The sequence below is a fragment of the Acinetobacter sp. 24-47-39 genome (assembly GCF_056783825.1).
In genome coordinates this window covers 1-57,671 of record NZ_JBWYIP010000013.1, presented here as the reverse complement: position 1 = coordinate 57,671, position 57,671 = coordinate 1, and the positions used below count along the sequence as shown (strand labels likewise).

Below are 57,671 nucleotides of genomic sequence, written 5' to 3'. Positions count from 1 at the left end.
ACCTTTGTTACGCCCTTCACCACCACCATGTGGGTGATCTACCGGGTTCATCGCCATACCACGAACGGTAGGACGAACACCACGCCAGCGTGAAGCACCAGCTTTACCTAGTGAACGTAAGTTGCTTTCTTGGTTAGAAACTTCACCAAGAACTGCGCGACATTCAACGTGTACTTTACGCATTTCGCCAGAACGTAGACGAATAATTGCGTAAGAACCGTCACGACCCAATAACTGAGCAGAAGCACCAGCAGAACGCACTAATTGTGCGCCTTTACCGATTTTAAGCTCGATATTGTGAAGAGTAGAACCGATAGGCATGTTACGAAGTGGTAAGCAGTTACCTGGACGAATTGGAGCATCGTTACCAGATTGAACTTTATCACCAGCACGTAGACCTTTAGGCGCAATGATATAACGACGCTCACCGTCAGCATACAAAACTAATGCAATGTGTGCAGTACGGTTAGGATCGTATTCGATACGCTCTACAGTCGCAGGAATGCCATCTTTGTTACGTTTAAAGTCAACAATACGGTAATGTTGCTTGTGACCACCACCAACGTGACGTGTAGTAATGTGACCGTTGTTATTACGACCACCAGTACGTTTTTTAGCTTCTACCAACGGAGCATAAGGCGCACCTTTGTGAAGATGGTCGTGAACGACTTTCTCTACAAAGCGACGTCCTGGAGACGTTGGCTTACATTTTTGAATAGGCATAATTCTCGTCCTTATTCCGCTGTGCTTTCAGCGGTATCGCCCAAGTCAGCCATTTCTACATCTTGGCCAGCTTTCAGGGTGACGTATGCTTTTTTAACATCAGAACGACGTCCGATAGTTTTACCAAAGCGTTTAGTCTTACCTTTAGTGATAGTCGTGTTAACTTTAACAACTTCTACACCAAATAATTGTTCAACTGCTTTTTTGATTTCAAGTTTGTTTGCATCGATAGCAACTTTAAACACTTGAACACCAGCAGTTTCACCTAAAACTTGTGCTTTTTCTGAGAATACAGGTCCTTTTAGGACTTGATAGATACGTTCGTTGTTCATCCGAGTTCTACCTCAATTTTCTTAGCAGCAGCTACAGACATAACAACTTTATCGAACGCGATCAAGCTAACAGGATCGATAGCAGCAGCATCAACCACATCAACGTGTGGAAGGTTACGAGCAGCTAGATACAAGTTCTCATCAACAGCATCAGTAACGATTAATGCACGAGTAGCATTCAAGTCGTTAAGTTTTGCAAGCAATTCTTTAGTTTTTGGAGCAGCTACAGCAAACTCTTCAACTAAAACTAAGCGATCTTGACGAACAAGTTCAGCCAGGATGCATTGCATAGCACCGCGATACATTTTACGGTTTACTTTTTGAGACCAGTCTTGTGGACGAGCAGCAAAAGTTTTACCACCGCCAACCCAGATTGGGCTACGAATAGAACCAGCACGAGCGCGACCAGTACCTTTTTGACGGAATGGTTTTTTACCACCGCCAGAAACGTCCGCACGTGATTTCTGAGCTTTTGAACCTTGACGACCACCAGCTAAATAAGCTGTAACAACTTGGTGTACAAGAGCTTCATTGAATTCACGACCGAACGCAACTTCTGATAATTCAACAGCAGAGCCGGAAACAGTATTTAAATTCACGTTATTTCCCCTCAAGCCTTGATAGTAGGACGAACAGTTACGTCACCACCGGTAGCACCAGGAACCGCGCCTTTAACTACAAGAACTGAACGTTCTGTATCGATAGCAACGATTTCAAGACCCTGTGTAGTTACGCGTTCAGCACCTAAATGGCCAGCCATTTTTTTGCCTTTGAATACGCGACCAGGAGTCTGGTTTTGACCTGTAGAACCTAGAACACGGTGAGAAACAGAGTTACCGTGAGTAGCGTCTTGAGTACGGAAGTTCCAACGCTTAACACCACCTTGGAAACCTTTACCTTTAGACTGACCAGTTACGTCAACGATTTGACCCACTGTGAACAAATCTACACCGATAGTTCCGCCAACTTCACGACCTTCAAGATCAGCTTCTGTAACACGGAACTCTTGAACTAAACGACCAGCAGCAACACCCGCTTTAGCGAAGTGACCTTTCTGAGCATTAGTAACGCGAGATTCGCGACGTTCACCAGTAGTGATTTGAATCGCTTGATAACCATCAGTTTCAAGCGTTTTGATTTGAGTGATGCGGTTAGGATCAACCTCAATCACTGTAACAGGTACAGAAACACCAGCATCTGTAAAGATACGTGTCATACCGCACTTGCGACCGACTAAACCAATAGCCATGTGCATAAACCTCTAAAAAAGCGGCTTAATTAACTTAGAGTGTTAATTAACCGAAAGCCTTAACCCAATGCGATCTGAACGTCTACACCAGCTGCAAGATCTAATTTCATCAATGCATCTACAGTTTTGTCTGTAGGTTGAACGATGTCGATCAAACGTTTGTAAGTGCGGATTTCATACTGATCACGCGCGTCTTTGTTAACGTGCGGTGAAGTTAGAACGTTAAAACGCTCGATGCGAGTTGGCATCGGGATTGGACCACAAACTTGTGCGCCAGTACGTTTTGCTGTTTCTACGATCTCTTGAGAAGATTGATCAATTAAACGGTGATCAAAAGACTTCAAACGGATACGGATTCTCTGGTTAGACATACCAGTAAACTCCAAGCCAAATATATAAAGAATCACCCATGACGCATCTCCCCCTGTCCGAAAACAAGGCAAGTGTCAGAGGCAGTGAAAATCACTAAGGTCGTGATCGATGCCACGACTGTAACGATCTAAACAACAATCAACGTTGTTTAGCCCTTAATATTAAAGGGTCGCCCATTATAACGATTGTTTAACTGTTAAGCAAACCTATTTATCATTTTTTCTCAATTTACGGTTAAGCGTTGGCGGCTTTCTTTTGTACACCCTGCCCGAACCCCAATACATAATTAATTGCATCGATCAGCAATTCATTCCCTTTATGAAACCTCGTTTTTTTTGTTTGTTTTAAGGTATCTAAAGATTGTACATAAGCGCCAGAAAATACCTTTTCATGCTCTTCATTCTCAATATACATTTGTAAAACTTTCGGCGTTATTTCTGGATGAAACTGAAAACCCAGCACATTCTTTCCAATTTGGTACATTTGGTTTGCACACACATTATTTTCAGCCAGTCTGACGCCTCCTTTAGGAATCTCAAAAGTCTCACTGTGCCATTGCATTATTTCCAATTCTTTAGGTATTTCAAAGTAATCTGATAAACCATGTTGAGTTCTGAAGACTTTAGTCCAACCTAACTCTTGTTGTTCATTTAAACGTACACTTGCTCCCAAAGCATTGGCTATAAGCTGACCTCCGAGACACAAACCAATTGCAGGCTTGCCCAGTGATAAATATCGACGGATCCATCTTTTTTCTATTTTTAGCCATGGATAATTTGCCTCATCATTTACACTCATTGCTCCACCCATGATGATGAGTAAATCAATATCTTCAATTGCTGGTAACGCCTCGATTTCTAATGCCATCTCAACAGGTAATGCAAAAAACTCCGTAGCACTAATTTGCGCTCCAATTGATTTTAAATATTCATAACAACTTCCGAACCCTTCACCAGCAATATGCTGAAAGTAATGCACTTTTAATGGCTTCATTTTCCAACCCGAACTATTCTTATATTGCACTAGCAGTTGCAAAAATGAAGCCAACCTATAGGTTGTTAAATAATTTTAAACAAAGCACAGCTATGCAGTTTTTTAGTAGTATGTTTTGTTAGTTATAAAATGACGGTTTATACAGGTAAATTGTGAAAATAAATACGCAAACTCAACTCATACACAGCCCTAGAAAAGCACCTCAACTTTTAAATAGTATTCAACCCCCTATTTATCGTGCATCAACGATCATTTTTGAAAATACCGATGCTCTTTTCAATCGCCATTGGACCGATGCTTATGACTATAGTTACGGAACGCATGGCACCCCCACTACGTTTACGCTAGGCGACAATATTGCACAATTAGAAGGCGGAGAATACTGCCTACTTGCACCAAGCGGACTCTCTGCAATCAACTTGGTGAATTCTTGTTTTTTAGCACATGGTGATGAAGTTTGGGTCGCTGACAATATTTACGGTCCAAATATGGAGCATCTGCGAAACCTAGAATCACGTTATGGTATTGCCGTTAAGGTCTATAACCCAATTGATGTTGAGAGCTTTAAACCAAGTGATAAAGCTAAGTTAATTTGGTTAGAAGCTGCAGGATCTGTAACACTTGAATTTCCAGATTTAACGAATCTGGTGAAAAAAGCTCAAGCTCATAAGATGCTTACCGCACTTGATAATACTTGGGGAGCGGGTCTAGCTTTTAATGCTTTTGATTTTGGTACAGAACACTTAGCAGTCGATATTACCGTCCATGCACTCACCAAATATCCAAGCGGTGGTGGTGACATTCTCATGGGAAGTGTCGTAACAAAAAACAAGGATTTATACCACAAGCTATTTCGCATGCATGCAATTCAAGGAATTTCTATATCAGGCGATGACACCGCACAGATTCAGCGCAGCCTATCTTCAATGGAACTCCGTTATACGCACCAATCTAAATCAGCGCTAACTTTATTAAGCTGGCTTCAACAGCAAAATGAGTTTGCACAAGTATTGCACCCTGCCAATCCAAAATCTGCAGGTCATACTTTTTGGAAAGAAGTTTGCCTATCAGAATTAAGCGCAGGTTTGATCAGTGTAATTTTTGATAAAAAATATAATCTTCAAGATATACGCAATTTTTGTGATGCTCTCCACCTGTTTAAATTAGGTTTTAGCTGGGGTGGCCCAGTGAGTTTAGTAATGCTCTATCAAATTGATCAAATGCGTGAGCTTGCACATCCACATTTAGAAGAAGGAATATTGGTTCGTTTTTGTATAGGACTGGAACATCCTCACGATTTGATAGAAGATATTCAACAAGCACTCAAAATAATGCAACAACAAAAGATCAAATAAAAAGGAATAATTATGGGCACACCAATTGTCATCGCAAAAAAAACCTCAGATACACCCCAAGAGATTGTTTTACATTCGCAACTGGCAAACCGACATGGCTTGATTGCCGGCGCAACAGGAACAGGTAAAACAGTCACTTTGAAGGTCTTGGCAGAGAGCTTTTCTCGTATTGGTGTGCCAGTATTTTTAGCCGATGCAAAAGGTGATGTATCTAGCCTTGCCAAAGCAGGTGAAAGCAATTCAAAGTTTGATGAACGCATCAAGAGCCTCAATATTGAATCAATTCCATTTAGCGCATCACCTGTGGTTTTTTGGGATTTATTTGGCGAACAAGGTCATCCGATTCGGACTACAGTATCAGAAATTGGTCCATTGCTTTTAGCCCGAATGCTGAATTTGAATGACACCCAAGAAGGTGTGCTTTCTGCGATTTTCCGCATCGCGGATGATCAAGGTTTATTACTGATCGACTTTAAAGACCTCAAGGCGATGATCACTTATGTGACTGAGCATGCAGCTGACTTTAAAGCAGAATACGGCAATCTTTCTCCTGCCAGCTTGGGTGCAATCCAACGTAATTTGCTAGCACTGTCCGATCAAGGCGGTGATCAATTTTTTGGTGAGCCTGCATTAGACCTTATGGATTTTATCCAAACCGATGCACAAGGTCACGGCAATATTAATTTGCTCGCTGCCGATAAATTAATGAACACACCAAAGCTGTATGCGACTTTCTTACTGTGGATGCTTTCCGAACTGTTTGAACAATTACCTGAAGTCGGTGATATGGATAAACCGAAATTGGTATTTTTCTTCGATGAAGCACATTTACTGTTTGACAATACCAGCCCTGCTTTGCAAGAAAAGATCGAACAAGTGGTACGCTTAATCCGCTCTAAGGGAGTAGGTATTTATTTTGTCACACAAAATCCGCTGGATTTACCTGAAAGTGTTTTAGGACAACTGGGCAACCGTGTTCAACATGCACTTCGTGCCTTCACACCAAAAGATCAAAAAGCAGTAAAAACTGCAGCTGATACTTTTAGACCCAATCCTGCATTCAAAGTACAGGACGCCATTACGGAGTTGGCAGTTGGTGAAGCGCTGATTAGCTGTCTAGATGAGAAAGGCACGCCACAAATGGTTGAACGCGGCTGGGTCATACCCCCATATTCATCTTTTACACCTATCACGCTTGAAGAGCGCAAGACGCTCATGACAAACAGTGTGGTTGCAGGTGTTTATGAGCAAGTACTTGATAGAGAAAGTGCTTTTGAAATGCTGCAAAACAAAGTAGTTCAGCGTCAACAACAAGCCGAACAAGAAGCGTTAGCAAAACAACAAGCTAAGGAACAAGAGGCCTACGCGAAGCAAATTGCTAAAGAGCAAGAACGCCTTGCCCGTGAACAACAAAAAGAAGCAGAACGTGCAGCCAAACAACGCGAAAAACTCACCCAAGATATTGTCGGTACGTTTGCTAAAAGTGCTGCACGAAGCCTCGGCGGAAGCACTGGGCAAAAAATTGTACGCGGTCTACTGGGCTCATTATTTGGAAAAAAATAGTCCTCCCTTTACCCATCATTTTTAACTTCATTATGGGATATTTTAATATCCCATAATTATTTTAAGGTTTTCTATGCAAGTCATATTGCAGCTCGACCCCAAAAGATGTATTTTAAATATATCTTTTAATAAAGCCAAAGTTGAAGCTCATGACGCCACAACATATTGAACTTGTAAAAGCGACTGTTCCCGTTCTGCGTGAGAATGGTGTTGCCCTTACGACCTATTTCTATAATCGCATGCTGAACAACAACCCCGAGTTAAAAAATACATTTAACATGGATCATCAAAGTACTGGTCGTCAGCCACGTGCTTTAGCTGCTGCTGTTTTGGCATATGCTGAAAATATTGAAAATCCTACAGTGTTGGCAAAAGCGATTGAGCGAATTACCACTAAACACGTAAGTTTAGACATTCAAGCGGATCAATACTCGATTGTGGGTGAAAACCTTCTGCATTCAATCAGCGAAGTATTAGATGTGCCAATGGACTCTGATCTGATTGCTGCTTGGAAAGCCGCGTATATGCAATTGGCAGACATTTTAATTGGTGTTGAAAAATCAAAATATGAAGCTTTGACTGCACAAAATGGCGGTTGGGCTGGCTGGCGTGAATTTAAACTTACAGCGATTGAAGCTGAAGCTAACACCAAAACCTTAACTTTAGCTGCCAAAGACGGTCACACCTTTGCGACGGCTGAAGCAGGTGAATATATTTCGGTGCGAGTCCAAGTACCGGGGCAAGAGATGCGCCAACCACAACAATTTAGCTTTGATGCTGCACAAGCTGACCAGTATCAAATCACAGTGAAAGCGGTAGATGAAGCTACTGAATATTCTGTGGCAAATATCTTATTAAACCACTATCAAGTAGGTGATGTTGTTGAGGTATCTGCGCCACTAAAAAATTGATTCATCTAAATCTTCAACCGAAATAAGATATTAAGAGATCACTGAAAGCTCCGTTCGCGGGGCTTTCAATGTTAAGATAGGAATAAGCTGTCTTTTATGATGATCTATGCAACTGAATAAATTTACCGACTATGCCCTGCGTATATTGATGTATGTCGCACAACCTCGCGACTTGCCTTATACCATTGCAGAGCTGGCAAACCAATTGCAGGTCTCAGAAAACCACGCCATGAAAATCGTTCACTTTATGGCAAAACAAAATTGGCTAATGACCACTCGAGGCAAAGGTGGCGGTATACGTCTAGCCCCTCAAACTCTGAATATCTCATTAGGGACTTTAGTGAGAACACTTCAAGGCGATCAGCAAATTGTAGAGTGTCATAACCCACCATGCGTATTAAGAAGTGACTGTGGCTTAAAAGGCATTTTAGATCATGCAGTCAAACAGTTTTATCAGCATTTAGATCAATTTAAACTGAAGGATGTTATACCCACCTTAGGTATAAAATTCAATTCAGATTCACCCATTCCGTTCATTCAAGTTACACCATAGATTTACTCAATTCGATTGAGTATTCGCTTGCATGCGCGACTTCCTTTATAATAGCTGATTGTAAATTGAGTTATTGAAGTTGAGCTATGCATCACAGCAGAGGAAAGTCGAAAAACAGTAAGGCGTCAAATGCCCCAAAGCAAAAGATCAGCTATGAGAAAAAAGCCGATCCAGCGATTACTGAATATTCGGTTCAAGCGCTCAACTGGTTGCGCAAAGCCGAATTCTTAATGAGTGCACCAAAACTGAATTTATGTGTCGATGACACAGGTTATGAGATTGCTTTTGCAGGTCGTTCGAATGCTGGTAAATCGAGTGCGATTAATGCATTAACTAATCAAAAACAACTTGCACGTGCGTCTAAAAAACCTGGTCGCACACAAATGATTAACTTTTTTAGCATGGGCAATGCCGAACAAAGATTAGTTGACCTTCCTGGATATGGCTATGCTGCTGTACCTGAAAGCATGAAAATCGTTTGGCAAAAAGAGCTTGAAAACTACCTCATTCATCGTGAAAGTTTACAAGGGCTTGTATTGTTAATGGACATACGACACCCTTTACAACATTTCGATGTCATGATGTTAGAATGGGCTTATTCACGTAAATTATTTGTCCATGTTTTATTAACAAAATCAGATAAGTTAAATCGTGGTCCAGCTTCCAAAGCATTGCAAGAAGTTAAAGCTCAATTAAAGAAAATGAAGCTTAACTTCTCTATCCAATTGTTCTCATCCCTCAATAAGCAAGGTCTTGAAGAACTCGCAAGCGTTATTGCTGGTCGTTTAAATTTTACGCTTGAGCAACCTAACGGATTTGATCTAAGTGCAATTCCTGAAGTAAGTGAATCAGACATCGATGAAGATTTTGATCATGATATTCAACAAGATGATGAATCACCAAGCGAAACAACCGAACTAGAATCCAACAAAGCCGAATAGTATCTACCCTACTGAATGGTTAAATCATTACATTCACTAATTGATACATCAATGTCCTCAAATGCTAAGGTTATTTGAGGGCATTTTTTTATACTGAAAAATGATAATCACAACAAAAATTCAGGAAAGTGTGATGAAATTATTGTCTCGATTAAGAAATAGTAAGATTGGATCTTCTATTGAGTATCACATCAAACCTCGTAAAGTTAAATTTGAGTGGGCGGATACACCAGTAGATTGGGTTCCAAATCAGCCTTTCGTTAGTTATTTTATCAATGAAATTAACAATATCTTACCAGCAGGCGAATTTTGGTTTTGTCGTCTGTACAACAAAGTATTACCCAAAATTACTGATGAAAAACTTGCAGAAGATGTGAAAGCTTTTATTCGCCAAGAAGCGATGCACGCTCAAGCACATAATTCAGCAAATAAAGAATATCTCAGCGCACGTCATATCGATATTCAACGTAACCTCGATATCATGGACTTTCTTTTTGGAAAACTTTTAGCGGATAAACCTTTAGGTCTAAACGTCCCAAAAGCCTTAGATCATCAGTGGGATTTATTCAGATTAGGTATTATTGCTACTGTTGAACATATGACTTGTGTCCTCGGCAAATATGCCTTGTACAACAAACAATGGGGAGAATTGGGTGCTGATGCCAATATGCTCGATCTCGTAAAATGGCATGGTGCTGAGGAAATTGAACACCGTACCGTTGCATTTGACTTATATCGTCATCTTGGCGGTGGTTATATTTCTCGCTATTATCAAAGTGTAGTTGTGATTGCTGCTGTATTAGGTTTATGGGTTGATGGTGCTGCTCATATTATGGGTCAAGACCCTCGCTTTAAATCAATTAAACCAGCTGTTTACAAACCTTGGATTTGGCGTGAATGGGCACGAATTGCCCAAAAAGACAATGGTTTACTTCCTCACCCATTCTGGCTTGTTTCTCAACAACTCGGCTATTTAATGCCTTGGTATGACCCTGTTCATGAAGCAAAAACTGAAGATGCGATCAACTATCTAAATCAGTCACCAGCAGCGGAACGTGCAGCACTGAAAGTTGCATAATGTATTCAATAAAAAAGCAGGGTGATCCCTGCTTTTTTTATATCTGATCTAATCTTTTAAGCTGTATTTTTTTCAATAGGTTCATGATCAGGATTCGTGTAACGATCTACAACAACACTAATCATCATATCCCCCTGCACATTCACCACTGTTCTAACGGTATCTAACAAACGGTCAATCGGCAATAATATCGCGATTGCTTCTGCCGGGAGTCCAACTGATTGTAAAACCATAATCATGGTAACCATACCTGCGCTAGGTATACCTGGTGCCCCTAAAGATGCAATCATTGCTGTCGCACACACAATCAATTGTTGTCCTAACGTTAAGTCAAGCCCCATTAAATTCGCAATAAACAGCGCCGCCGCAGCCTCATACAATGCCGTCCCATCCATATTCAACTGTGTCCCGAGAGGGATCACAAATCCTGCAGTCTGGGGTCTTACTCCTAAATTTTCCTGAGCACACTTCATTGATAGCGGCATGGTTGCGGAACTTGAGCTGGTAGCAAACGCCGTAATCAAGGCTGCTCGTGTTCCCTTAAAAAATGTAATTGGATTCATTCTCCCGAAAATCCAGAGCAACAAAGGCAAAACAACAAGGCCATGAAAGATGGTCGTTCCCGTGACTACTGCTGCAAATTCTGCTAATCGACTCAGAACAGATAGGTCCTCCGTCGCGATTAACTTTGCCAGTAACGCAAAAATCCCTATTGGTGCGAGCTTCATCACCCAACCAATCATCAACATCATGATTTCAAAAAATTGCTGACTCAACGCTTTCACTGTTTTAAATTTTTCACCACCTTTAACGAGAGCCACCCCAATTAAAAGTGCAAAAACGACAACGGCTAACACATTACCTTCAGCAAATGCTTTAAACGGGTTTATTAGTGTATTTTGGATAAAGTTGGTAAAAAAACTCGAGGGAGTCAAAGTATCAGGCGTCTGATGCTGATTCATGGTCTCTTGAAAAATAGTGATGTCTACACCCTTCCCGACCTCGAAAAGATGCGCACACGCAAGCCCTAAAATCAGCGCCAACGTTGTGGTTGTGACACAACAAGCAAGGGTAATTTTCCAAGTTCTACCAAGTTGGCCACCAGTCTGCAGATTGGAAACTCCGACAACAATAGAACTAAAAATTAGAGGAATCAGTAATAGTTTAAGTAGACCAATAAAAATACTACTGGCAATCCCTAAGCCATATAAACTTCCGTTAAAAAATGCTGTATCAGGGAATACATTTAACAAGATGCCAAAAGCCACACCTAAAATTGCAGCAATTAAAATTTGCGTATTTAGACTCATGTCCTGTGCTTTTCATTTTGATTTATTAGTCGCACTATGCCATGAGCGACTTCAAGAATCGATCATTTTTTCTTGTTAGCTTTGCAACCGAAACGAATAATTTATAAATACAAATATGAAGTAAAAAAGCCAAATCTGAAGATTTGGCTTGAAGCATAGATCAATTATCTTATTGCGTTTCGATTTCACGAATTCTAATTAGACCTTCTTGTACTGTACTACAGACCAATTGTCCATTTTGCCACATTCGCCCAAAGTTCAATCCTCTTGAACTTGCACTAATCGTTGCCTCCATGTCATAGAGCATCCAATCATCTACACGAAATGGTTTATGAAAGTACATGGTATGGTCAATGCTGGCACACTGTAAACTCGGTGAAATATAACTGAGTCCATGTGGTCGAAGCGCGGTTGTCATCAAAGTAAAGTCTGAATAAAAAGCAGCGATCGCCTGATGTAATGCGTTTTCATCTACATCATCAGCCAAACGATCATGTGTACGAATATAGTGCGCGTAAGACGGCGCCTCAGGTTGTGGTTGGAATGGATTCACTGGCATTACAGGCTTAATTTCAACATGACGATCACGCATAAAGCTGGCACGTACATTCTCTGGTACAAAATCCACAATCATTTTCTTGAGTTCAGCTTCAGATTTTAACCCATCTACTGGCGGGTATTCGGGTTCAGCAACTTGATAATTGAGACCCTCTTCTTGGTCTGCAAAAGATACCATACACATGAATATCGTCTTGCCATGTTGAATCGCACGAACTTGGCGACTCACAAAACTACGCCCATCTCGGATTCGATCTACCTCATAAATAATGGGTGCATTAACATCTCCACCAAATAAGAAATATGCATGCAATGAGTGTGCAGGGCGATCAGTTGTATATGAAGCAGCACGTAACGCTTGACCTAGAACTTGCCCACCAAAGACACGTTTTCCAACCAAATTTTGGCTTTTGCCTCTAAAAATGTTATCTTCAAGTCTTTCTAGCGTGAGTAAATCTACGAGTTCTTGCGTGAGCTGATTCATATCGGACCTATATATTTCATTGCTACGACATTAAATTGGGCCTGTTGAATTTAAACAGATTTTCCAATTTAATGACTCAATCTCTATATTGCCATAATTTCCGAGTAAACAACTAAACTTTGCTTGACTATATTGTCATAAAACAAATTTGATATTTTGGCTAAAAATACGATTATTAACGAAAATTCATCCAAATTCTGTGCATTTTGTTAGAAAATGACATATTGTTTTGATCACAGATTTAAGAAAATAATTGCCTTCATTCGCGTCATGCGAAATTCGTCTTTGGCTAGGAGTATGTATGTCCAAGAATGGCTTTGGTCAAATGTATCGTCGACTTTCCAGTAAGTTGCTTGACCTCGTAGTAACACCGCATGTTCTTGGAGAGGTTCCTACTGAAACCCAACCTTCAACACCACCCACTGAAAATAACACGACTCACAAAAAAGTGGTGTGCTATGTATTACAAAATTACTCGCGTAGTAATGCGTTAGTGGTTGACGGCGAAACTCGTCGATTAAATCTCGCGCCAGCACTTGACCCACTCATGATCGGGGACCATAAAGAGAAAGCTGCTGTATTATTTTTACAACACCAAGATGAAACAAACTTACTTAATCCGCCACCCCATGCATTTCCACCTCGTCTCCTCAGATTGATCGAGATATTGGATAAGCACCCAGATACTGACATTGAACTTGTACCTGTGACTGTACTGTGGGGCCGCTCACCGGACAAAGAAGATTCATTATTTAAATTGCTATTTACGGACACTTGGGCAACGCCAAGTACTGTTAAACAACTGATGAACATTGGTTTACATGGTCGCCAATCTTTTCTTGAATTTCATGAACCAAAATCACTGCGCGAATTGGTAGATTACGCACGTGTAACACATCCAAACTTGTCTCCTGCAACATATATCGTCAATCAACTCAATGATTATCTAGATCGTCAGCGTGAAGTTGTATTAGGTCCAGATTTGTCAGATCGTCGAAACGTGATGCAATCATTGATTAAATCTCAAGATGTTCAGGACGGAATTCGCAAAGAAAGTATTCGCTCTAAAATCAGTTTGATTGAAGCTGAGCGCCGTGCGATCGGCTACGTGAATGAAATTGCATCAGACTATTCTCATGCAACCGTACGTTTTGCAGAACAAGCCCTGACGCGTCTTTGGACTCAACTCTATGACGGCGTAGAAGTACATAATTTCAATACAGTTCGTGAATTAGCGAAAGACTACGAAATTATTTATACACCTTGTCATCGTAGCCATATTGACTACCTATTACTCTCTTATGTGATTTATAAGCGTGGGATGATGGTACCGTACATTGCTGCAGGTGATAACCTGAATATGCCATTCGTTGGACAGCTTTTACGTGGTGGCGGTGCATTTTTTATACGTCGAACCTTCCGTGGAAATGCGTTATACACCACAGTATTCAAAGAATATCTATACAGTATCCTATCGCGCAACACGCCATTAGAATACTTTATTGAAGGTGGACGTTCACGTACTGGACGTTTATTACCGCCGAAAACAGGTATGTTGGCAATGACTGTGCATAGTCATTTGCGTGGTCGTGCTAAACCTATTGTATTTGTCCCGACCTATTTTGGTTATGAACGCCTGATGGAAGGTGCAACTTACGTCGGTGAAATGAATGGTAAGCCTAAAGAGGCCGAATCTATCTTTGGTATTTTACAAACCTTAAGAAAGATTGAACGCATCTTCGGTAAAGTACACGTAAACTTTGGTGAACCCGTCTTCCTTGATGAGATTTTGAAACAGCATGGTGCTGAACATATCAAAATTGAGAAGAATGATGACCCGATTCCTCAAGAAGTTTCTGATGCAGTCAACACCTCAGCAAATGCAATTCTTGAAAATATTAACCGTGCTGCTGTTATCAACCCAGTTTCGTTATTGTCACTTATTCTTCTATCGACTTCCAAGCACACGCTTGATGAAGAGATTTGTATTAAACAGTTAGATACCTATCGCAATCTTCTAACAGCTTTACCTTATGATCATCGAGTTCAAATCACACCACTGTCTGGTAAAGAAATCATTGCTTATGGTTTAAAACTCAAGTTGATTAAGCGTGTAAAACATGTCCTTGGCGATATCATTGCGATTGAAGATGGTCAAGCAGTATTACTGACATATTTCCGCAATAATATTTTGCATGCTTATGTCTTGCCATCACTGATTGCTGCGATGGTCGAGCACAATGGTAAAATTTCACAGGGCGATTTGATTAATGTCATTCGTACACTTTATCCATTCTTGAAAGCTGAACTTTTCCTTAAATGGAATACGGATGAGCTTAAAGAACAGATCTGTAACTATGTTCAAGGTCTGGTGGAAGCACAGTTGATTACGATTGATGAACATGGAAATTTATGTAGCCCTGCACCTAACTCTGAACAACACAATCAGTTAGTCGTGCTTGCTGCTCCAGTGAAGCAAAGTATTGAACGCTACTACATGACACTTGCCCTAATTACTCAACGTGGCTCTGGAAATATTACGACCAAGCAGGTCGAAGATTTAAGCCATCTATTAGGTCAGCGTTTATCTGTACTTTATGAGTTCAACTCACCTGAATTCTTTGATAAAGCGCTCTTCCAAAGTTTTATCAAAGTTCTGACTCAACAAGGCTATATCAGTAATAACGAAGAAGGCGCAATAGTCTTTGATGCACAATTCAAAGAGGTTGCTCAATATGCCAACTTGGTACTAGATGATGTAACCTTACAAATGTTGCAACATATCACTTCATTTAACGATGAAGAGCTCAAAGAAGCTTTGGATGCAGTTGCTGATCAACAAGCCAAAAAACGCTTAAAACGCAAGAAAAAATAGTATCTAAAACCCTCCCCAGTGAGGGTTTTTTTATGCCTAAATGAGTTCTCGATAATCCTTAAAAAATTGAGCATGTTTCAATTTAAAACCAGTGCTTAACATTCGAGAGGCATAAATTTTCTTTCCACGCTGTGCCTCACTCAATAATTTTAATGAAGGGATGTTTAACTGCTTTTGGAACCACAGAATAATTTCATGTAATGGAATGGGTTGATTATTACTACAAATATAAGTTTTTTCTGGATGTTCCACGTGAAGTAAATGGACAAGAAAACCCGCTAAATCTTCGATATGAATTCGATTCGACCAATGCACATTGGGATAGTCCATTGTATTTTGAGCAAGCTGCATCATTCTCTTCACGGATACGCCATAAATACCAGTGGGTCTCACAATGATACATTGCTGTGGAAAGGCTTCTTGCCAAAGCTTCTCCATTGTGGCTAACACTAATGCTTTCTCATCTTGCGGATTGATCTCTGTTTGATCATCAATCTCCTCCCCTTGATCTTGTCCGTAAACGCGTGTCGATGAGACAACAATAATCTTTTGGATAGGATGCAGTGCCAGCTGATTTCTCATATGTGGAATCGCATCTATGAAAGCTGCTTTATACCCGTTTAGTGATGGGTCTTTGGGTGCAATCAACACGTATACTGCATCAATAGGCGACAATGTCGATAAATCAAGTTGGTGTATATCTTGTTGAAGATGCATAGCACCTGCTTGATCTTTCCTGCTTAAACTGACTGTGGTAATTTGATGTCCTTGTTGAAATAATTGTTTAGCAACATGTTGCGATGTTTTACCATAACCGATAAATAGAATATGCATGTAAGACCTATTCTCTAGTGTTATAAATTCAATTTAAGCAAAGTTGAGGGGACATGACTGCAGTCCATCAGTTGCAAGGTGTAGGAAACGCCGCTGCCGCTTTACTCGAAAAATTAAATATCTGGAATACGGATGATCTTTTGTTTCATCTGCCTCGAGATTATGAAGATCGCAGTACTATTGTGCCCATGAATCACCTTCAAGTAGGTCGAAGCTATTTACTTGAAGGCACTGTCGCATCAATGGATATGCCGCCCGGTAAACGCAAATCCATGGCAATATTATTACAAGATGATTTTGGAAAAGTCACCTTACGTTTTTATCATATTTATAAAGCATTGATGGATCGCGCAAAGCCTGGAAATCGTTTAAGAGTGTTTGGTGAAATCCGAGTAGGCGCTCGTGGCCTAGAAATGTATCACCCAGAAATTCAACTGATTACGGATCATACACCACTTCCAAAAACGCAGCTAACCGCAATTTACCCATCAACGGAAGGACTCACTCAACCTAAACTGCGCGAATATATTAAACAAGCTTTAGCACAACATGCCTATGATTTACCAGAACTGATTCCTGCAAAATTTACCAATGGGTATGCTTTAAAAGAAGCACTAGAATATATTCATCACCCTCCCACCGATGCCAATATGTTGCAACTGGCTGAAGGACAGCATCCTGCGCAGCAACGTCTCATCTTTGAAGAATTAGTCAGTCATCAAATTAGTTTATTGACTCGTCGTGCATACATTCAACAGATCTCCGCACCTGCATTTTCAGCCAGTCGAACATTTGCCAAACAACTTCTCTCCACACTTCCCTTTGAAATGACGAATGCTCAAAAACGTGTTTCAAATGAAATTGTGAAAGATCTTAAACAAAACAAACCGATGCTCAGACTGGTGCAAGGTGATGTAGGCGCAGGCAAAACCCTAGTAGCAGGCATTGCGGCATGTCATCCACTCGAAGAGGGATGGCAAGTTGCTCTTATGGCACCGACTGAAATCCTCGCAGAACAACATTATTTAAATTTTAAAAAATGGTTCGAACCACTCAGCATCCAAGTTTCTTGGTTATCAGGCAAACAAAAAGGGAAAGCACGTGCTGCTGCAGAACAGCAGATTAGAGAAGGCTCTGCCCAATTGGTCGTCGGCACTCATGCACTATTTCAGGATAACGTCCAGTTTCATAAATTGGGTCTTGTCATCATTGATGAACAGCATCGGTTTGGAGTTGACCAGCGTCTAGCATTACGAAATAAAGGGGCACAGGATACGACACCACATCAGTTAGTAATGACCGCCACCCCTATCCCACGTACGTTAGCAATGTCAGCGTACGGAGATTTAGATACTTCTGTGATTGATGAGTTACCCCCAGGGCGTACCCCAATCCAAACAGTCACTATTCCACTCGATCGTCGTGAAGAGGTCCTGCAGCGGATTGCGACAAACTGCGCTGAAGGTAAGCAGGCTTATTGGGTCTGTACATTAGTGGAACAATCAGAGACGTTAGATGCCCAAGCTGCTGAAGCGACTTATCAGGAGATTAAAGAACGCTTTCCGCACCTCAATATTGGTTTGGTTCATGGCAAAATGAAAGCTGATGAAAAACAAGCTGTCATGCAACAGTTCAAAGACAATCAATTACAACTGCTGATCGCAACAACTGTGATCGAAGTTGGAGTGGATGTACCAAATGCATCCATCATGGTCATTGAAAATGCGGAGCGACTGGGTCTATCTCAACTACATCAATTAAGGGGGCGTGTGGGTCGAGGTGCTAAAGCAAGTTTTTGCGCATTATTGTATAAAAGTCCTTTATCGCAGAATGGACAAGAGCGTTTACGCATTATGCGTGAAACCAATGATGGCTTTTTAATAGCAGAAAAAGATTTGGAAATCCGTGGCCCAGGCGAACTGTTAGGAACGAAACAAACTGGAGACATGGGCTTTCGCGTGGCTAAATTGGAACGTGATGACCATCTGTTAACTCAAGCGCACTATGTCGCGACTCAAATTTTAAAAGATTACCCACATCAAGCGGATGCTCTTCTTAAACGATGGTTACCAGAAGCACCTAGATATGCGTATGTTTAATATGTTCCTTAATCAACGAGCTCAGCTATAATCATAGGTACTCACAATAAAAATAACTTGAGCCATGATGCTGAGCCCTATTCATAACCTCTATCACACATTATTATCACGACGCGCTTGCCAATTATGTGGATTCTCTCCAACTCAAACCCACAGATTATGTGATGACTGTTGGACAATGCTCCCATGGAAAAGCCCTTCACTCATTCATCGACATGAAAGAAATATTTATGCTTGTTTCGACTATAGCTTTCCTATAGATCGCATTATTCACTTATTCAAATATGAACAACAACTTCATTATCAAACTTTTCTAGCACACACATTGCTAGAACTTAAACTGAAACGTTTTCAAGCGATTGTACCTATGCCTATTTCAAACGAGCGCTTGAAAGAGCGTGGTTATAATCAAATGATGGTCATCGGAAAAATTCTTTCCAAAAAACTGCAAATACCCATTTGGCAGCCAATTGAACGTTCAGCACAACACTCACAGAAAGGCTTAACACGTGTAGAAAGAATCGAGGATATTCAATCTCAATTCAAACCAATACGTTCAGAAAAAGGAAAGTTTAGAAATATCCTGATTATTGACGATGTCGTGACCACAGGGAGTTCAGTCAATGCGTTGGCCAATGCACTAGAAAAGCTCGGCTGTCAGAACGTTCAGATCGCATGCATTGCAGCCGCAGAATATTGACACAGTCACTTTAAGTTTTAATTGGCATTAAAATGCTGCCTACACCAAGGAATCACGATTTCTCGAGTTAACGGTGCTAAAGGCGTAGCATCATCATCTAAATCGATCCATTTCATTTCAGCAATTTCTGCATGAATATGAGGCTCTTGTTTAAGCTGAACTCGATAGAGATAACTAATCAACTGATGATCCGCTTCATTTGCAGCTTTGGTTTCAAAACGACCTATATATTGATCTATTACTGCCTCAGCGCCAATTTCTTCTTTAATTTCTCGCAGAATCGTGTCCTCAGAAGGCTCATTCTCCTCTAACTTCCCACCAACTTGCATGAAAAACTGGGTATTCTTTTTTCGAACCAACAACAACTGCTGATCCTCATTGGAAATAATCGCTGCTGCGACAGTAATGACTTTGCTCATGTATCTAGTTTCACCAAATCTTCTCGATCTTGGACACCCCATTTCGGTTGTGGTGCCTGATAAGACTCGAATTTTGACACAATATCCTCGATTGAAGTTGAATTGATTAATGCATTGGTAAAGCGAGCTCGAGTAAACTCTTGATCTGTCGTATGTTGAATGAATTGTAATAGATCATCATAAAACCCGTTAATGTTTAAAAATGCGCAGGGTTTAAGATGAATACCGAGTTGCGCCCATGTCCATTGTTCAAAAATTTCTTCAATTGTTCCTGCACCACCCGGTAAGGCAATAAAACCATCCGACAAATCTGCCATCAGCGTTTTACGCTCATGCATACTGGTAACAACGTGAAGTTCAGTCAAATTTGGATGTGCTAATTCACGATCCACCAATCCTTGTGGAATCACGCCAATGACCTTTCCACCAGCCTCTAATGCACTATCCGCAACAATACCCATTAATCCTGAACGACCGCCACCATACACCAAGGTCTTGCCTTGTTGCGCTAAATATTTCCCTGTTTTCTTTGCTGCATCAGCATAAACAGGATCGGAACCTAATGTTGAACCACAAAATATTGCAATAGAATTCATTTAAAATTAGCCTTAAGTTTTTATAACAACAATTAAAATGATATGTTCTGTGTTTTTTAACCCAATTAATGATGGAATTGGTTTTTTTTCATGGCATCCTTGTCTAAAATACACCCATCGTTCACACACAAACTGCGCAAGGGAGAAAAGATAAAATGCTTGAAGCCTTTTATGCCACAGAGCGCGGTAGTCTAGAAGATGCAACGATCAATGGTGGGTTTGATTTACACCCTGAATTGGTTTGGATCGATTTAATTGCACCCTCTCAAGATGAGCAAGAATGGGTTTTAGATGCCTATAAACAAAATCTTCCAACACTAAAATCATTAGAAGATATTTCTTCATCTGCACGATTCTACCGTGATGATGATGGCATTTTACATATCAGTACGTATTTTTTAACGAAAAATAAAAACTACCAAGTCGATGGTGACCCTGAAGAGTCATCCAATATGCTAGGAACGGTTCAAACCGTTGCATTTATTTTACATAAAGATCGACTATTTACTTTACGTGGTGAAAAGCTCGTTGCTTTCCGTGCCTTTCGAGCACGTGCTCGCCGTAATGATTACGACATTGACTATAAAGATCCGACTTGGATACTTTTGGGTTTACTCGAAGCTAAACTCGATGAGCTTGCGGATATCTTAGAAGATATCCACAAGGATTTAGAACTCTACTCTACAGAAGTATTGAATGTTCGCCACCGTGAACAAATTCTTGATCTCGATGATATGATTACCCGTCTTGCTCAAAAAGAAGATATGTTGGGTAAAGCACAACTCTGTTTGATTGACTTACGCCGCGTTCTGACCTTCTTAGCCAGACCTCGTGCCTTAGGCAGTCATATTTATGATGCTGATATTCGAGAACTCAGTGAGGATGTTCGCTCATTAGTAGAACATGATGCATTCTTGTTCCAAAAGGTTCGATTCCTATTGGATACCACTTCGGGTTTCATTAATACTGAACAGAATGATACGATTCGTCGATTCTCGATTTTACCTAGCATGCTTGCTCCCCCGATGTTGGTGGCCAGTATTTATGGTATGAACACTGATGTACTGCCCTTTGCTCAAGGAACGACGAGCTTTGTTGTTGTCAGTCTGATTATCCTAGTATTCTTATTTGGACCACTGATTTATTTTAGATGGAAAAAATGGATTTGAGCACGCTTGGATGTTGTGTTTTTTAAACAACGTATGAAGTACCTTCTGTTGAGTAAATTACTATTTTAAAGCGATAAAAAAGCACCCTAAGGTGCTTTTTTATTTTTCAATCAAATCAATTTTAAATCATTTTCTAAATGGCAAGATTGAATGATTTTCATCATTTTTTCTGGCACAGATTTAAACTGTAAACTCGATGTTCCAGGTGCTTGACGCAATAAACGCACTAAAACAGCTAGCGCCAGAGTACTACCATGTTCAAGACCTGATAAATTTACAGTAAGTGGAAACTGCTTTGCCTGCTGAATCAACATTAAACCTTGTTGATAATACTGTTCAGCATTGTCGAAACTAATTTTTCCAGAAACCATAATTTCTTGATCTTTGAGTGAAATCACAATTGTTCTCTGTTATTTTTTCTCAACTGCAGCTTCAGCATCAGGCTTAAAGTTTGCAATTGCTTTATTGATATCGCCACCATTACGCTTCACAGTAGCAGCAAACTGATTACGGAATTGCAAACCTAAGTCAATTCCAGAAACGTTGATATTGCGAATCTTCCACTGATCACCTTTATCAGCCAATTGGAACGATACAGGGATCTTCTCACCCTTGTTAATAAAATCAATCGTTACAACAGGGTTTTTAGTGTTAGATGCTTTATACGGACGAATTGTATATGTCTGATTAGAAAACTTAGAGAAAGCACTACCATAGTTTTCAATCAATGTTTCACGGAAGTTCTTCTCAAACTGTGCGCGTTGAGCAGCATTACTATATTGATTCGTTGCATAAGTTCCCATCACGATACGAGTAAATGATTGTGAATCAATATATGGATCTAAATTTTGACGAACAATTGCGCGTACCGCAGCAGGGTTATTTTGTAACTTAGCTTGGTCTGCTTTTAAACGTGAAATTAAGCCATCAGCTACTTTTTTGATAAATGCAGGAGGAGTCTCCGTAGGTGCAGCAAATGCTGTACTCGCAATCATCGTCGATAAAACGCTAACAGTCAGTGTTTGCTTTACGAACGTATTCATTTATTTTTCCTCTATTTAATCATTTAACAAAAGAAGCAGTTTCATCTGTGAATTCCACAGTCTCTGCATCTGATGAACCATTTGAATCTTTTTTCGCAGCTGAGTCACCAGCACCACCTGTCACAAATTTAGACACTAAGTCTTCAATTTCCATTGTGCTTTGTGTGTTGCCAATTTGATCACCACGTTTTAAATAATTTAGACCACCACCTGGAACAATTTTGAGATACTTCTCGCCCAGTAAGCCATTTGTCGCTACCATAATGTAAGCATCTTCATCAATATTGGTGATGGAGTTCATGTTAGCGATCAGTTGCTTTTCCATTTCTTTTTGTTGCGATGGCGTAGCAGCTTCATAGTCACTGCTATAGCGCAACTCTTCTAAAGCACCTTCTTGCACAGTTTTAAGTTGTTCATCATTGAAAGATGTCAGCTCACCATCTAAATTAATTTTCACTGTAGCAAGACGTGTTAACGGATCTAATGTGATTGACTCAACTTCACCTACTTTTACGCCGCTTAGTGCAACTTTAGCACGTGGTTTAATACCATTAACATTATCAAAAGTTGCCGTCATGCTATAACTATCTTTTAAATTTGTCCCAGCTAAGCCACTTACTTTCATTGCCAAGAAAAATAATGCACAACCAAATAGAATCACGAATATTCCAACTGCGAGCTCACTCGTACGTGATTTCATTACACACCTCCAAACATGACCGCAGTCAAAACAAAATCAAATCCTAAAACACATAGTGATGAATACACTACCGTTCTTGTTGTTGCTGTCGCAATGCCTTCTGATGTAGGCTCGCATGAATATCCCTGATATACGGCAATCCACGTACAGATTAAAGCAAATACAAAGCTTTTGATGATCGTGCCATTAAATACATCTTTATAAAATTGAACGGCACTTTCCATACCACTCCAATACGAACCTTCATCAGCACCTAAAAAATCCACACCGACCATTTTTCCGCCCATGATCCCCACAGCAGCAAAAATTACGGCAAGCATAGGCAAACTAAATATACCCGCCCATAAACGTGGTGAAATAATGCGTTTAAGTGGATCAACACCGATCATTTCCATACTAGACAATTGCTCAGTCGCTTTCATCAAACCAATTTCGGCGGTTAAAGCAGATCCTGCACGCCCCGCAAAAAGAAGTGCAGCAACCACTGGCGCAAGTTCACGCAACAAGGTCAACGAAACTGCTGCACCAAGCATCGCTTCACTGCCGAAAGTGACCAAAATGCTATACATCTGCAAACCCAAGACTGCACCTATAAACAGTCCTGAAACCACAATGATAAGCAATGATAATACGCCAACACGGTACATTTGATAGATAAAGAGTTTGACTCCAATCCAAGTCGGCATCGAAAATAAAATTTGAACTAGCATAATGGCTGCAACGCCAATACCTTGAACACGTTCTATAACGCGTCTACCTAGTGAGGCTATCGCATTCATGTACGCACCTCATCACTTAAATATGCTTGATGACTAAATTGATAATCCACAGGACCTTCGACCGAACCTGTTAAGAATTGACGAACGAAAGGCGAACTATGACTCTTTAACTGATCAGGTGTACCCTCGCCTTGTACTTTACCTTCCGCAACCACATAAATGTAATCTGCAATAGATAATGTTTCAGCAACATCGTGAGACACAATAATGGTCGTTAGGTCTAACGCTTCTCGTAAAGAACGAATCAATCGGGTTAAAACCCCCATTACGATGGGATCCTGACCAGCAAATGGTTCATCGTACATAATCAAATCTGGATCTAGTGCAATTGCACGAGCTAACGCCACACGGCGATTCATCCCCCCTGAAAGCTCAGAAGGCATCATTTGCTCAGCGCCACGTAATCCCACAGATTCGAGTTTTAAAGCGACCAGTTCTGCAATCAGATGTTCAGGCAATTGAGTATGGGCGCGGATAGGGAAAGCTACATTTTCATAGACAGTCATATCAGTGAAAAGCGCACCACTCTGAAAGAGCATCCCCATACGAGCACGTGCTTTAAACAATTCCTGACGACTCATTTGGCTAATATTTTTGCCATCCAACAAGACCTCGCCTGCATCAGGTACAAGTTGCCCCCCAATGAGTCTAAGAAGCGTGGTTTTCCCCGTCCCTGAAGGACCCATAATGGCAGTAATTTGCCCCTTACGAATCTTTAAATTGACTTGGTCGTAAATAACACGATCACCACGATTAAAGCTTAAATTTTTTACTTCGATCAATGCTTGCTCATCGATTTGTATTTGATTATTCATAGCTGAGCGTGTTCCTACAATTTTTCAGCTTGCATACTATACTCTGAAATAACTGAATTTAAATGTTATTTATAAAATACAAGGTTAAGCGGACATTGTAGCATTATTGATCATTTTTATTAATTTTGCTTATAGAAAGATGTGTTTTATTTATGAAACAATGATTTGAAATTATTCTTTTTTAAAAATTTATAATGTGATACTAAAAAAATAATAGGCAAGATTAAGTAATACCAATAAAAAGAACATGTACATCATGATTGCACCCACATTCATTTGCTTCGTCTCAAGCATTACAATCTTATTATTCATATTTTACATTTACCATAAATAATGTGAACTTACTCACTTTTATTCTAACAGATTTTTTTATATGAGCAATAAAAAACCAGCCCGAAGGCTGGTTTATTTAGCTATACCGATTAGTCGTTAAATTTACGACGTGGGCGATCGCTATTGAATTCACGCTTTGGACGGTCATCACCAAATGTACGTTTTGGACGATCAAAACCACCTTCACGACGTGCTGGACGGTCACCGAAATCACGTTTTGGACGGTCACCAAAACTGTTTTCACGAGGTTTATAATCTACACGGTTACCACGATTGTCATCGTTAGAACGAGGGCGATCACCGAAATCACGCTTTGGACGATCATCAAATGAACGTTGCGGACGGTCACCGAAATCGCGACGTGGACGATCTTCGCCATTAAACTCACGACGTGGACGGTCATTGTTAAACTCGCGACGTGGACGATCTTCACCATTGAATTCACGACGTGGACGATCATTGTTGAACTCGCGACGCGGACGATCTTCGCCATTAAACTCACGACGTGGACGGTCGTTGTTGAACTCGCGACGTGGACGATCCTCACCATTGAATTCACGACGTGGACGATCTTCACCAAACGAACGGCGTTCACCATCACGGTTACCTTCGCGACGTTTGAAGTTTGATTCACCTTCAAAACGACGACCACCGCCGAAACCACCACGGCCACGGCCTTCACCACCACGGCCACGACCGCGACCAGCGCCATCACGACTACCGCGTGCTGGAGGTGGAGATGGCTCAAGACCTTCAATTTCAGAAACTTCTAGACGTGCATCTAAGTAGTCTTCTAAAGCACGAATTTTGCCACGTTCACGGTAAGTCGCTAATGTGATTGCTTTACCAGTACGACCTGCACGACCTGTACGACCAATACGGTGTACATAATCTTCGTTCTTCATTGGAAGACCAAAGTTAATCACGTGTGAAATTGTTGGTACATCTAGACCACGTGCTGCAACATCAGTTGCAACTAAAATTTTTGCGCGACCTTCACGGATGCTGCGCAAACGACGGTTACGTACAGTCTGTGGCATTGCACCATGAAGTGCTACAACTGAAAGACCAGCTTCAGACAGTTCTTCTGCAAGCATATCTGTATCTTCTTGCGTAGAAGCAAATACAACGGCTTGATCAAGATCTTCTTCATTTAACCAATGTGTTAAAAGCTTTTTCTTGTGCTCAAAACCATCAGTCCAATGTAAAGTCTGAGTGATGTCAGTATTCGTCGTGTGACCAGTTTCAATCGCAATACGTTCAGGCTCATTCATCATACGTTCTGCCAACGTAATAATACGTGGTGCGAAAGTCGCAGAGAACATTAATGTTTGATCACGGTTACCCGCTAAATCACTGATCGCCTCTAAATCTTCAGAGAAACCAAGATCAAGCATACGGTCTGCTTCATCTACGATTAATGATTTAACTTTGTCCAATTTGATTTGACGACGGTTTACAAGATCAAGTAAACGACCTGGAGTCGCTACAACAACTTGTGCACCTTTTAATTGTTGGATTTGTTTACCAAAAGGCATACCACCCATAATCGCAGCAATACGAACACCTTTCATGTGACGTACAAATGCAATCGCATCTTGGCTCACCTGTTGAGCCAATTCACGTGTTGGGCAAAGTACTAAAATTGTAGGTGCAGTTACAGCACGCATACGCTCTTTGAAAGAAAGCAACGTATCTTCACTACCCGCTAAAGCGTGAAGTGTAGGTAATAAGAATGCAGCAGTTTTACCAGAACCTGTTTGGCTTGATACTAAAAGATCTTTACCATCTAAAGCAGCAGGAATTGATTGTTCCTGAACAGGAGTAGGCGATGTAAAGCCTAATGCTTGTAATGCTTGTTGAAGTGATTCGTGTAGTGGAAAATCAGCAAAAGTTTTGCTCATAGAGTTTTTCACCCGAAAATTGGGTGCTCCATTAAATAAAGTCTGATGGACATCGGCAAAAAGCGGTACAGCAATAATCGCTGAAAATATAGAATCAGCGGCGATCCGAGAACGACGATGCGTATAACGCACACATGATTACAGCCTGAACCTGAAGGAATCGCTTTTAGCGATTGGGTGGGGCGCGAAATAATGTCCTCTCTTTGGACCGGACGCGCATACACAATATAGAAGAGAAATGTTCAGGTAATGAACGAAATTTAGTGCGTGCGCGGAGTATAACAGATTTTTTTATAATGTCATTAAGTTTAATTGCTTTTTGGTGCATTCAAGTATAAATATTCAAATTTATCATGTTTTGGAGATAAAAAAGCTCCCTATTAGGGAGCTTTCATAAATTTGATCTGCTTATTTAGCAGCAGCCCCCCAAGCTGGGACAACTGCTTGCATCAATGGTTTCAATAATTTCATAGAACAAGCCAAGACTTGACCATTTTCCATTGAGTTTGAACCACCGCGCGCATCAACTACTGTACCACCAGCTTCTTTAACAATTAGCTCACCCGCTGCGATATCCCATGGTTTCAAACCAAGTTCGAAATAACCATCGTAACGACCAGCAGCAACATAAGCTAAGTCGAGTGCTGCTGAACCTAAACGGCGGAATTGAGCGCCTTGTTCAGATACTGCCAACAAAGAATCGAAGTGATTTTTTGCATAAGAAACTACTTCGCCATCACGTTTAGCACGATATGCATGACCAACAGCCAAGAATGTACGATCTAAACTATCTTTTACATTCACACGAATACGACGTTGGTTCATCATTGCACCGCGACCGCGACTCGCAGAGAACAATTCATCTTTGATTGGGTCATACACAACACCGTGTTGAGTCACGCCTTTGTGTTGAACTGCAATAGAAATACAGAAGTGTGGGACACCATTAATGAAGTTTAAAGTACCATCTAAAGGATCGATCACCCAACACCAATCAGCATCGTGACCTTTACCTTCTTGCATACCAAACTCTTCACCAAGGAAGCTGTGATTTTTATAGCTTTTGCGCAAGATATCGATCGTCAACTCTTCAACATAGCGATCAACGCGAGTCACAGGACCTTCGATACCTTTTTCTTCAACTTGCAGATCAAGTTTATGACGATTCTGATGCGCTTTTAAAAGCTCTTGACCAACTGTTTGAGCCGCACGCGCAGCCATCACCACCATAGGTTCCATTGAACACCCACTACAAATTTGAAGATACTGATAAAGAATAATGCATAAAAGCGCCGACATTTTATCAAATATCGGCGCTTTTAGGTAAAAAATGTTTCTAAAATTTTATGACTTGTATTTAAACCACCTGTACAAGCTTTAACCAAGCTTGTTGAATTGAAGATTGGATACCTTCTGCATCCAATCCACAATCTTTAAGCATCTCACCATGACTGGCTTGTGCTAAGAATTGATCAGGTAAGCCTATGTTCAAAACTGGCTTGAGAATGTGTTCGGCCATTATAAATTCATTCACAGCACTTCCAGCACCACCCATGACTGCATGCTCTTCAACCGTTACAAAAAGTTGGGTTTGATCTGCATATTGTCGAATGATTTGACCATCTAGGGGTTTAACAAAACGCATATTCACAACGCGTACTGCAACATCCAATTGATCAACTAAAAGCTGAGCAGCATGTTCTGCAACACTCACGCGGCTACCAAAAGCTAAAATAGTAATCACTTCTTCGGCTTTTACATTCAGCTCCAAAGTTAACTCAGCTTTACCAATTTCAAGCGCTGTCAGTTCTTTTTGAATTTCAACACCTAAACCATTTCCGCGTGGATAACGTACTGCAGCAGGACCCGGGTGCAAATAAGCGGTATGTAGCATTTGACGGCATTCATTTTCATCTTTTGGTGCCATAATCACGATATTCGGAACTGTACGCATAAATGCGTAATCGTATGCACCAGCATGGGTTGGTCCATCTTCACCCACTAAACCTGCACGATCGATACCAAATGTGACATCAAGGTTTTGTAATGCCACATCATGAATAAGCTGATCATAACCACGCTGTAAGAAGGTTGAATAAATTGCCACTACTGGTTTTAAACCTTCACATGCCATACCTGCAGCTAAAGTCACTGCATGTTGTTCTGCAATTGCCACATCAAAATAACGATCAGGATATTGTTTGGCGAATTGCACCATACCTGAACCTTCACACATGGCAGGTGTAATGGCTAACAACTTATCATCTAACTGGGCTTCCTCACACAACCACTGCCCAAAAACATCAGAATATTTGGGTGCTTTTGTTGAAACTGCTGCAGCATTTAATTTAGCAATTGCGTGATATTTTATTTGATCTGCTTCAGCAGGTGCGAAGCCCTTACCTTTCTTGGTATAGATATGAATTAAGCGCGGCCCCTTACGTTTTTTTAAGGCACTAAATACATTAACAAGTTCATCGACATTATGACCATCGAATGGACCAAAATAGTCAAATCCAATCGCTTTAAATAAGTTATCTGCAGCCTCTGTAGCAGCACAATGTAAGCGTGAAGTGTAGTCCCACTCAGGATAATCCCGAATAAATGGATTACCCTGCTCATCAATGTGTACAGATTGCCCTTTTTCCCAAATAGCAGCCAAATGTTTTGCAAAACCACCCGTGCTACATGAAATCGACATATCATTATCGTTCAGTACCACCATGAGATCAGCATTATGTGCAACAGCATCATTCATGGCTTCGAATGCCATCCCTGCTGTCATTGCACCATCACCGATAATTGCAACCACTTCACAAGGATCTTTTTGATAACGACGAGCTAAAGCCATTCCCAAACCCGCTGAAATAGCAGTTGATGAGTGGCCCACACCAAAAGTATCAAACTCAGACTCTTCACGAGCGGGGAACGCCGCTAAGCCATTTTTTGCACGAATTGTTGTTAGTTGCTCACGACGTCCAGTCAAAGCTTTATGTGGATATGCTTGATGACCCACATCCCAAATAAGACGATCATGTGGTGTATTGAAACAATAATGCAAAGCAACAGTTAATTCGATTACACCCAGATTGGCACCGAAATGCCCACCACTTTGTCCAGCAGCATACAAAATAAATTGACGTAGCTCGTCCGACACTTGACTCAATTGTTCTTTGGCTAGTTGACGCAATTGCATTGGATGATCAATCGCATCCAACAAAGGCGTAACAGGACGTTGACTAGGTATTTCGGTATACAACATATGTGGCAATGCCTTCTAAAGCCTGGCAAATCCTAAGCTAGGTAAATGGGTTAGCTCGATTCTTCTTATTGATCGAGAAATCGAAAAAAAACACCTTAAATCAACCACATTTATATTGGTCCAGTGTTGAGCTTTCGCTAAACGGGCGTTGTTAGGTAGCTAGATTATCCTGAATATCGATGCTACTTATCAACTATTATCTTGTGCTTTGCAAAAAAAAGGAAATCTTCTGTGTAAATTTGCACAATGATACTCAACTATGGTCTGATCATTCAGCTATACTTTAGCCAAATTATGAACATGTAATGGAAGTCGCTGTGCCTATAGAGTTTGTTGCCACATCTAAATTACCCACTGCCTTTGGTGATTTTAAAATCACTGTTTTTCAAGATCCTAAAACAGGTGAAGAACACGTAGCATTGTCAAAAGGATTAGATACAGCACCCACCTCTCCTGTCTTGGTACGAATCCATTCCGAATGTTTAACAGGTGATGCTTTTGCTTCATTAAAATGTGATTGTGGCCCACAACTTCAAGCAACTCAAAAACTGATTAACGAAGCAGGACAAGGCGTAATTTTATATTTACGTCAAGAAGGTCGTGGTATTGGTTTAACCAATAAAATTCGTGCTTATGCCTTGCAAGATCAAGGACATGACACAGTGGATGCCAACCTGATGCTCAACTTACCCGCTGATGCGCGTAAATACGATATGTGCAGTATCATGTTGGATCACTTACAAGTGAAAAAAGTCAAACTGGTTACGAATAATCCTCTCAAAATTAAAGCTTTAACTGATTTAGGAATTGATGTGGTTGATCGTGTCCCGTTAACGGTCGGTTTGAATAAATTCAATGAAGAATACTTAAAAACCAAACATGAGCGCATGTCACATATGTATCAAAAGGATGATTTTTAACTAAAGCATAATTTAATCGTTGTAAAAAATACCCCGATGCTTAGGGGTATTTTTTTCACTTAGACTCAATCTAAAATCTAATTTGTGAAGATGACTATATCGTCATAGAAAATATCCGATTTTCAGGTTTGTTTCTTTTTAACCTTAAATCGAAAGCCATACAGATATTTCGTACAAATGGTTTTCCAGCTTCCGTTACCTTCAATCCATATTCACTCATCTTCACAAGTTGGTCATTTTGCATTTCAGCTAAATCTTCTAAAACTTGTGGTCGCTGTGCAAAATCCATGTCACCTTGCCAATTCGTCTCAAAGTGGCACATGAGATTTAAAATGTGTTTTCTGATTTTCAAATCTTCTTCTGTTAAAAGATGGCCTTTAAAAACTGGAATTTCATTTTGTTCTAATCGAGCATAATAATTTTCAAGCGTCTTTTCATTTTGGGCAAAACCTTGCCAACAATCGCCAATAGCTGACATCCCTAAGCCAATCATCACTTCTGTTTTTGAAACGGTATATCCCATAAAATTACGATGTAACTGTTGTGCTTGAAATACCTGATACATATCATCATGCTCAAGCGCAAAATGATCCATTCCTATTTCATGATATCCAGCAGACAATAATTTTTGTTTTCCTTGCTCATAACACTGTCTTTTCTCTTCATCGCGCGGAACATCATGGTCTTTAAAACCACGTTGCCCATTGCCTTTGATCCATGGTACATGCGCATAACTGTAAAAGGCTAAACGATCTGGCTTAATTTGAATGGTTTGATCAATTGTGTTTAAAACATCATCTAAATATTGAAAGGGCAGCCCGTAGACCAAATCATGCGAAATAGAGGTATAACCAATTTCACGCGCCCATTCTGTAACCTGCTTTACGTGTTCAAAAGGTTGAATTCGGTGGATCGCTTTCTGCACGGTTTCATTATAATCCTGCACGCCAAAGCTAACGCGTCTAAAACCCAATTCAAACAGCGTCTTTAAATGATCGTAAGAAGTATTATTAGGATGTCCTTCAAAACTAAATTGATGATCTTCAGCTACTTGTGATAACGCTAAAAGCCCATCAATCAACTGTTTAAGATGCTGAGGAGAAAAAAATGTAGGTGTCCCCCCCCCTAGATGTATCTCTTTAATCAAAGGAAGCTCTACAAATAACTCACAATACAATTTCCATTCTTTTAACAAAGCCAAAATATAGGGCTGTTCCATTTCATGTTTTTTAGTGATTTTTTTATGACATCCACAAAAAGTACATAAGGACTCGCAAAAAGGTAAGTGAATGTAAAGGCTAATACCATGTTGGCTATTCGATTTATCAAAACGTATTTTTAGTTTTTGCTGCCATAGTACTCGATCAAAAGTCGACTGCTCCCAATACGGAACTGTGGGATAGCTCGTATATCGAGGACCTGGAACATTATATTTTTGCACCAGTGAAACAACGTTTTCGAACATATCCCCACCTTTAAAATCACCACATATTAAAAGCTTAACTGCTTTCAGTCGTCCTATTTTGAGGAGCTTATTCTTTTAATTCAACCTAGTATCTTGGTCAGGATTCATAAGCAAATTAAAATCACAAAGTACGTTTACCCTGACTAAACTTAAATCTCGATCTGCTATATCGATAAAATCACCTTAATCTTTCATACAATTTATGTTTTGATGTAGCTAGTTTTTCATTGCCCAAGAGGCTTGGTATGTCACACCCGACTTCTGCAGATATTCAACGTGTTCGTGAATTTTTACTCGACTTACAAACTCGAATTTGTGCTGCGCTTGAACAACAAGAACAACAAGGTGGCGGTAATGCCCAATTTGAGATTGATGATTGGGAACGTCCCGAAGGTGGTGGTGGCAGATCACGCGTATTGCAAGATGGTACAGTGATCGAAAAAGGTGGTGTGATGTTCTCGCACATCAATATTTCAAAGTTACCAGCATCTGCTACCGAACGACATCCACATATAGCTGGCGCACGAGCACAAGCCATGGGGGTTTCTTTGGTGATCCATCCTAGAAATCCAAATGTGCCGACCTCACATGCCAACGTAAGACTATTTGTCGCAGAAAAAGAAGGACAAGATCCTATTTGGTGGTTTGGCGGCGGTTTTGATTTAACGCCATTTTATCCGAATGATGAAGATGTTAAATCATGGCATCAAACTGCGCACGATCTTTGTGCACCTTTTGGCGATCATGTCTACCAAGATCATAAAAAATGGTGTGATGATTATTTTTATTTGAAGCATCGTGATGAACAACGTGGTGTCGGTGGATTATTTTTTGATGACTTAAATCAGTGGGATTTCGAAACTTGTTTTAAATACATGCAAGCTGTAGGCAATGGATATCTCGAGGCGATTCTACCAATCTTCCAACGAAATCAAGACAAACCCTATAGTGAAGCTCAACGCGATTTCCAATTGTATCGTCGTGGACGCTATGTGGAATATAACTTAGTTTACGATCGAGGGACTTTATTTGGATTACAAACTGGCGGTCGAATTGAGTCTATTTTAGTAAGTCTTCCGCCATTAACGGGTTGGAAATACAGACCTGAATGGGATGAAGGCTCTGCTGAAAAGAAATTAACCGACTACTATTTAAAACCGAGAGATTGGCTCGCTGAACTGCATTAATGTAAATCACTCGCCCTGTTAAAACAGGGCTTTTTGTTGAGCAATATATTCACTCCATTGTCTAACGAAATTGAATAATTCCATTACATTCTCTTAGAAAAAAAGGCACAATAGATAAAATTGATTAAATTTTGTCACACTTCTGACACAGCTCTTAAGTTTAATTTAAGCAAAGTACTGTACAATCAATTTTTACTTGTATTACTCATGGAAGTTTTTACTTCTGCATAAGGAATCGATATGCAACACAACTCTATTCGCGCACGTGTTGTCGTATTTTGGACACTGGTTATTGCTCTTTTGAGTGCAATCAGTACCACTATATTTTCAGAAACACTACTCAATGATAGCTTTGGTTTTAGCTTGATGGTGTTTGCAGCTGTTGGTCTACTGCTCAACATTGCGCATATTTTACTTCATACCCTATTTGAAATTTGTAACCCAAGTCATTAATACACTTCATTAAATATGTTCATATTGGGAACTTTCTGTATTTGACGTATATTGTTTGCCACTTCTTCATCAGGAATTAGAGCAATGCGCAAACAATTTGCCGTAATTGGAAATCCCATTGAACAATCTCGATCTCCAGAGCTTCATCATGCGTTCGCACAAAAGACTGGGGTGATCCTTGAATATAGCAAACGCCTTGCTCCTCTCGATGGTTTTACACAGAGTATCAATGATTTTTTTAAGGCTGGTGGTATTGGTCTGAATGTCACGGTGCCGTTTAAAGAACAAGCTTTTGCACAATGTGATGTACTCACTGAACGTGCCAAAATTGCAAAAGCAGTAAATACACTATGGATGAAAGATGGTGTATTGCATGGCGACAATACCGATGGCCAAGGACTTGTTGCAGCCATTCAACATTTAAATTGGCCTCTTGAGCAAGCAAGCGTGCTTATTTTAGGCGCAGGTGGTGCAACACGTGGCGTGATTTATCCACTGCATAAAGCTGGTGTAAATAAAATCATGATTGCTAATCGAACGGTTGCTCGCGCAGAGCAATTGATTCAGGACTTACAACCTGCTGTCCCAGATCTAGAGCTAAACGCTTGTGGTCTTGATCACATAGCAGGTGAATTTGATATTGTTATTAATGCTACCTCGGCAAGCTTATCTGGCGATGCAATCAATCTACCTCAACAGTTAAAATTCAAATATGCCTATGAAATGGCCTATGGCAAACCTTCCACTTTCCTTGATCAAGCGAAACAGCGTGGAATTCCGACTGCAGAAGGATTTGGAATGCTCGTTGGACAAGCGATTGAATCTTTCGCGATTTGGAATGGTGTGCGTCCAGAATTAAAAGATTTTATTTAGTTTTTGCACACGTTTAGTGCCTTGTGAATAGTGCAATTTTTTAAATTGCACTTTTTTCTCTCTATAATATCGATTAAATCTCTTCGAATTGATTTTAGTGACATATTTTTAGTGCATATTCAAATTGAATAAATTCAAATTAAACATATGATCATCCACACAACAAAACCAACCTAAGCTTATGTATTAATAATATTATTTTTTCTAATAAACTCCTACTACAACAAATGAATTCAGTTTATATTCATTCATGAGCCTAAACACTAATTCGCAATTCTGACATTTATTTCCGTGACTTACATCAATGTTTTTTTAGTGTTGTAGGTCAATAATCGGATCATCTAACAAGTATTTTCTCTATTCAAATTAGGAAAAGTTCAATGCCTGCATATAAAGCGCCCGTACGTGATATTCGTTTCTTAATGAACGAAGTTTTTGATTATCCTGCGCACTATAAAACTCTAAGCAACGGCGAAGCTGCTGACTCTGATACTGTCGATATGATTATCGAAGGTGCTGCAGATTTCTGTGAAAATGTATTATCTCCACTTAATCAGTCTGGAGATGAAGAAGGCTGTCATTTTAAAGATGGCGAAGTCAAAACGCCTAAAGGTTTCAAAGAAGCTTACAAGCAGTTTGTACAAGGTGGCTGGCAAGGTCTTTCTTATCCTGAAGAGTTTGGTGGTCAAGCACTGCCTATGTCGCTGAACCTGATCAAATCAGAAATGATGGGTACAGCAAACTGGTCTTTCACGATGTATCCGGGCTTAAGTATGGGTTGTATGAATACCATCATGCAATTTGGTACTGAAGAACAGAAAAACACCTACATGCCTCACCTTACTGCTGGTACATGGTCAGGCACAATGTGTTTAACTGAACCACAATGTGGTACAGACTTGGGTCAAGTTAAAACTAAAGCTGAACCTAAAGGTGACGGTACTTATGCTATCACAGGTACTAAAATCTTTATTTCTGCGGGTGAACACGATTTAACTGAAAATATCATTCATATTGTGTTGGCACGTCTTCCAGACTCTCCAGCTGGTACGCGTGGTATTTCTTTATTCATTGTTCCAAAATTCATCCCAACTGCTGATGGTGGTGTAGGCGAACGCAATCCTGTGACTTGCGGTTCTATTGAACACAAAATGGGGATCAGAGCATCTGCTACTGCCGTACTGAACTTTGATGCTGCAACGGGTTATCTGATTGGTGAAGTCAACAAAGGCTTACACGCAATGTTTACCTTCATGAATACGGCGCGTATCGGAACTGCTGTTCAAGGTTTAGCACATGCAGAACTTGCATTCCAAGGTGCATTACCTTATGCAAAAGAACGTATGTCAATGCGCGCACTCTCAGGTAAAAAAGAGCCTGAAAAAGTAGCTGACTCAATTATTCATCATGCTGATGTTCGCCGTATGCTTTTGACTCAAAAAGCGATTGCTGAAGGTGGCCGTGCAATGATCTATCATGCTGCACAGCTTGCTGACAAAATGACTGATGCTTTAGCTCAAGGTGATCAAGCGAAGTTTGATGATTACGATGATAAATTAGGTTTCTATACCCCAATTTTGAAAGGCTTCTTAACAGAGTTAGGTTTAGAAGCAGCAAACCACGGTATGCAAGTCTTTGGTGGCCATGGTTATATCAAAGAACATGGTATGGAGCAGATCGTTCGTGATGCGCGTATTTCAACGCTTTACGAAGGTACAACTGGTGTTCAAGCACTAGACTTAATCGGTCGTAAAGTACTGTTATCTTCTAAAGGTAAAGTCGTTCGTGACTATACAGCTGAAATCTTAAAATTCTGTGGCCAGCACGCACGCAATAAATACATGCGCCGTTTTGCTTGGGACTTAACTAAGATTTGTGCACAATGGAACGCATTAACTGTACGTATTATGCTTGCTGCACGCAAAGATCGCGACATCGTTTCAAGTGCTTCTGTGGATTACTTAATGTTCTCTGGTTATGCAATGATGGCATATTACTGGGCTCAACAAGCGGCAGTGGCATCAGCGAAGTTGGCATCAGGTGATGGTAAAGAAACTCCAGAATTCTACAAAGCGAAAATCAAAGTTGCAGATTTCTACTTTGAGCGTTTACTTCCTCGTGCTCAAGGTCATGCTGAATCTATGGTTAACCCTTCGAAAACTTTAATGTCTTTAGAAGCTGAACACTTCAGTTTTGATTACTAAGATTTCATAGAAAAAAGACCGCCAAGGCGGTCTTTTTTTATTGATCGAATAAACTATCTTACTTTAAGAATACGAAATTACATTTAGAGCAAGAATACAACAGTGGTATTTTGATCAAGCGATATAAATATTCCAAAAGAGCTTTTATCAAAATACAAAAAGGAAAATAATATGCATAAGACCTTGATCTCCCTCTCTTTACTCATTGCAGTCTTTTTCGCTACAAATAGCTTCGCTGAATCAGATATTAAACATCACCAAAAAACCACGACGTATTCGACAAAGAATTTGAATTACTCGACGAGTGGATCTGCTGAGGTCATTATTCATCGCCCTGTGAGTGAAGTCTTCAATATTTTAACCAATTTAAATCTCTGGCCAAAAATTAATTTGGGTGCAACTCAAGCCATCGAGCCTAAGAATATTCGCGTTCAAAAAGGTACGACTTTTAAAGAGTTTATTAGCAGCCCGATTCCAGGCATAAAAGATTGGAGTAATGAATGGCATGTGATTGAGTTTGAGAAAGATAAGAAGTTTGTTATCGCAACCATAGAGCAATTTGCTCAAGTCCCAATCCATTCAAAAATTACCTATGAATTTGAGCGTATCAACGCTACTAACACAGAATTTGAACGAACTATTGAAGTAACTTTAGACGATAAATTTATTCAAGGCGCGACAAAACAAGAAGTTGAAGCCCTATATCGTTTTATTGGTTCTCAGTGGGAAATGGCCAATCATTTAAAAAAGTATGTTGAAGATCAAAGCTCAAATTAAGGAATAAAAAAGCACCTGATTGAATATCCAATCAGGTGTTGTAAATTAATGCATATATTTTAATGCTCACGGTACTCTTTAATCTCTATTGGCTTATCTTTCACGAGTTCAACTGTTCCCTCATTCAAACCATTGAAATTTTTAAAATGAATTGAAACTCCATCTTCATTTGCAAGTTTCACACCACTTGCAGCAACCGTGCTCTTCAAGTGATAAACCGCATCCGAGTTATCCCTGAGTTCTGCCGTTTGAAAATTGTCGTTTGTTTTTAGCTCTAATGTTAAATCCATTGGTCCAGTAAAATGGATCACCTGTTCACCTTCAGCACGAGCAACTTGATCAACAGGCGCTGAAGCTTCAGCATTTAAATACGCTGGTCTCTCTTGTTCTGACATTTGCTCACTATTTTTGTTTTTATCAGCACAACCAACGAGTGCCAATCCCAAGATTGAAGCCACTAGAACTAATTTCATTTTTATTACCTATCTTGATGAGAACCATTAAAAAACTCATCATTATTTTCACAGTAAAGGAGCGAAATAAGTGTGGATTTAACAGTTTCGCTGTTAAAAATTACATTGGAGTTTAACTATAGAACTTACAGAAACTCCTCAAGCAATGAGTTCAAATATAAATGTCCTTGAGCAGTGCATGACAAACGGTTTGGATCATCTACTATTAATTTTCTGTCAATCAATGACTGAATTTGAACTTGGATTGATTTCAAAGATAAACCTGTACGAGCTTCATAATATGAGGTTGGTACACCTTGATTAAGTCGCAGTGCATTCATCATAAATTCGAATGGCATTTCATCAGCTTCAATTTTCTTAAACTGCAAATGCTCTGCAGGGACTTTCGCTAGATAATCTTTCGGTAATCGTGTTTTTTGGTAACGATATACACCATCACTTAGCGTCACTTTAGCATGCGCACCAGCACCAATCGCTAAGTAATCGCCAAATTGCCAATAATTTAAATTATGTGCTGAGGGTTTTTCTTTACGCCAAGCCGACACTTCGTAGTTAGTAAAATCATTTTCGATTAAATAGGCCTCACCCTGTACCTGAATTTCTTCTAATACATCATCGACAGGCAATATAGGTTGAGTTCGAAAAAATACGGTATTGGGCTCAATGGTTAACTGATACCACGAGATATGTGTAGCACCGTGCTCCACGGCAAGTTTTAAGTCAAGTAATGCTTGTTCAAGCGTTTGTTCAGGTAAGCCGTGCATTAAATCGACATTAATTCGCTTAAAGCCTGCATCTTTCGCCAAACCAATTGCTGAAATTGCATCTTGGTTGGAATGAATACGCCCCAGTTTTTGAAGATGATTCGAGTTAAAGCTTTGGACACCTAAAGACAACCGATTGATCCCCGCCTTTAAATAATCTGCAAATGGATCATGTTCTACCGTTCCCGGGTTGGCTTCTAAGGTAATTTCACAATCATCCTCAAACGGAATCAAAGCGCTTAGCTGAGCAAATAGCCATTGATACCCTTGAGCAGAAATGAGAGAAGGAGTACCTCCACCTATGAACACGCTATGAATTTGACGACCCTGAGCAAAATTTATCTGTGTTTTGAAATCCTCAACCAATGCTTGTAAATATTCTTTCTCCAACGTCATGGACAATGCCCCATTGGGTACTGCATGCGAATTAAAGTCGCAATATGGACATTTACGCACACACCACGGCATATGAATATAAAGTGACAATGGAATATCTTGTGGATTCAAAGTAGCCAAACGTACAGCTCAAAACTTAAAAAACTTATTTTAACATGACTACACCATAACGCTCAGAACTGATTCAGTTTTTACTTTACACTCAATATAAAACAAGGACGTGGGTGCATTTATGTTTAAAGTCGCGAGCCAATTTTTATTCTTTATCCCTTTAGCGCTAGGGATCGGAATCGCAATGACCTTCCAAACTGCGATTAACACACAATTACGTGAATATTTATATTCTCCATTACAAGCTGCACTTTTATCATTTTTGATTGGTACAATAGTTCTCGCAATACTGGTTTTTTTTCAACAGACTGAAAAACCACAATTGAGCGAAATTGTACAAATTCCTTGGCATCTTTGGCTTGGCGGTTTTTTAGGTGTTTATGCCATCAGTATTAGTATTTATTCCGCACCTAAATTAGGTTTCTTAACCTTATCGGCATTAATTATTTTTGGACAGATTGTTATGTCCATGATAGTCGACCATTTTGGAATTTTAGGTACAGAAAAAATTGCCATTAATTGGCAGCGCATTTTGGGTGGCGTGGTGATTTTTATAGGTGTGCTTCTCACTTTACAACGCTAAACCTTCATTCTAAGCACATAAAAACGATGAGTAATTTTTGTGTCTAATGTGACTGCAACTTCCAACATCAGTTATGAATTAAAAAAACTATTTCATCTCATGATCCCAATCTTGATTACGCAATTTTCGCAAGCAGGATTAGGACTGATTGATACTATTATGGCAGGACATTTATCTGCATTAGACTTAGCGGCAATTGCTGTCGGGGTAGGTCTTTGGATTCCTGTCATGTTGCTATTTAGCGGTATTATGATTGCAACAACGCCGTTGGTTGCTGAAGCAAACGGTGCGAGGACTCCAGAGAAAATTGCCACTATTACACGACAAGCATTATGGGTTGCTTTAGTTCTCGGGATTATTGCTGGTCTAGTCTTACAGATTCTCCCCTATACGCTTCCTCTTCTTGGCGTTCCAGAGTCACTTCACCATAAAGCTGGCCTATTTTTACATGCGATTGGATTCGGTATGCCAGCGGTCACCATGTTTGCTGCACTACGAGGATACTCTGAGGCGATTGGTAATCCACGCCCAGTGACTGTGATCAGTTTAATGGCCTTAGTCGTACTTATTCCGCTTAATTTTGTGTTTATGTATGGTCTAGGTCCAATTCCTGCATTGGGAAGTGCTGGATGTGGATTTGCAACGGCAATTCTACAGTGGCTGATGCTGATCACGTTGGCATTGTATATCTTGAATAATCAGGCATATCAAAAAACCCAACCCTTTAGTCATTTTGAAAAAATTGATCGCTACTGGTTAAAACGCATCCTTGCTTTAGGTTTCCCAATTGGATTGGCTATCTTCTTTGAAGTCAGTATTTTCAGTACTGCAGCAATTGTATTGAGTCCATTGGGTGAAATTACGGTAGCAGCGCATCAGATCGCCATCTCCATTACGTCACAATTATTTATGATCCCGATGTCTCTCGCGATCGCACTTACCATCCGAGTGGGAACATATTATGGTGAAAAGGATTACCAATCTATGCGTAAAGTCCAATGGTTGGGTTTAGCAACAAGTACTGTACTGGCAGTAATGACCATGGTTTTATTGTGGGTCTTCCGCCATCAAATTGTCGCGTTATATACCTCTGATGTATTGGTGACTCAAATTGCGGTTTACTTGGTTCTATTCGCTGTTGCTTACCAACTGATGGACGCTTGGCAAATCAGTGCTGCAGGATGTCTAAGAGGCATGCAAGATACGAAGGGTCCTATGTGGATTACTATGCTTGCCTATTGGGTGATTGCATTCCCTGTAGGCGTATATCTCTCTAGATTTACCAACATTGGCCCTGCGGGTGTATGGATTGGATTGATCGTGGGGTTAAGTATTGCCTGTGTACTCTTACTCGGACGTTTATATATGAATAATCAGCGACTTGAGCGTAGTCAATCATCATGAACAATAAATCCCGAATGCTCGGGATTTATTTTTTTATGCCAATCATTTACTTACAACTCATTAACAATTTCAAATATGCATCTTTTGATTTGTCGCCTATGATCAAATCAGAAGATGAAAATAATGAATCGAGGTTCTCAACTCATGGCAAACAAAGCGAGCTCTCCCGGCCGTCGTTTCATGAAACTCGCAGGTATGACTGCAAGTATTGCTACTAAAACCGTGTCCAACTCTATCCGCACCTTTAATGCAGATGATGATAAAAAAAACGAAGCACGCAGTAAGCTCTTTCAAGACATTGGTGTTCAAATTGCAGACACCCTTGGGGAAATGAAAGGTGCTGTAATGAAAGTTGGTCAAATTGCATCACAATACAAAGATATTTTCCCGCCTGAAGTCGCAAAGGCTATTGCTAAATTACAACGTCAAGCCCCTGCGATGCCCTTCCAGCAAATCAAGCAACAAGTTGAAAAAGAACTTGGTCAGCCACTGTTAGATGTTTTTAAAACATTTGATGAACAACCTTTTGCAGCAGCTTCGATTGGGCAAGTTCATAAAGCAACCTTAAAAAATGGCCAAGAAGTCGTTGTAAAAGTACAGTACCCAGGCGTAGATGAAGCATGCGAAAGCGATTTAAAACAAGTCCGCTTGGCTTTACGTTTGATGGGTGTATTAAAAGTCGATAAAAAATTACAAGATCGATTATTTGCAGAAATTCAAGACAGCTTACACGAAGAGCTCAACTATGAAATTGAAGCGCAAAATTTAGAGGTATTTAGAACCTTCCATCAAGCATTGGATTCTAAAATTATTATCCCACAAGTTTTCAAAGATTATTCCAGCAGACGAGTTCTTACATTGAGCTTAGAAGCAGGTGACAATATTGAAACCGCAAGCACTTGGCCGCTTGAAACACGTAACGAAATTGGTCGTCGACTAATTCAGGCTCTTGGCCATCAGATTTTCTATCTAAAACGCTTTCATTGTGATCCGCATCCTGGCAATTTTGCTTTCCGCTCAGATGGTAGTGTCATCATCTATGATTTTGGTGGTGTTAAAACCTTATCTGCTGAACTGGTGGATCGATTTAAAAAATTAGTTCGCGCTGGTCGTGCTGAAAATATCCAAGAGATTGAACAACATCTATTCGCGTTGGATGCTCTTGCTGAAACAGGAAAATTCCCTGAGGAACTTTACAAACAATGGTTAGAAGTGTTGCTCAGACCCCTTACCACTCAATACAATTTTGCTGAAAACTCATCTCATCATGATGGCGTCATTTTAGTGAAAAAATCACTTAAGTATTGGGATACATTTAAGCCCTCTCCAGACACATTAATGGTCAATCGTACGATTTCTGGACACTATTGGAATCTGATTAACTTAAAGGTCGATGACAATCTCAATGATTTGTTTGAAACGCTCGTTCCGATTTGAAAAAACTAACAAGACCTTACAATCCTCATTATTGTTATGTTATATTATAACATTATATAAATAATTCGGAGTGTTTTCATGCGTCCCAATATTCATCCTGAATACCATGAAGTACTGTTTCATGATACCAACGCAGATCAGTATTTCATCATCGGTAGTACGATTCAGTCAAAGCAAACAAAAGAATATCAAGGGAAAACTTACCCCTATGTCACGCTAGATATTTCAAGTGCTTCGCACCCTTTCTATACTGGTGAGGTCCGTCAGGCCAATAATGAAGGTCGTGTGGCAAGTTTCAATAAGCGTTTCGGTCGCTTTAAACGTAAATAAAAAAAATTTCGACTCTCACTATTTTAAAGCCTAAATTTACTCCTCCAATTTAGGCTTTTTTTTATTCTTATCGTTATTTATTGGTTAAATAAAATTGAGTAAAGAAAAAACTCAAAACCAATCCCAAGAGTCCAATCATGATACTACTCACAACATACATCAGTGCCAAATTGTATTGCCCAGATTTTATCAATTGAAAAGTTTCCAAGCCAAAACTTGAGAATGTGGTAAAACCACCTAATATGCCAACCATAAAAAATAGGCGAGCCTCATGTTGTAATACAGGATATTGTAAACTGAATGCAAAAAATCCCCCTGCTAGAACACAGCCCAAGATATTCACAATCCAAGTTGCCCATGGAAATTGATCTGCATTTTGCATGAACCACATACTGGTCATATATCGAAGTGTTGCACCAATCGCTCCACCACATGCTACCCATAACCAACTCATATTATGTCCGTTCTCATGTATTGATCATATTTTTACCTTAAAAAGTAACGAATTATTGTCTTGGATTCACGCGTTTTTTCGTTAAGATGTAGCAAATTTAAACGTGTAAGGACTCAATTATGGCTCAAGCATTATTGGAACAATTAAAAAATGGCGAAGCAAAATTTGCCGACGTAATTTCATTTATTGAAGCAAGTTATACACATACGCCAACCGCATTTAGTAATGGTCAACAATATAATGCCAGTAATGAAAATCAAGGGAGTGCTAAAGTTTTTTCCTTTGCCAAATTAAATGGTCTTTCTCAAGAACAAACATTACAGCTTTTTGCAGAACACTACGCTTCTGTTCTGGCGACACCTGAAGCATCAGATCATCAAAATATCCGTCAATTCATGATTCATGGATGGGATGGCATTAAATTTGAAGGAAATGCACTCACTGCGAAATAATCATAAATAAAGACTAGCGCTTGGCTAGTCTTTTTCAACAGTTTTATTTAGGTATTCAATTACACCTAATCCTGCTGCTCGACCTGTTGCAAAACATGCTGTAAGTAAATAACCACCTGTCGGGGCATCCCAATCCAACATCTCTCCACAGCAGAAAACAATTGGATTACTTTTCAACTGTAACTGTTTAGTCAAGGCAATTTCCCGTACACCACCTGCGCAGCTAATGGCTTCTTCAATGGGTCTAAAACCATCTAGTTTGATAGATAAATGTTTAATATGCTGAGCCATTTTCTCTGCAATCGCCCAATCATGCTTTGGGGTCAATTCACGTAATAAATTTGACTTTGCAGTGTCTAATCCCAATTTTCGCCAAATATTATTAATACTTTGCTTCTTAGCATTCTTAAGTTTAGAGATGATTTCATGCTCAGATAATTCTGGCAGTAAATCTAAATTTAAAACCATGGAATCTTGATATTGCAATTGTGTTCGAAGTGCCCGACCATGCTTATAGACCAACCCACTCTCCAAACCATAATGGGTGATCACGATATCCCCCTTAGCTTTGGGCTGATGATCCACCCAAGCTTCAACTCGTTTGAGTGGCGAGCCAAATATAGGTTCCATATACGAAGACCAAGCTCTGACTACACCAGCATTACTCGGGGAAAAGGCTTTTAACTCTTCTTTAGCCAACCATGACTGCCAAGCCCCATCACTACCCAACTGCGCCCATGACACAGCGCCACACGCCAATACAATCGCATCAAATTGCTCAGTTCGTATTGAATTGGATTGAGTATCAAAAACTGTCAGTTCATTTTGATTAAGCGCGGTAATTTGATGCCGATAATGAAAATTGACCTTGGTATCTACTAAACTTTTTAACCAAGCACGCAGTAATGGAGCTGCTTTCATTTCATTGGGAAATATACGACCAGAGCTTCCAACATAGGATTCAATCCCAAGGTTTTTCATCCAATTTCGAATCCAACGCGCATCCCATTTTTTTACCCAAGGTGCAAGCCATTCGGCATGATCATAACGACCAATAAATTGATCGATAGGTTCGGCATGAGAAATATTTAAACCTGTTTTACCTGCCATCAAAAATTTACGTGCAGCTGAAGGCTTTTGTTCAAAAATATGAACTTCAAATGCAGGATGAGCAGATAAAACTTCAGCAGCCATTAAACCTGCTGGACCTGCGCCTACGATTGCGATTCGCTTTGAATATTCCAAATTCATAGATTATTCGTTTGTTGATTTTCAGAAGAGATCGGCATTTGCCCTTGCAGAGGCATAAAGTGATCGAAGCGAGTTTGGTACGCTTCAGGTTTTTGAATAATCAACTGCTGGCATAATTCACCACGCTCTAGATACTTTACTTCAAAATGCGTTCTTGCCGAAGTTGAAGAGATTCGTTCTTTAACATAAGAAAGGTTCCAGACATTAAGCAGTTGTTGCTCTGCCTCGTCAATATATTCAGGAATATTGCTGGCTAAAGTGATCGTACCATTCGGTTGCAATCGAGACAGTAAAAATTCAAAAAAAGGCATATTCAACCAACGTTGCGCTGGATTATGAGGTTCAGGATTCGGATATAAAATAAAAAAATCTTCAACTTGCTGTGGAAATAGCGCATGTACGATCCAAGGGATTGCATCTGCATGTACAGGTCGCAAATTGGTTTGTCCCTCTAGTTGATGCTGTTTTTGCATCGCTAGAAATTTTTCTCTAGTTCGTTCAATCGCGATTAGTTGTCTTTGCGGATTTTGTTGCGCAAACAATAAAGCATGTTTACCTTTACCCGCCCCAATCTCAACACATAGTGGTTCAGCTAGAATCGGTAGAAAGTCGCGTGGCGCATGCATACGCTGTGCTTGAAATTGACGAATCGGCATAATCAGATCAAACTTATGAAAACGCGACAAGTCTAGCAACTCTAGATGCTTTTGCCTATTTTAGCTGTTTTATTTTACTAGGATTGATTTATGCCAAAAACATTTCCGTGCCCACGCTGTGGACAGCCTAGTCAATGGACTGGCAATGAATTTCGTCCATTTTGTTCTGAACGATGCAAACTTATCGATTTAGGGGCTTGGGCAAATGATGAATATCGCCTTCCGACACAGGATTCTCCTCAAGCTGATCAAGGGGAATATCATGAATAATGCCAACTTTGCTCAATATTAAAAGAATAATTCAATTATATTTACACAAACAAAAAATTAGCTTTTTTAAGAAAACTCAATAAATGTGATTTTATTTAAGTTTGTGTTGTGATATTGTGATAACAATCACATTAAAACAACAATTCTACTTTCATAAATACATGAGACTTTATAAATTCACATTCACACTCAGTATAATTTTAACTTGCCTAGGCCTCCTTTTTGCAGGTCTAGGCATTTATCAACATGATTTCGTCTTGATTTTAATCTCTGCACTATTTGTGTTAGCCGCTGCCCTTCTCTTTTGGGAATTGAATGACATCAATCGAGATCACTTTTTTCGTTTTTAATTAACCAGCTTTACCTGCCACAAACGGGTTAAACTTTTTCTCATAGCCAATGGTACTGATTGGACCATGCCCTGAAATAAACTGTGTTTCATCTGGCAAACTAAAACATTCTCTCTCAATGGAATCTAGCAACTGTTGATGATTTCCCTTGGGAAAATCTGTTCGACCAATTGAACCCTTGAAAAGAACATCGCCAGTCCATAACAAGCCATAGTTAGCATTATAGAACATGACGTGGCCAGGCGTATGACCGGGAGCGAATCGAACCTCAAAGGATTCATCCCCTAATTTTAAAGTTTCACCACCTTCAAGCCACTGATCAACCACAACAGGTTCAGGTATCGGAAACCCATATCGTGCTGAAACTTCCTGAATCATATCTAACCAAAATGCATCTTCTTTATGAGGACCAATTACTGGAATACCCCACTCTCTCGCCAATGCTCCGACCGCACCAGCATGATCAAGATGACCATGAGTTAACCATAGCTCCTTCACTGTTAAGTCTAACTCTTGCACAACTTGCATAATTTTTTCAGGCTCACCACCTGCATCAATTAACACAGCTTCTTTGGTCTCTTGATCCCAAACCAATGAACAATTTTGCTGAAATGCTGTCACAGGAATAATTTTAACTTGAAGCATAGGAACCTTTAAATTTACGCAGAATGTTGGAGGGTAATCTTGAGTGCATCCAGTTGAGCTTCTACTAAATCGACCAACAAATCAATATGTGCTACATCAGTGTTTAACGCTGGAATATAGGCATAGTCTTTCCCGCCCGCTGTTTTAAAGGTTTCGGCATTTTCCACAGCCAACTCTTCTAAAGTCTCTAAGCAATCTGCTGAAAAAGCAGGGCTGAGAACATGGACAGATTGAACTCCTTGTTGTCCCCACTCAGTCAGCAACGCATCTGTATATGGCTTGACCCACTCTTGTTTACCGAATCGTGATTGGAAACTGATAGCCCATTCATCGTCACGTAATCCCAGAGCCTCTGCGACTTTTTTCGCTGTAACTCTACAACGGTCGGCATATGGATCACCTTTATCTGCATAAGGCTGAGGAATCCCATGGAAAGACATTAATAATTTTTCCGCTTTACCGTGTTGCGCCTGAAAAACCTGAACACTCTTTGCCAAAGCCTGAATAAATTTTGGATGTTGATAATAATCGCGTATTAAACTTAAGCCAGGTAAATTTCTCTGCGTTAAAACCCATTTCGCCAATGCATCATACAAAGGTGCTGTAGATGTCGCTGAATATTGAGGAAAAAGTGGAAATAAAATGACGTGATCTTGCGGTGTCTGAGTAAGTTTTTTTAGAACCTCATGAATACTAGGATGACCATAAGTCATCGCAGGAACGACCTGAACATCAAAATCTGGATAATCTTGAATAACTTTTTGACGGATTAAATCTGTTTGCTTCAACAGAATTTCACGCATAGGGGAATCTCCATTCCACACCTGCGCATATGCTTCAGAAACATGCTTTGGTCGAAATGGTAAAACAAAACAATGTAAGATAATTTTCCACAAAAACGATGGAATCTCAATCACACGCTGATCAGATAAAAACTGTTTTAGAAAAGTTCGTACCGCAGGCACTGTAGGGGCATCTGGTGTTCCCAAGTTGGCAATAATTACGGTGATTTTCGGCTTTAACTCAGACATCTGATCCACATCAATTCACTGTTTAATTAAGAAATACTTTATCAGAGTCTAAGTAAATTCGGCGTGATTTTATGATTGCTTTTTAAAATGTGAATGAAAGAGAAAAACTATCATATGAACTTGATCTATTTATTCATGCATTTCCATAACATCCGCTGACGATCATCTCGTCCTACAGGAACGATCCATTCATTATTACGCATTTGTTGCTTGATGGTATGCAATGCACGTACATTAATCTGTGCTCTAGATACCATATGTGCCTTAGGAAGTTGCAATTGAGCATCGACCAGCCCCGTATCAGTCAAATACTGATTCAACACTTTAGAATAAAAATCTTCTGGTGTTGCTTGGGAAAATTGAGACTCAAGAACAGTATAAATTTCATGCCATCGCATGGAACGTATACAAATAATTTCTTTAAAATGACTATCAACATAGGCATGCATACGATAATCAAAACTGAATTGATCATCCCACTCTATTCTAGGCAAAGATAGAAAAGGATCGACTTCAGATTTGGCTTGTTCCATTTTTGCTTGTGCCAGCTGAGCTCTTAATCGATCAATCTCATCTTGTTTTGCTTGAATGCTTTGTGGTCTTACCCAACCCAAAACAGGGTAACGTTCAAGCATTTGAGGCATATGAGACCTGAGTGCTAGCTCTAATTCACGAGCACTTTTAAAAAATACGACCTGATCAACTTCTCGAATGATCTGTTGACGGAAATTTTGAAAGCGCTGTTGAAGATCCACTTCATGCTCTCGTAAATGCTCCTCACGCGATTCTGGCTGTTCATGCATAAATACAATAATGGGCTTTTGCTTAGTCACGGCATAGATATATTCCAAGTGCATGTAACTAATACCAGAGACAGATTGCTCACCATACTGGCTTCCTAAAAGCAGAAGTACATAATCACAATCATCAATTTGACGGCGTGCAAAAGCGGTTGTTACAGGTGTTCTTTGTTCTAAACCCCATGAAAAAAAACCCATACCGATCAGCGTTTGAGACACAACCATACGCTCTGGCTGCATCTCTTTACCAGAAGTTGTAATAAACACTTGGTAACGCTTATCTAGCATGCCTTAATCCAATCCTGCATCTAGGTAAAAATGCCTTACTCATAAGGCTTAAAATATATAGCTTGATATTGATCATTCTTCTTCGAATGTATCAGTTAAATTTTCAATTGACCATAGTATTTCATGCCCGATCATATTTTGAAGTACAGGCTGAAGTTCAAGCGCATTTCCGCCACTGACGACACAACGTAACTGCACTGATTTGTCATATGGTTGAGTTGCATTGAATTTATTTTTGATAAGGACTCTTGCTGTTTGGCGTGCAACAGCAAATCCAGAATCAACCAAAGTCAGTCGCTCTGCATAAAGATGCTCAATTGCAGATTTTAAAAATGGATAATGCGTACAACCCAACACCAAATAATCGGCTTGATCTTGCATGACGGGATCAAGTACTCGTTGTAATGTTGCAATACAGGCTTGCGAATTTTGTTGCCCAGCTTCCACGAAAGGAACCAAATCCAAACTGGTGACTTGATGAACTTTAACGCCTAAAGGATCTGCAAAATTCTGCATTACATCCTTGATTAACTGGCCTCTAAAAGTCGCTGGAGTCGCCAATACAGCTACCACTTTAGACTGTGTCTGTAACACTGCAGGTTTTAACGCAGGAACCAACCCAATGATCGGAAATCGCTCACCATAATGCGTCCTTAAGTAATCCAGACTAAAAGCTGATGCCGTATTACACGCAACAACCGCAACTTTACATCCTTGACGATACAACCACTCGATTGCATGTGCTGTGAGCTGACGAATATCTTGATCTTCGCGCGGACCATAAGGGACATGAGCTGTATCTGCATAGTAAAGGATATGCTCATTGGGTAAATATTTTGCTATTTCCAATGCAACAGATAAACCACCAATACCCGAGTCGAAAATCCCAATAGGGGCATGTTCAAGTGCATGAGGCATAGGCTCATTAGAGCTCGGTTGGGGTAAAATTGCAGACATCTCAACGACTACTTTTATAATGCTTAAATGAATGGGCTAAGCTTAAACCTCAAGTCCCTAATTGCAATAGCAGATTACCACTTTTTAAATTCAAAACTGATTCACCTTGCTCATTTTCGCTCAACTCCCCCATTTCAACTAAATGAAAAAAAGCTGAACGTTGTATCAATGCGTTGATGCCAAAGCGCACATGCACATAAGGACGCATCTCTCCTTGAAAATCACGCATAAAGATTGGATGATCTTGATCCACAATAATGAGATCTTGAGTGGTCGTTGTTAGCTGTAGATAGGAAAGCCCTTGAATCTCGACTTGATCTACCTGATTGACCAATAAAGGTTCATCTTCGACTTCAATTTCGATTTGCTCAACGGGTGTTTTTAAGTAAAATTTGTTGTCTTCTTTCCACAGTACTGTCGAGAATAGGTCAATGAGGCTTTGTCTTTTAATCAATTGACCTTCGTGCCACCATTCACCATTCGCTTTTACTTTCAAATCCATTGAGCCACAATGCTTTGGGTTCCATTGTTCAAGAGGTGGGATTGACCTTTTGTGACTTGACTGTGCATCTTTTAGATATTGTACGATATTGATTAAGTTTTTATCATCAGGTACAAGTGAATCAGGCTGTGCTGTTATAGAATCATTTTGTTTTACCATGGTTTATGCCCTGCTGACGGAAAATAAAGCGACTCAGCCAATTGGCTTGATCAAGGTTTGAACCTATACTAGCGCAAAATATATAAAAGGTACGAGAGCAAAATTGTACCTGCAACTAAGAACACTCATGGCAGCACCGTCGGAATTATCGGTTGCCACCCTTTACTTTATGAGGAGTCCTTTATGGAACACATCGAACGTGAATCGATGGAGTTTGACGTTGTAATCGTTGGAGCGGGCCCTGCGGGTCTTTCAGCTGCGATCAAAATCCGTCAACTTGCAATTGAAAACAACCTCAACGATTTATCTGTATGTGTCGTTGAAAAAGGCTCTGAAGTAGGTGCGCATATTCTTTCTGGTGCTGTGCTTGAACCACGCGCTATTAATGAATTGTTCCCAAATTGGAAAGAAGAAGGTGCGCCTTTAAACGTACCTGTTACAGAAGATGAAACGTACTTCCTTCTTTCAGATCAAAAATCTCAAAAAATGCCTCATGCTTTTGTGCCTAAAACTATGCACAACGACGGTAACTATGTCATCTCTCTGGGTAACGTCGTACGCTGGTTAGGACAAAAAGCTGAAGAGCTTGAAGTATCCATTTTCCCGGGCTTCGCAGCAGCGGAAATTCTGTATCATGCTGATGGTACTGTAAAAGGTATCCAAACAGGTGATATGGGTATTGGTAAAGATGGTGAGCCAACACATAACTTTACACCAGGCTATGAGCTCCATGCGAAATACACTTTATTCGCTGAAGGCTGCCGTGGTCACTTAGGTAAACGGCTAATCGCTCAATTCGGCTTAGATAAAGACGCTGATCCTCAACATTACGGTATCGGTATTAAAGAACTTTGGGAAATCGATCCAGCGAAGCACAAACCAGGTAAAGTCATGCACGGTGCGGGTTGGCCTTTAACTGAAACTGGTTCATCTGGTGGTTGGTGGTTATATCACGCTGAAAATAACCAAGTATCATTGGGTATGATTGTCGACTTATCTTACCAAAACCCTCATATGTATCCATTCATGGAAATGCAACGTTGGAAAACACATCCATTAATTAAAGATGTATTGGAAGGCGGTAAACGTATTTCTTACGGTGCACGTGCAGTAGTTAAAGGTGGTTTTAACTCTCTTCCTAAATTCACCTTCCCAGGTGGAAGCTTAATTGGTGATGATGCTGGCTTCTTGAACTTTGCAAAAATTAAAGGTTCACACACTGCTATGAAATCAGGCATGTTATGTGGTGAGGCTGTATTTGAAGCAATTAAAGCTGGTGTAGAAAAAGGCGGCGACCTTGCAATTGCTCGTGTAACTGAAGGCGAAGATTTCTTTGCTAAAGAGTTAACGTCATATACAGAGAAATTTAACAACAGTTGGTTAAAAGAAGAGTTATATAATGCTCGTAACTTTGGCCCTGCAATGCATAAGTTTGGTACATTCTTCGGTGGCGCATTCAACTTTATCGATCAAAATGTATTTAAAGTTCCGTTCACTTTACGTGATTTGACACCTGATTACAGTGCTTTAAAAACTGTTGATGCAGTGAACTTCAAACCAAACTATTCAAAACCAGATGGTAAGCTTACATTTGACCGTTTATCTTCAGTGTTTGTTTCGAATACAGTACACGAAGAAAATCAGCCAGCGCATTTAAAATTAACTGATCCATCAATTCCAGTAAACGTTAACCTTCCTCAATGGGATGAGCCTGCTCAGCGTTACTGCCCTGCTGGCGTATACGAAATCATGGAAAATGATGATGGTTCTAAGCGTTTCCAAATTAATGCTGCGAACTGTGTTCACTGTAAGACTTGTGATATTAAAGATCCGTCACAAAATATTACTTGGGTTGTACCTGAGGGTGCGGGTGGTCCGAACTATCCGAATATGTAATCTCGTTTGAGATCAAAAAACCCGCGTAAGCGGGTTTTTTTATATTATTTAGATAAAATGGCTAATCAATAAGATTGTTATTCAATTTATTTTAAGTAATGTTCCTTCTAAATCCATCTATAATAGACCGTAATATACTATATAAAGACACAATCCAAGATATTAATAATATTATTTTATAATTAAATTATATTTTTTATTAAATTCGGTGACTCCATCCATAATACCACCTCTAAACTCACCTTTAATTACAATTTCGTAACTACCTTCAACTTTTGGAACACCTTGTATACTTATTAAGTTTTTATCAAATGGAGAATCTCCTTCAATTGTGATATCAAGTCCTGAGCTACTAGGCAAATTTGTATAAAAACTGATATCTAAAATATTAATATCTTCAATTTTTATTGTTTCTTTATAATATTTATTTAATTCAGCTTGCTTAAGATCAATTTTATTAAAAGCAAGCTTGTGGCTGCATGCTATTATAAAAATACTGAAAATATAATTCCCAATATATTATTTTTTTCATAACTATCTACTCACAACATAAATTCCGAAAATTTGACTACATAATTCAGATAAAGTCATGATTTTTTTCACCCCAAATAAATATTTTGAACTCTACTATTTATTTCGGATTACCTAATTTTGATTTACGAAAATATCTAATATATCAAATAAAAAACCACTAATATTATCTATTACTTCACCTTTAACTAGTTTTAGTTATCGTTAAAGCGATGCAACCTATTTACTAAATTATTAAAAACAAGCCAGCTACAATAATAATTTTGATATATAATTGATTCATCACAACTATTAACAAATAACCCATTTACTTTAGATTTAAAGTGGCTTTGTTGCACAAACCTAGCCTAGAAGATTTATTCAGTCCTATAATTTCAAAATGAATAAACCTACTCCTAAAATCTATCGTACCACTAACTGGTCTTCCTACAATCGTGCCCTTATTAACCGAGGAAATATTTCCATTTGGTTTGATCCAAACACTCAGTAGTATGCACAACCACAAGCCCAGCAAGGTCGAAGTCAAACTTACTCAGACACCGCTATTCAATGCTGTTTAATGATCAAATCTTTATTCAGACTCTCTTTACGCATGGTCACAGGTTTTGTTCAAAGCTTGATTAAACTCTCTGGATTAAATTGGATAGCGCCAGATTATTCGACCATACGGAGAAGGCAAAAGTATATTGATATTGCGATTAGCTATCAAAAAAGTAGCGATGGGCTACATCTACTCGTAGACTCAACTGGCTTGAAGTTTCTAGGTGAGGGTGAGTGGAAACGTAAGAAACATGGACCTGAATATCGTCGCCAATGGCGTAAGCTTCATATTGGTATCGATGCTAAAACCCTACAAATACGTGCAGTACAACTCACTACAAACAATGTGAGCGATTCGCAAGTACTCGGTGATTTACTTTCTCAAATTCCCTTAGATGAACGAATTGATTCGGTCTATACCGATGGTGCTTATGACACGAAGCACTGCAGACAAGTCATTTTAGATCGAGATGCACATGCAGTCATTCCACCTAGGAAGAATGCAAAGCCTTGGAAAGATAAGCAATTGAGATCTTTAGAACGGAATGAATTACTGAAAACAGTTAAACGTCTAGGAACTCAGTTTTTATCTTTCCTAGGTTTGCATTTTTTCTTAGCGAAACTACTGCAGTAATTTTGTGCACCATTGAGTCTGAAGATCGAAACAAATCGAAATATTTCCACGATTAATTAAAACTTTTTATTGTAATTAGGCCAGTTGGATGTCGAATAGATTTTAAGTGTGGGCTTACTCGTCTCACAATTATATTGCTAAATTAAACCTAACAAACAACTTTGTGAAACAAAGCCCACCAAATATCCTATTGCATATATTGCCAAACATCAGGGTCTACATAGCTGTCATCAATATGATAGCCTTCCAGTTTAATTTTTTCTTCCCTAAATTTACGATCTTTTTCATTGTCTCTTCTTTCATCTAAAAAGGCTTGTTTTAACTGTTCTGCTGTCATTTCATCTGAGTTAGAAATAGCATTAAAACCACTATATCTAAAGTGCTCAAAACCATATCTAACAACATATTGTTCTTTTTCATCGTCTTTATGAGTTCTAGAAAGAGATATTCCTAAATTAATATTACTATTATATAAATCAAAAAACATATGATCATTGGTCATATTCAACATTTCTTGCCACTCTTTAAAACTTAAAATATAGCTTGGATCAATAACCTTCCCCATATGCTTTCTCATATATTTTAGATTATCTTGTTTATCTATACGTTCAGTAAAAGGTAAATAGTACTGTTTCCAGTTTTTCTCATTCATTTGCTTCATAAGTTTGACATAAGCGTTATATGCATCTTCTCTAGTCGTATATTCATTAGCATGTAAACTAGCGGTTACATCCATAATCAAAACACCATCATTGCCCATTCGCGCAACTTGCGTCCCCATTACACTAATAACATTATCAATTTCAAAGTTACTTTTTTCAGTCACAATTTTAACCTGTCCCAGTTTGGGCGGTCTCCAATCTAGTGACAAAAAACTCATCCCCGCAGGTTGGCGGTCTATCGGCGCATTACTATATTGAACAAAATCTTTTAAACCTTGCTGTCCAAAATGTAAAATAGCACTTTGTGGTGGCATGATTTCATTTCCTTCACTTTTCGTATTTGGAGTACATGCCAATAATAGGCAACATATCGAAAATCCAAAAATTAAACTTAGATAATTTTTCATATTGAAACTTTTGTTAAAAAAATCGTTATTTTTTCCCTTCATTACTACTTGGATGTATTCCAAAGAGAAAGTTTGCTTTGCTCTGACTCCACCCCGTTATTGTTTTTAATTCCTGATGTAAAAAGGCACGCCCTTTATCATCCAACATTAAACGGTGATATTTTTCAGCGGCTTTTTTAATCCAAATCATACGACTATCGTAATTCTCCGCCTTTGTATCACTAAAAGGTGAAATATAAACTTCTTCAGGCAGTTCGCTAGCTCGCTTAGCCTTATCACTACTAGAGAACCAGCCCTCTTTAACTTCATCCACATCATAATCGCTTGACAAAACTAAGGTTGCATCTGGCATTGCCCAGCCCATATACCAGCTTCTTTGCTTCTCTGCCCCCCATTTCGCGGAAGCCTTATTCCAAACAACAGGTTGCAAGATATTAAATTGTTCCTGAACTGCAATAGCCATTAAATGAGCAAATAATTGAGTTTTAGCATTAGTATATTTTTGCTTTTCAGATTTTGCTTGTAAAAAAATAGCCTCTATTTCAGGCAACAAAGCAAAAGCATTTTTGATTTGCTTTGTACTTCCTAAGTAATTAATCTCTGGCAAACAACTTGACCATGGTAGATTCATGACTTCTTTTTTTATATGAGTAAATTTTGAAATATTTCTTTGGGTTCTACAACTATCAAAGGTTTTTGATGAAGTGCTCCAAGCATAATGCCAAGGGGCAATATCCATAAATAGCCACAAATTCCCTAAAGCAAAAAGATCGATTGGTTCTTTTATAGTATCTACAATAATAGGAGCAGAATAACCTGTCTGACTTCCCCAATGATCAAAAACATTAGCAACTGTTTTAGATGCAAATGCACCCAAACCCATCCAGTAATAACGACCTTTTAAATTTACATTACCATTTATCTCTTTTTCTAAGAAAATTTTAGCGTATGCTGCCGCTATTCTTCTTGCTCGTGCTTCATAACCTTCTTCAAGTCTATATAAGTTTTGTTTAGCATCTTTTAAATTTGAAAGACGCTGCATCGCTACTTGCTGATATACTTCCCAAAAAGTCAAACAATCACACTGTGCTATTTTGCAACTATTTTCAGTCGTATTGGTATTACTTTTCCAGTCTAGATCACCTCCCATTATTCCACATCTCCTTCGCTCTCAACTACCTCTAAAGTCATCCAGTTTAAATTCAATGTTAAACCTTCTTCGCCTTTGGTATTAATACGTTTAGATTTACCTTTATTATCCGCTTGTGCAATAAATTCTTGATCACTCGTAGAAACCTTATAGTCAATAAACTTCATAGGCTCACCCGACGGCAAAAGGATTTGGAATTTTTCATTATATATTTCATATGCAGGTAGTCCTTGCATATTAAATCCAACGTCTGCTCCCCCCACAAACAAATGCTGTCCTGCCTTAACCTCAAACTTACCGCCAGTCGTAGGAAATACCCCTGAAGCATTTATTTTTAGCTGTGAACCACCTGCGGTCAGTACAATTTCTTTCGCACTGGTGATGTCGACATTTGCCTCCGTCGAAATAATCTGCACCCCCTTTCTTGCAATCAGGTCAGCACCATCCCCTTGAGCTTGAATCTCAATCTTCCCTTTCCCTGCATACAGTCGTGCTCCTTCTTGAGCGGCAAATAAGCTGATCTTTTTGCTGGCATGGCTAAGTATGCTGTCTTGGGTACTGGTGTTGATGCTTCCTTGTGCAATTTGGTTGATCTGTCCATCTGCACTGAGGTGGATGTCTTCGTTACTTTCTACGGCAATTGAACTTGGTGAAGCCAAAAGCATGATCGCTTGTTTGAAGGCCGCGGCTTTGCTTTGGTCTTCGCTCT

General features: G+C 39.6%; 56 protein-coding genes and 1 pseudogene (1 of these 57 running past the window's edge). 24 read left to right on the top strand and 33 right to left on the bottom strand.

Annotation, left to right across the window (positions count from 1 at the left end; all coding sequences use genetic code 11):
• From rplB to AC1M9C_RS12055, 6 genes are all read right to left on the bottom strand, one after another.
• A protein-coding gene (gene rplB, locus AC1M9C_RS12080) for a 50S ribosomal protein L2 (protein WP_035265099.1) crosses the window boundary here: on the bottom strand, positions 1–723 show its 5' portion. It extends 102 nt beyond the left edge of the window; only the first 723 of its 825 coding nucleotides appear in the window; its start codon is at positions 721–723; the stop codon falls past the left edge of the window.
• A gap of 11 nt (positions 724–734) precedes the next feature.
• Positions 735–1,055, bottom strand: coding sequence for a 50S ribosomal protein L23 (gene rplW, locus AC1M9C_RS12075; protein ID WP_035265097.1), 321 nt, complete (start codon positions 1,053–1,055; stop codon positions 735–737).
• Positions 1,052–1,654 carry a 50S ribosomal protein L4 gene (gene rplD, locus AC1M9C_RS12070; RefSeq protein WP_035265093.1) on the bottom strand — a complete coding sequence of 201 codons (603 nt, stop codon included), beginning with the start codon at positions 1,652–1,654 and terminating at the stop codon, positions 1,052–1,054. The genes rplW and rplD overlap by 4 nt, the downstream gene beginning before the upstream one ends.
• Positions 1,655–1,665: 11 nt before the next feature.
• Complete coding sequence (rplC, locus tag AC1M9C_RS12065; protein WP_035265091.1) at positions 1,666–2,304, bottom strand: 50S ribosomal protein L3; 639 nt, start codon at positions 2,302–2,304, stop codon at positions 1,666–1,668.
• A 59-nt stretch (positions 2,305–2,363) separates the two neighbouring features.
• Complete coding sequence (gene rpsJ, locus AC1M9C_RS12060; RefSeq protein ID WP_004725677.1) at positions 2,364–2,675, bottom strand: 30S ribosomal protein S10; 312 nt, start codon at positions 2,673–2,675, stop codon at positions 2,364–2,366.
• Between the two features lie 235 nt (positions 2,676–2,910).
• Entirely contained in the window at positions 2,911–3,669 is a 759-nt protein-coding gene (locus tag AC1M9C_RS12055) for a type 1 glutamine amidotransferase (protein WP_481953786.1), read from the bottom strand.
• 152 nt (positions 3,670–3,821) lie between these two features.
• Between AC1M9C_RS12055 and AC1M9C_RS12050 the strand changes: the two genes are divergently transcribed.
• From AC1M9C_RS12050 to AC1M9C_RS12025, 6 genes are all read left to right on the top strand, one after another.
• Entirely contained in the window at positions 3,822–5,024 is a 1,203-nt protein-coding gene (locus tag AC1M9C_RS12050; protein WP_481586788.1) for a PLP-dependent transferase, read from the top strand.
• A 12-nt stretch (positions 5,025–5,036) separates the two neighbouring features.
• The gene (locus AC1M9C_RS12045) at positions 5,037–6,587 is read left to right on the top strand and encodes a helicase HerA-like domain-containing protein (RefSeq protein ID WP_481953785.1); all 1,551 of its coding nucleotides are present in this window, start codon (positions 5,037–5,039) and stop codon (positions 6,585–6,587) included.
• Positions 6,588–6,736: 149 nt separating this feature from the next.
• On the top strand, positions 6,737–7,498 hold the full coding sequence (locus AC1M9C_RS12040) for a globin domain-containing protein (RefSeq protein ID WP_481953784.1): 762 nt from the start codon (positions 6,737–6,739) through the stop codon (positions 7,496–7,498).
• 106 nt (positions 7,499–7,604) lie between these two features.
• On the top strand, positions 7,605–8,051 hold the full coding sequence (locus tag AC1M9C_RS12035; RefSeq protein ID WP_481586785.1) for an RrF2 family transcriptional regulator: 447 nt from the start codon (positions 7,605–7,607) through the stop codon (positions 8,049–8,051).
• A gap of 86 nt (positions 8,052–8,137) precedes the next feature.
• On the top strand, positions 8,138–8,992 hold the full coding sequence (yihA, locus tag AC1M9C_RS12030) for a ribosome biogenesis GTP-binding protein YihA/YsxC (protein WP_180028257.1): 855 nt from the start codon (positions 8,138–8,140) through the stop codon (positions 8,990–8,992).
• 133 nt (positions 8,993–9,125) lie between these two features.
• Positions 9,126–10,070 carry a metal-dependent hydrolase gene (locus AC1M9C_RS12025; protein WP_481953783.1) on the top strand — a complete coding sequence of 315 codons (945 nt, stop codon included), beginning with the start codon at positions 9,126–9,128 and terminating at the stop codon, positions 10,068–10,070.
• Between the two features lie 56 nt (positions 10,071–10,126).
• Here AC1M9C_RS12025 and AC1M9C_RS12020 read toward each other — a convergent pair whose 3' ends face one another.
• A complete protein-coding gene (locus AC1M9C_RS12020; protein ID WP_481586783.1) occupies positions 10,127–11,380 on the bottom strand; it encodes a dicarboxylate/amino acid:cation symporter in 1,254 nt (417 codons plus the stop codon).
• A gap of 169 nt (positions 11,381–11,549) precedes the next feature.
• Positions 11,550–12,422 (bottom strand): acyl-CoA thioesterase, encoded by an 873-nt coding sequence (locus AC1M9C_RS12015; protein ID WP_481953782.1) that lies wholly within the window; start codon positions 12,420–12,422, stop codon positions 11,550–11,552.
• Positions 12,423–12,723: 301 nt separating this feature from the next.
• Between AC1M9C_RS12015 and plsB the strand changes: the two genes are divergently transcribed.
• Positions 12,724–15,297 carry a glycerol-3-phosphate 1-O-acyltransferase PlsB gene (gene plsB, locus AC1M9C_RS12010; protein ID WP_180028255.1) on the top strand — a complete coding sequence of 858 codons (2,574 nt, stop codon included), beginning with the start codon at positions 12,724–12,726 and terminating at the stop codon, positions 15,295–15,297.
• Positions 15,298–15,333: 36 nt separating this feature from the next.
• Here plsB and AC1M9C_RS12005 read toward each other — a convergent pair whose 3' ends face one another.
• A complete protein-coding gene (locus AC1M9C_RS12005; RefSeq protein ID WP_481590825.1) occupies positions 15,334–16,131 on the bottom strand; it encodes an NAD-dependent epimerase/dehydratase family protein in 798 nt (265 codons plus the stop codon).
• Positions 16,132–16,184: 53 nt separating this feature from the next.
• Between AC1M9C_RS12005 and recG the strand changes: the two genes are divergently transcribed.
• Together recG and AC1M9C_RS11995 are read left to right on the top strand one after the other, a co-directional pair.
• Positions 16,185–18,230: an ATP-dependent DNA helicase RecG gene (recG, locus tag AC1M9C_RS12000; RefSeq protein WP_481953781.1), complete on the top strand. Its 2,046-nt coding sequence runs from the start codon at positions 16,185–16,187 to the stop codon at positions 18,228–18,230.
• A 67-nt stretch (positions 18,231–18,297) separates the two neighbouring features.
• Positions 18,298–18,930: a ComF family protein gene (locus AC1M9C_RS11995; RefSeq protein ID WP_481586779.1), complete on the top strand. Its 633-nt coding sequence runs from the start codon at positions 18,298–18,300 to the stop codon at positions 18,928–18,930.
• A 17-nt stretch (positions 18,931–18,947) separates the two neighbouring features.
• On the opposite strand, the gene AC1M9C_RS11990 is transcribed toward AC1M9C_RS11995, so the two are convergent.
• Together AC1M9C_RS11990 and AC1M9C_RS11985 are read right to left on the bottom strand one after the other, a co-directional pair.
• A complete protein-coding gene (locus tag AC1M9C_RS11990; protein WP_481586778.1) occupies positions 18,948–19,349 on the bottom strand; it encodes an NUDIX hydrolase in 402 nt (133 codons plus the stop codon).
• Positions 19,346–19,945: an LOG family protein gene (locus AC1M9C_RS11985; RefSeq protein WP_481586777.1), complete on the bottom strand. Its 600-nt coding sequence runs from the start codon at positions 19,943–19,945 to the stop codon at positions 19,346–19,348. Before AC1M9C_RS11985 ends, AC1M9C_RS11990 begins: the two co-directional genes overlap by 4 nt.
• 155 nt (positions 19,946–20,100) lie before the next feature.
• Here AC1M9C_RS11985 and AC1M9C_RS11980 point away from each other — a divergent pair, with 155 nt between their 5' ends.
• A complete protein-coding gene (locus AC1M9C_RS11980; RefSeq protein ID WP_035265042.1) occupies positions 20,101–21,114 on the top strand; it encodes a CorA family divalent cation transporter in 1,014 nt (337 codons plus the stop codon).
• A 110-nt stretch (positions 21,115–21,224) separates the two neighbouring features.
• On the opposite strand, the gene AC1M9C_RS11975 is transcribed toward AC1M9C_RS11980, so the two are convergent.
• From AC1M9C_RS11975 to dxs, 8 genes are all read right to left on the bottom strand, one after another.
• A complete protein-coding gene (locus AC1M9C_RS11975) occupies positions 21,225–21,485 on the bottom strand; it encodes an STAS domain-containing protein (protein WP_218945337.1) in 261 nt (86 codons plus the stop codon).
• 39 nt (positions 21,486–21,524) lie between these two features.
• Complete coding sequence (locus AC1M9C_RS11970) at positions 21,525–22,157, bottom strand: MlaC/ttg2D family ABC transporter substrate-binding protein (protein ID WP_035265038.1); 633 nt, start codon at positions 22,155–22,157, stop codon at positions 21,525–21,527.
• Positions 22,158–22,176: 19 nt separating this feature from the next.
• Complete coding sequence (mlaD, locus tag AC1M9C_RS11965) at positions 22,177–22,857, bottom strand: outer membrane lipid asymmetry maintenance protein MlaD (RefSeq protein ID WP_481586776.1); 681 nt, start codon at positions 22,855–22,857, stop codon at positions 22,177–22,179.
• Positions 22,857–23,636 (bottom strand): lipid asymmetry maintenance ABC transporter permease subunit MlaE, encoded by a 780-nt coding sequence (mlaE, locus tag AC1M9C_RS11960; RefSeq protein ID WP_035265034.1) that lies wholly within the window; start codon positions 23,634–23,636, stop codon positions 22,857–22,859. Before mlaE ends, mlaD begins: the two co-directional genes overlap by 1 nt.
• Positions 23,633–24,451, bottom strand: coding sequence for an ABC transporter ATP-binding protein (locus AC1M9C_RS11955; protein ID WP_481586775.1), 819 nt, complete (start codon positions 24,449–24,451; stop codon positions 23,633–23,635). Before AC1M9C_RS11955 ends, mlaE begins: the two co-directional genes overlap by 4 nt.
• A 422-nt stretch (positions 24,452–24,873) precedes the next feature.
• A complete protein-coding gene (locus AC1M9C_RS11950; RefSeq protein ID WP_180028266.1) occupies positions 24,874–26,688 on the bottom strand; it encodes a DEAD/DEAH box helicase in 1,815 nt (604 codons plus the stop codon).
• Positions 26,689–27,096: 408 nt separating this feature from the next.
• The gene (locus tag AC1M9C_RS11945; protein ID WP_035265030.1) at positions 27,097–27,927 is read right to left on the bottom strand and encodes an inositol monophosphatase family protein; all 831 of its coding nucleotides are present in this window, start codon (positions 27,925–27,927) and stop codon (positions 27,097–27,099) included.
• Between the two features lie 118 nt (positions 27,928–28,045).
• Positions 28,046–29,950, bottom strand: coding sequence for a 1-deoxy-D-xylulose-5-phosphate synthase (gene dxs / locus AC1M9C_RS11940; RefSeq protein ID WP_481953780.1), 1,905 nt, complete (start codon positions 29,948–29,950; stop codon positions 28,046–28,048).
• Between the two features lie 317 nt (positions 29,951–30,267).
• Here dxs and ribA point away from each other — a divergent pair, with 317 nt between their 5' ends.
• Positions 30,268–30,870 (top strand): GTP cyclohydrolase II, encoded by a 603-nt coding sequence (gene ribA / locus AC1M9C_RS11935; protein WP_180028265.1) that lies wholly within the window; start codon positions 30,268–30,270, stop codon positions 30,868–30,870.
• 94 nt (positions 30,871–30,964) lie between these two features.
• On the opposite strand, the gene hemN is transcribed toward ribA, so the two are convergent.
• Positions 30,965–32,335, bottom strand: coding sequence for an oxygen-independent coproporphyrinogen III oxidase (gene hemN / locus AC1M9C_RS11930; protein WP_481953779.1), 1,371 nt, complete (start codon positions 32,333–32,335; stop codon positions 30,965–30,967).
• A 245-nt stretch (positions 32,336–32,580) separates the two neighbouring features.
• Here hemN and hemF point away from each other — a divergent pair, with 245 nt between their 5' ends.
• From hemF to AC1M9C_RS11905, 5 genes are all read left to right on the top strand, one after another.
• Complete coding sequence (hemF, locus tag AC1M9C_RS11925; RefSeq protein ID WP_481953778.1) at positions 32,581–33,522, top strand: oxygen-dependent coproporphyrinogen oxidase; 942 nt, start codon at positions 32,581–32,583, stop codon at positions 33,520–33,522.
• Positions 33,523–33,762: 240 nt separating this feature from the next.
• The gene (locus tag AC1M9C_RS11920) at positions 33,763–33,975 is read left to right on the top strand and encodes a hypothetical protein (protein WP_035265018.1); all 213 of its coding nucleotides are present in this window, start codon (positions 33,763–33,765) and stop codon (positions 33,973–33,975) included.
• 84 nt (positions 33,976–34,059) lie between these two features.
• Positions 34,060–34,848 carry a shikimate dehydrogenase gene (aroE, locus tag AC1M9C_RS11915; RefSeq protein WP_481953777.1) on the top strand — a complete coding sequence of 263 codons (789 nt, stop codon included), beginning with the start codon at positions 34,060–34,062 and terminating at the stop codon, positions 34,846–34,848.
• A gap of 380 nt (positions 34,849–35,228) precedes the next feature.
• Entirely contained in the window at positions 35,229–37,052 is a 1,824-nt protein-coding gene (locus tag AC1M9C_RS11910) for an acyl-CoA dehydrogenase C-terminal domain-containing protein (RefSeq protein ID WP_481953776.1), read from the top strand.
• 171 nt (positions 37,053–37,223) lie between these two features.
• Positions 37,224–37,829, top strand: coding sequence for an SRPBCC family protein (locus tag AC1M9C_RS11905; RefSeq protein ID WP_481953775.1), 606 nt, complete (start codon positions 37,224–37,226; stop codon positions 37,827–37,829).
• Between the two features lie 59 nt (positions 37,830–37,888).
• On the opposite strand, the gene AC1M9C_RS11900 is transcribed toward AC1M9C_RS11905, so the two are convergent.
• A complete protein-coding gene (locus AC1M9C_RS11900; protein WP_481953774.1) occupies positions 37,889–38,302 on the bottom strand; it encodes a hypothetical protein in 414 nt (137 codons plus the stop codon).
• Between the two features lie 125 nt (positions 38,303–38,427).
• Positions 38,428–39,582, bottom strand: a complete 1,155-nt coding sequence (gene hemW / locus AC1M9C_RS11895; protein ID WP_481953773.1) for a radical SAM family heme chaperone HemW — start codon at positions 39,580–39,582, stop codon at positions 38,428–38,430.
• A gap of 112 nt (positions 39,583–39,694) precedes the next feature.
• Here hemW and AC1M9C_RS11890 point away from each other — a divergent pair, with 112 nt between their 5' ends.
• From AC1M9C_RS11890 to AC1M9C_RS11875, 4 genes are all read left to right on the top strand, one after another.
• The gene (locus tag AC1M9C_RS11890; RefSeq protein ID WP_035264998.1) at positions 39,695–40,156 is read left to right on the top strand and encodes a DMT family transporter; all 462 of its coding nucleotides are present in this window, start codon (positions 39,695–39,697) and stop codon (positions 40,154–40,156) included.
• Between the two features lie 99 nt (positions 40,157–40,255).
• Entirely contained in the window at positions 40,256–41,560 is a 1,305-nt protein-coding gene (locus tag AC1M9C_RS11885; protein WP_481610329.1) for an MATE family efflux transporter, read from the top strand.
• A 144-nt stretch (positions 41,561–41,704) separates the two neighbouring features.
• Positions 41,705–42,997, top strand: coding sequence for an ABC1 kinase family protein (locus tag AC1M9C_RS11880; RefSeq protein WP_481608175.1), 1,293 nt, complete (start codon positions 41,705–41,707; stop codon positions 42,995–42,997).
• A gap of 78 nt (positions 42,998–43,075) precedes the next feature.
• Complete coding sequence (locus AC1M9C_RS11875) at positions 43,076–43,327, top strand: type B 50S ribosomal protein L31 (protein ID WP_035264993.1); 252 nt, start codon at positions 43,076–43,078, stop codon at positions 43,325–43,327.
• A gap of 73 nt (positions 43,328–43,400) precedes the next feature.
• Here AC1M9C_RS11875 and crcB read toward each other — a convergent pair whose 3' ends face one another.
• A complete protein-coding gene (gene crcB / locus AC1M9C_RS11870; RefSeq protein ID WP_481608150.1) occupies positions 43,401–43,781 on the bottom strand; it encodes a fluoride efflux transporter CrcB in 381 nt (126 codons plus the stop codon).
• Between the two features lie 119 nt (positions 43,782–43,900).
• Here crcB and AC1M9C_RS11865 point away from each other — a divergent pair, with 119 nt between their 5' ends.
• Positions 43,901–44,233, top strand: a complete 333-nt coding sequence (locus AC1M9C_RS11865) for a HopJ type III effector protein (protein WP_481953772.1) — start codon at positions 43,901–43,903, stop codon at positions 44,231–44,233.
• A gap of 24 nt (positions 44,234–44,257) precedes the next feature.
• Here AC1M9C_RS11865 and AC1M9C_RS11860 read toward each other — a convergent pair whose 3' ends face one another.
• A complete protein-coding gene (locus AC1M9C_RS11860; RefSeq protein WP_481596526.1) occupies positions 44,258–45,484 on the bottom strand; it encodes a TIGR03862 family flavoprotein in 1,227 nt (408 codons plus the stop codon).
• Positions 45,481–46,146, bottom strand: a complete 666-nt coding sequence (locus AC1M9C_RS11855) for a class I SAM-dependent methyltransferase (protein WP_481609218.1) — start codon at positions 46,144–46,146, stop codon at positions 45,481–45,483. Before AC1M9C_RS11855 ends, AC1M9C_RS11860 begins: the two co-directional genes overlap by 4 nt.
• An 84-nt stretch (positions 46,147–46,230) precedes the next feature.
• Here AC1M9C_RS11855 and AC1M9C_RS11850 point away from each other — a divergent pair, with 84 nt between their 5' ends.
• Entirely contained in the window at positions 46,231–46,410 is a 180-nt protein-coding gene (locus AC1M9C_RS11850; protein WP_035264978.1) for a DNA gyrase inhibitor YacG, read from the top strand.
• Between the two features lie 350 nt (positions 46,411–46,760).
• On the opposite strand, the gene AC1M9C_RS11845 is transcribed toward AC1M9C_RS11850, so the two are convergent.
• The 5 genes from AC1M9C_RS11845 to AC1M9C_RS11825 form a co-directional block, all read right to left on the bottom strand.
• Entirely contained in the window at positions 46,761–47,405 is a 645-nt protein-coding gene (locus tag AC1M9C_RS11845; RefSeq protein ID WP_092768141.1) for an MBL fold metallo-hydrolase, read from the bottom strand.
• Positions 47,406–47,419: 14 nt separating this feature from the next.
• Positions 47,420–48,436, bottom strand: coding sequence for a ferrochelatase (gene hemH, locus AC1M9C_RS11840; protein ID WP_481953771.1), 1,017 nt, complete (start codon positions 48,434–48,436; stop codon positions 47,420–47,422).
• A gap of 125 nt (positions 48,437–48,561) precedes the next feature.
• Positions 48,562–49,524 carry a DUF4062 domain-containing protein gene (locus tag AC1M9C_RS11835; protein WP_481586764.1) on the bottom strand — a complete coding sequence of 321 codons (963 nt, stop codon included), beginning with the start codon at positions 49,522–49,524 and terminating at the stop codon, positions 48,562–48,564.
• Between the two features lie 72 nt (positions 49,525–49,596).
• On the bottom strand, positions 49,597–50,481 hold the full coding sequence (murI, locus tag AC1M9C_RS11830; protein WP_092768145.1) for a glutamate racemase: 885 nt from the start codon (positions 50,479–50,481) through the stop codon (positions 49,597–49,599).
• 49 nt (positions 50,482–50,530) lie between these two features.
• A complete protein-coding gene (locus tag AC1M9C_RS11825; RefSeq protein WP_092768147.1) occupies positions 50,531–51,142 on the bottom strand; it encodes a DUF1285 domain-containing protein in 612 nt (203 codons plus the stop codon).
• Positions 51,143–51,325: 183 nt separating this feature from the next.
• On the opposite strand from AC1M9C_RS11825, the gene AC1M9C_RS11820 reads away from it, so the two are divergent.
• On the top strand, positions 51,326–53,038 hold the full coding sequence (locus AC1M9C_RS11820; protein WP_481586763.1) for an electron transfer flavoprotein-ubiquinone oxidoreductase: 1,713 nt from the start codon (positions 51,326–51,328) through the stop codon (positions 53,036–53,038).
• Positions 53,039–53,948: 910 nt separating this feature from the next.
• A pseudogene (locus tag AC1M9C_RS11815) lies at positions 53,949–54,743 on the top strand (IS5 family transposase).
• Between the two features lie 187 nt (positions 54,744–54,930).
• On the opposite strand, the gene AC1M9C_RS11810 reads toward AC1M9C_RS11815, so the two are convergent.
• The 3 genes from AC1M9C_RS11810 to AC1M9C_RS11800 all read right to left on the bottom strand — a co-directional run.
• Positions 54,931–55,719: a hypothetical protein gene (locus AC1M9C_RS11810; RefSeq protein ID WP_481586762.1), complete on the bottom strand. Its 789-nt coding sequence runs from the start codon at positions 55,717–55,719 to the stop codon at positions 54,931–54,933.
• Positions 55,720–55,837: 118 nt separating this feature from the next.
• On the bottom strand, positions 55,838–56,962 hold the full coding sequence (locus AC1M9C_RS11805) for a DUF2515 family protein (protein ID WP_481586761.1): 1,125 nt from the start codon (positions 56,960–56,962) through the stop codon (positions 55,838–55,840).
• Positions 56,962–57,671 (bottom strand): DUF2345 domain-containing protein (locus AC1M9C_RS11800; protein WP_481953770.1); only part of this gene is annotated, 710 nt, incomplete at its 5' end. The genes AC1M9C_RS11805 and AC1M9C_RS11800, both read right to left, overlap by 1 nt.

Bases quoted from the DNA above. Each gene is read 5' to 3' on its own strand.
- rplC (WP_035265091.1), bottom strand. From the start codon at position 2,304: ATGGCTATTGGTTTAGTCGGTCGCAAGTGCGGTATGACACGTATCTTT.
- AC1M9C_RS11890 (WP_035264998.1), top strand. From the start codon at position 39,695: ATGTTTAAAGTCGCGAGCCAATTTTTATTCTTTATCCCTTTAGCGCTA.
- AC1M9C_RS12005 (WP_481590825.1), bottom strand. From the start codon at position 16,131: ATGCATATTCTATTTATCGGTTATGGTAAAACATCGCAACATGTTGCT.
- AC1M9C_RS11980 (WP_035265042.1), top strand. From the start codon at position 20,101: ATGCTTGAAGCCTTTTATGCCACAGAGCGCGGTAGTCTAGAAGATGCA.
- AC1M9C_RS11875 (WP_035264993.1), top strand. From the start codon at position 43,076: ATGCGTCCCAATATTCATCCTGAATACCATGAAGTACTGTTTCATGAT.
- AC1M9C_RS11990 (WP_481586778.1), bottom strand. From the start codon at position 19,349: ATGAGCAAAGTCATTACTGTCGCAGCAGCGATTATTTCCAATGAGGAT.
- crcB (WP_481608150.1), bottom strand. From the start codon at position 43,781: ATGAGTTGGTTATGGGTAGCATGTGGTGGAGCGATTGGTGCAACACTT.
- AC1M9C_RS11975 (WP_218945337.1), bottom strand. From the start codon at position 21,485: ATGGTTTCTGGAAAAATTAGTTTCGACAATGCTGAACAGTATTATCAA.
- AC1M9C_RS11850 (WP_035264978.1), top strand. From the start codon at position 46,231: ATGCCAAAAACATTTCCGTGCCCACGCTGTGGACAGCCTAGTCAATGG.
- AC1M9C_RS12020 (WP_481586783.1), bottom strand. From the start codon at position 11,380: ATGAGTCTAAATACGCAAATTTTAATTGCTGCAATTTTAGGTGTGGCT.
- AC1M9C_RS12025 (WP_481953783.1), top strand. From the start codon at position 9,126: ATGAAATTATTGTCTCGATTAAGAAATAGTAAGATTGGATCTTCTATT.
- plsB (WP_180028255.1), top strand. From the start codon at position 12,724: ATGTCCAAGAATGGCTTTGGTCAAATGTATCGTCGACTTTCCAGTAAG.
- mlaE (WP_035265034.1), bottom strand. From the start codon at position 23,636: ATGAATGCGATAGCCTCACTAGGTAGACGCGTTATAGAACGTGTTCAA.
- AC1M9C_RS11810 (WP_481586762.1), bottom strand. From the start codon at position 55,719: ATGCCACCACAAAGTGCTATTTTACATTTTGGACAGCAAGGTTTAAAA.
- AC1M9C_RS12015 (WP_481953782.1), bottom strand. From the start codon at position 12,422: ATGAATCAGCTCACGCAAGAACTCGTAGATTTACTCACGCTAGAAAGA.
- AC1M9C_RS12035 (WP_481586785.1), top strand. From the start codon at position 7,605: ATGCAACTGAATAAATTTACCGACTATGCCCTGCGTATATTGATGTAT.
- AC1M9C_RS11865 (WP_481953772.1), top strand. From the start codon at position 43,901: ATGGCTCAAGCATTATTGGAACAATTAAAAAATGGCGAAGCAAAATTT.
- yihA (WP_180028257.1), top strand. From the start codon at position 8,138: ATGCATCACAGCAGAGGAAAGTCGAAAAACAGTAAGGCGTCAAATGCC.
- dxs (WP_481953780.1), bottom strand. From the start codon at position 29,950: ATGTTGTATACCGAAATACCTAGTCAACGTCCTGTTACGCCTTTGTTG.
- AC1M9C_RS11885 (WP_481610329.1), top strand. From the start codon at position 40,256: ATGATCCCAATCTTGATTACGCAATTTTCGCAAGCAGGATTAGGACTG.
- AC1M9C_RS11845 (WP_092768141.1), bottom strand. From the start codon at position 47,405: ATGCTTCAAGTTAAAATTATTCCTGTGACAGCATTTCAGCAAAATTGT.
- murI (WP_092768145.1), bottom strand. From the start codon at position 50,481: ATGTCTGCAATTTTACCCCAACCGAGCTCTAATGAGCCTATGCCTCAT.
- aroE (WP_481953777.1), top strand. From the start codon at position 34,060: ATGCGCAAACAATTTGCCGTAATTGGAAATCCCATTGAACAATCTCGA.
- AC1M9C_RS11920 (WP_035265018.1), top strand. From the start codon at position 33,763: ATGCAACACAACTCTATTCGCGCACGTGTTGTCGTATTTTGGACACTG.
- AC1M9C_RS11995 (WP_481586779.1), top strand. From the start codon at position 18,298: ATGCTGAGCCCTATTCATAACCTCTATCACACATTATTATCACGACGC.
- rplW (WP_035265097.1), bottom strand. From the start codon at position 1,055: ATGAACAACGAACGTATCTATCAAGTCCTAAAAGGACCTGTATTCTCA.
- AC1M9C_RS11945 (WP_035265030.1), bottom strand. From the start codon at position 27,927: ATGGAACCTATGGTGGTGATGGCTGCGCGTGCGGCTCAAACAGTTGGT.
- AC1M9C_RS11910 (WP_481953776.1), top strand. From the start codon at position 35,229: ATGCCTGCATATAAAGCGCCCGTACGTGATATTCGTTTCTTAATGAAC.
- AC1M9C_RS11950 (WP_180028266.1), bottom strand. From the start codon at position 26,688: ATGAGCAAAACTTTTGCTGATTTTCCACTACACGAATCACTTCAACAA.
- AC1M9C_RS12055 (WP_481953786.1), bottom strand. From the start codon at position 3,669: ATGAAGCCATTAAAAGTGCATTACTTTCAGCATATTGCTGGTGAAGGG.
- AC1M9C_RS11825 (WP_092768147.1), bottom strand. From the start codon at position 51,142: ATGGTAAAACAAAATGATTCTATAACAGCACAGCCTGATTCACTTGTA.
- AC1M9C_RS11955 (WP_481586775.1), bottom strand. From the start codon at position 24,451: ATGAATAATCAAATACAAATCGATGAGCAAGCATTGATCGAAGTAAAA.
- hemF (WP_481953778.1), top strand. From the start codon at position 32,581: ATGTCACACCCGACTTCTGCAGATATTCAACGTGTTCGTGAATTTTTA.
- AC1M9C_RS12040 (WP_481953784.1), top strand. From the start codon at position 6,737: ATGACGCCACAACATATTGAACTTGTAAAAGCGACTGTTCCCGTTCTG.
- AC1M9C_RS11900 (WP_481953774.1), bottom strand. From the start codon at position 38,302: ATGAAATTAGTTCTAGTGGCTTCAATCTTGGGATTGGCACTCGTTGGT.
- AC1M9C_RS11835 (WP_481586764.1), bottom strand. From the start codon at position 49,524: ATGCTAGATAAGCGTTACCAAGTGTTTATTACAACTTCTGGTAAAGAG.
- AC1M9C_RS11860 (WP_481596526.1), bottom strand. From the start codon at position 45,484: ATGAATTTGGAATATTCAAAGCGAATCGCAATCGTAGGCGCAGGTCCA.
- AC1M9C_RS12045 (WP_481953785.1), top strand. From the start codon at position 5,037: ATGGGCACACCAATTGTCATCGCAAAAAAAACCTCAGATACACCCCAA.
- AC1M9C_RS11880 (WP_481608175.1), top strand. From the start codon at position 41,705: ATGGCAAACAAAGCGAGCTCTCCCGGCCGTCGTTTCATGAAACTCGCA.
- AC1M9C_RS11970 (WP_035265038.1), bottom strand. From the start codon at position 22,157: ATGAATACGTTCGTAAAGCAAACACTGACTGTTAGCGTTTTATCGACG.
- AC1M9C_RS11985 (WP_481586777.1), bottom strand. From the start codon at position 19,945: ATGAATTCTATTGCAATATTTTGTGGTTCAACATTAGGTTCCGATCCT.
- mlaD (WP_481586776.1), bottom strand. From the start codon at position 22,857: ATGAAATCACGTACGAGTGAGCTCGCAGTTGGAATATTCGTGATTCTA.
- AC1M9C_RS11805 (WP_481586761.1), bottom strand. From the start codon at position 56,962: ATGGGAGGTGATCTAGACTGGAAAAGTAATACCAATACGACTGAAAAT.
- hemH (WP_481953771.1), bottom strand. From the start codon at position 48,436: ATGTCTGAGTTAAAGCCGAAAATCACCGTAATTATTGCCAACTTGGGA.
- rpsJ (WP_004725677.1), bottom strand. From the start codon at position 2,675: ATGTCTAACCAGAGAATCCGTATCCGTTTGAAGTCTTTTGATCACCGT.
- hemN (WP_481953779.1), bottom strand. From the start codon at position 32,335: ATGTTCGAAAACGTTGTTTCACTGGTGCAAAAATATAATGTTCCAGGT.
- AC1M9C_RS11905 (WP_481953775.1), top strand. From the start codon at position 37,224: ATGCATAAGACCTTGATCTCCCTCTCTTTACTCATTGCAGTCTTTTTC.
- AC1M9C_RS11820 (WP_481586763.1), top strand. From the start codon at position 51,326: ATGGAACACATCGAACGTGAATCGATGGAGTTTGACGTTGTAATCGTT.
- recG (WP_481953781.1), top strand. From the start codon at position 16,185: ATGACTGCAGTCCATCAGTTGCAAGGTGTAGGAAACGCCGCTGCCGCT.